General features: G+C 72.2%; 53 protein-coding genes and 1 pseudogene (2 of these 54 only partly in view). 30 read left to right on the plus strand and 24 right to left on the minus strand.

Annotated features, from left to right (window positions below; genetic code table 11):
- On the minus strand, positions 1–68 hold the start of the coding sequence (locus QOL88_RS35915; RefSeq protein ID WP_097222384.1) for an AAA family ATPase. The gene continues 799 nt to the left of window position 1, outside the view; only the first 68 of its 867 coding nucleotides appear in the window; it begins with the start codon at positions 66–68; its stop codon lies beyond the left edge, outside the window.
- Between the two features lie 147 nt (positions 69–215).
- Between QOL88_RS35915 and QOL88_RS35920 the strand changes: the two genes are divergently transcribed.
- Complete coding sequence (locus QOL88_RS35920; RefSeq protein WP_097222385.1) at positions 216–788, plus strand: TetR/AcrR family transcriptional regulator; 573 nt, start codon at positions 216–218, stop codon at positions 786–788.
- A gap of 198 nt (positions 789–986) precedes the next feature.
- On the opposite strand, the gene QOL88_RS35925 is transcribed toward QOL88_RS35920, so the two are convergent.
- From QOL88_RS35925 to rhaI, 6 genes are all read right to left on the minus strand, one after another.
- Positions 987–1,622: a LutC/YkgG family protein gene (locus QOL88_RS35925; RefSeq protein ID WP_097222386.1), complete on the minus strand. Its 636-nt coding sequence runs from the start codon at positions 1,620–1,622 to the stop codon at positions 987–989.
- Positions 1,619–3,097, minus strand: coding sequence for a LutB/LldF family L-lactate oxidation iron-sulfur protein (locus QOL88_RS35930; RefSeq protein ID WP_097222387.1), 1,479 nt, complete (start codon positions 3,095–3,097; stop codon positions 1,619–1,621). Before QOL88_RS35930 ends, QOL88_RS35925 begins: the two co-directional genes overlap by 4 nt.
- A complete protein-coding gene (locus QOL88_RS35935) occupies positions 3,094–3,849 on the minus strand; it encodes a (Fe-S)-binding protein (RefSeq protein ID WP_097222388.1) in 756 nt (251 codons plus the stop codon). The genes QOL88_RS35930 and QOL88_RS35935 overlap by 4 nt, the downstream gene beginning before the upstream one ends.
- Before the next feature lie 70 nt (positions 3,850–3,919).
- Positions 3,920–5,383, minus strand: coding sequence for a rhamnulokinase (locus tag QOL88_RS35940; RefSeq protein WP_097222389.1), 1,464 nt, complete (start codon positions 5,381–5,383; stop codon positions 3,920–3,922).
- Positions 5,380–7,419 carry a bifunctional aldolase/short-chain dehydrogenase gene (locus QOL88_RS35945; protein WP_097222390.1) on the minus strand — a complete coding sequence of 680 codons (2,040 nt, stop codon included), beginning with the start codon at positions 7,417–7,419 and terminating at the stop codon, positions 5,380–5,382. The genes QOL88_RS35940 and QOL88_RS35945 overlap by 4 nt, the downstream gene beginning before the upstream one ends.
- Before the next feature lie 115 nt (positions 7,420–7,534).
- Positions 7,535–8,695 (minus strand): L-rhamnose isomerase, encoded by a 1,161-nt coding sequence (gene rhaI / locus QOL88_RS35950; RefSeq protein ID WP_097222391.1) that lies wholly within the window; start codon positions 8,693–8,695, stop codon positions 7,535–7,537.
- A gap of 261 nt (positions 8,696–8,956) precedes the next feature.
- Between rhaI and QOL88_RS35955 the strand changes: the two genes are divergently transcribed.
- The 7 genes from QOL88_RS35955 (at position 8,957) to QOL88_RS35985 (ending at position 16,548) form a co-directional block, all read left to right on the plus strand.
- Positions 8,957–10,474: a sugar ABC transporter ATP-binding protein gene (locus QOL88_RS35955; RefSeq protein WP_097222392.1), complete on the plus strand. Its 1,518-nt coding sequence runs from the start codon at positions 8,957–8,959 to the stop codon at positions 10,472–10,474.
- Positions 10,471–11,511 (plus strand): ABC transporter permease, encoded by a 1,041-nt coding sequence (locus QOL88_RS35960; protein ID WP_097222393.1) that lies wholly within the window; start codon positions 10,471–10,473, stop codon positions 11,509–11,511. Before QOL88_RS35955 ends, QOL88_RS35960 begins: the two co-directional genes overlap by 4 nt.
- The gene (locus QOL88_RS35965) at positions 11,504–12,496 is read left to right on the plus strand and encodes an ABC transporter permease (protein ID WP_097222394.1); all 993 of its coding nucleotides are present in this window, start codon (positions 11,504–11,506) and stop codon (positions 12,494–12,496) included. The genes QOL88_RS35960 and QOL88_RS35965 overlap by 8 nt, the downstream gene beginning before the upstream one ends.
- A 79-nt stretch (positions 12,497–12,575) precedes the next feature.
- Positions 12,576–13,658, plus strand: a complete 1,083-nt coding sequence (gene rhaS, locus QOL88_RS35970) for a rhamnose ABC transporter substrate-binding protein (RefSeq protein WP_097222395.1) — start codon at positions 12,576–12,578, stop codon at positions 13,656–13,658.
- 17 nt (positions 13,659–13,675) lie between these two features.
- A complete protein-coding gene (locus tag QOL88_RS35975) occupies positions 13,676–13,996 on the plus strand; it encodes an L-rhamnose mutarotase (RefSeq protein WP_097222396.1) in 321 nt (106 codons plus the stop codon).
- Between the two features lie 16 nt (positions 13,997–14,012).
- Positions 14,013–15,437, plus strand: coding sequence for a BNR repeat-containing protein (locus QOL88_RS35980; protein ID WP_097222397.1), 1,425 nt, complete (start codon positions 14,013–14,015; stop codon positions 15,435–15,437).
- An 85-nt stretch (positions 15,438–15,522) separates the two neighbouring features.
- Positions 15,523–16,548 carry a LacI family DNA-binding transcriptional regulator gene (locus tag QOL88_RS35985; RefSeq protein ID WP_030845243.1) on the plus strand — a complete coding sequence of 342 codons (1,026 nt, stop codon included), beginning with the start codon at positions 15,523–15,525 and terminating at the stop codon, positions 16,546–16,548.
- On the opposite strand, the gene uvrA is transcribed toward QOL88_RS35985, so the two are convergent.
- Complete coding sequence (gene uvrA / locus QOL88_RS35990) at positions 16,545–19,055, minus strand: excinuclease ABC subunit UvrA (RefSeq protein WP_097222398.1); 2,511 nt, start codon at positions 19,053–19,055, stop codon at positions 16,545–16,547. The two genes, QOL88_RS35985 and uvrA, sit on opposite strands and share 4 nt — an antisense overlap.
- 458 nt (positions 19,056–19,513) lie before the next feature.
- Here uvrA and QOL88_RS35995 point away from each other — a divergent pair, with 458 nt between their 5' ends.
- Genes QOL88_RS35995 through QOL88_RS36010 form a run of 4 tightly spaced genes read left to right on the plus strand, consistent with a single transcriptional unit; the run spans position 19,514 to position 23,418 of the window.
- The gene (locus QOL88_RS35995) at positions 19,514–20,815 is read left to right on the plus strand and encodes an alpha/beta fold hydrolase (protein ID WP_097222399.1); all 1,302 of its coding nucleotides are present in this window, start codon (positions 19,514–19,516) and stop codon (positions 20,813–20,815) included.
- A 50-nt stretch (positions 20,816–20,865) separates the two neighbouring features.
- A complete protein-coding gene (locus tag QOL88_RS36000; RefSeq protein WP_097222400.1) occupies positions 20,866–21,600 on the plus strand; it encodes a PIG-L deacetylase family protein in 735 nt (244 codons plus the stop codon).
- Between the two features lie 33 nt (positions 21,601–21,633).
- A complete protein-coding gene (gene sigJ, locus QOL88_RS36005; protein WP_097222401.1) occupies positions 21,634–22,545 on the plus strand; it encodes an RNA polymerase sigma factor SigJ in 912 nt (303 codons plus the stop codon).
- 42 nt (positions 22,546–22,587) lie between these two features.
- A complete protein-coding gene (locus tag QOL88_RS36010; RefSeq protein WP_097223341.1) occupies positions 22,588–23,418 on the plus strand; it encodes a pentapeptide repeat-containing protein in 831 nt (276 codons plus the stop codon).
- Here QOL88_RS36010 and QOL88_RS36015 read toward each other — a convergent pair.
- A complete protein-coding gene (locus QOL88_RS36015; RefSeq protein ID WP_097222402.1) occupies positions 23,380–24,876 on the minus strand; it encodes a cytochrome P450 in 1,497 nt (498 codons plus the stop codon). The two genes, QOL88_RS36010 and QOL88_RS36015, sit on opposite strands and share 39 nt — an antisense overlap.
- A 109-nt stretch (positions 24,877–24,985) precedes the next feature.
- Here QOL88_RS36015 and QOL88_RS36020 point away from each other — a divergent pair, with 109 nt between their 5' ends.
- Together QOL88_RS36020 and QOL88_RS36025 are read left to right on the plus strand one after the other, a co-directional pair.
- A complete protein-coding gene (locus QOL88_RS36020) occupies positions 24,986–25,594 on the plus strand; it encodes a TetR/AcrR family transcriptional regulator (protein ID WP_097222403.1) in 609 nt (202 codons plus the stop codon).
- Positions 25,595–25,679: 85 nt separating this feature from the next.
- Positions 25,680–26,408, plus strand: a complete 729-nt coding sequence (locus tag QOL88_RS36025; RefSeq protein WP_097222404.1) for a DUF2470 domain-containing protein — start codon at positions 25,680–25,682, stop codon at positions 26,406–26,408.
- Here the strand turns inward: QOL88_RS36025 and QOL88_RS36030 are convergent.
- The 4 genes from QOL88_RS36030 to QOL88_RS36045 form a co-directional block, all read right to left on the minus strand.
- A complete protein-coding gene (locus tag QOL88_RS36030) occupies positions 26,376–27,557 on the minus strand; it encodes a lactonase family protein (RefSeq protein WP_097222405.1) in 1,182 nt (393 codons plus the stop codon). The genes QOL88_RS36025 and QOL88_RS36030 overlap by 33 nt on opposite strands.
- 178 nt (positions 27,558–27,735) lie before the next feature.
- Positions 27,736–28,848, minus strand: a complete 1,113-nt coding sequence (locus QOL88_RS36035) for a hypothetical protein (RefSeq protein ID WP_097222406.1) — start codon at positions 28,846–28,848, stop codon at positions 27,736–27,738.
- 46 nt (positions 28,849–28,894) lie between these two features.
- Positions 28,895–30,148, minus strand: coding sequence for an FUSC family protein (locus tag QOL88_RS36040; protein WP_097222407.1), 1,254 nt, complete (start codon positions 30,146–30,148; stop codon positions 28,895–28,897).
- Between the two features lie 110 nt (positions 30,149–30,258).
- Positions 30,259–30,753, minus strand: coding sequence for an FBP domain-containing protein (locus QOL88_RS36045; protein WP_097222408.1), 495 nt, complete (start codon positions 30,751–30,753; stop codon positions 30,259–30,261).
- An 84-nt stretch (positions 30,754–30,837) separates the two neighbouring features.
- On the opposite strand from QOL88_RS36045, the gene QOL88_RS36050 reads away from it, so the two are divergent.
- Entirely contained in the window at positions 30,838–31,752 is a 915-nt protein-coding gene (locus tag QOL88_RS36050) for a DUF3626 domain-containing protein (RefSeq protein WP_097222409.1), read from the plus strand.
- Here QOL88_RS36050 and QOL88_RS36055 read toward each other — a convergent pair.
- Positions 31,692–32,336 carry a PAS domain S-box protein gene (locus QOL88_RS36055; RefSeq protein WP_097222410.1) on the minus strand — a complete coding sequence of 215 codons (645 nt, stop codon included), beginning with the start codon at positions 32,334–32,336 and terminating at the stop codon, positions 31,692–31,694. The genes QOL88_RS36050 and QOL88_RS36055 overlap by 61 nt on opposite strands.
- Before the next feature lie 152 nt (positions 32,337–32,488).
- Between QOL88_RS36055 and QOL88_RS36060 the strand changes: the two genes are divergently transcribed.
- The 4 genes from QOL88_RS36060 to QOL88_RS36075 all read left to right on the plus strand — a co-directional run bounded on the left by QOL88_RS36060 (position 32,489) and on the right by QOL88_RS36075 (position 38,412).
- Positions 32,489–35,677: a bifunctional cytochrome P450/NADPH--P450 reductase gene (locus QOL88_RS36060; protein ID WP_097222411.1), complete on the plus strand. Its 3,189-nt coding sequence runs from the start codon at positions 32,489–32,491 to the stop codon at positions 35,675–35,677.
- 30 nt (positions 35,678–35,707) lie between these two features.
- Positions 35,708–36,670, plus strand: a complete 963-nt coding sequence (locus QOL88_RS36065) for a phosphotransferase family protein (RefSeq protein ID WP_097222412.1) — start codon at positions 35,708–35,710, stop codon at positions 36,668–36,670.
- A 116-nt stretch (positions 36,671–36,786) separates the two neighbouring features.
- Positions 36,787–38,076 (plus strand): ROK family transcriptional regulator, encoded by a 1,290-nt coding sequence (locus tag QOL88_RS36070; RefSeq protein ID WP_097222413.1) that lies wholly within the window; start codon positions 36,787–36,789, stop codon positions 38,074–38,076.
- Positions 38,077–38,136: 60 nt separating this feature from the next.
- Positions 38,137–38,412, plus strand: a complete 276-nt coding sequence (locus tag QOL88_RS36075) for a hypothetical protein (RefSeq protein WP_097222414.1) — start codon at positions 38,137–38,139, stop codon at positions 38,410–38,412.
- Positions 38,413–38,533: 121 nt separating this feature from the next.
- Here the strand turns inward: QOL88_RS36075 and QOL88_RS36080 are convergent, their stop codons facing one another.
- The 4 genes from QOL88_RS36080 to QOL88_RS36095 all read right to left on the minus strand — a co-directional run bounded on the left by QOL88_RS36080 (position 38,534) and on the right by QOL88_RS36095 (position 42,868).
- Positions 38,534–39,562, minus strand: coding sequence for an SDR family oxidoreductase (locus QOL88_RS36080; RefSeq protein ID WP_097222415.1), 1,029 nt, complete (start codon positions 39,560–39,562; stop codon positions 38,534–38,536).
- 209 nt (positions 39,563–39,771) lie between these two features.
- Positions 39,772–40,908, minus strand: a complete 1,137-nt coding sequence (locus QOL88_RS36085; protein WP_097223342.1) for an FUSC family protein — start codon at positions 40,906–40,908, stop codon at positions 39,772–39,774.
- Positions 40,909–41,122: 214 nt separating this feature from the next.
- Positions 41,123–41,788 carry an HAD family hydrolase gene (locus QOL88_RS36090; RefSeq protein WP_097222416.1) on the minus strand — a complete coding sequence of 222 codons (666 nt, stop codon included), beginning with the start codon at positions 41,786–41,788 and terminating at the stop codon, positions 41,123–41,125.
- Positions 41,789–41,827: 39 nt separating this feature from the next.
- Entirely contained in the window at positions 41,828–42,868 is a 1,041-nt protein-coding gene (locus QOL88_RS36095; RefSeq protein ID WP_097222417.1) for a PHP domain-containing protein, read from the minus strand.
- Positions 42,869–42,991: 123 nt separating this feature from the next.
- Here QOL88_RS36095 and QOL88_RS36100 point away from each other — a divergent pair.
- Together QOL88_RS36100 and QOL88_RS36105 are read left to right on the plus strand one after the other, a co-directional pair.
- Positions 42,992–43,521, plus strand: a pseudogene (locus tag QOL88_RS36100) (SDR family oxidoreductase).
- 66 nt (positions 43,522–43,587) lie between these two features.
- Positions 43,588–43,824, plus strand: coding sequence for a hypothetical protein (locus tag QOL88_RS36105; RefSeq protein WP_097222418.1), 237 nt, complete (start codon positions 43,588–43,590; stop codon positions 43,822–43,824).
- 6 nt (positions 43,825–43,830) lie between these two features.
- Here the strand turns inward: QOL88_RS36105 and QOL88_RS36110 are convergent, their stop codons facing one another.
- On the minus strand, positions 43,831–44,376 hold the full coding sequence (locus QOL88_RS36110) for a VanZ family protein (protein WP_097222419.1): 546 nt from the start codon (positions 44,374–44,376) through the stop codon (positions 43,831–43,833).
- 571 nt (positions 44,377–44,947) lie between these two features.
- Here QOL88_RS36110 and QOL88_RS36115 point away from each other — a divergent pair.
- Complete coding sequence (locus tag QOL88_RS36115) at positions 44,948–45,160, plus strand: hypothetical protein (RefSeq protein ID WP_306456197.1); 213 nt, start codon at positions 44,948–44,950, stop codon at positions 45,158–45,160.
- Here the strand turns inward: QOL88_RS36115 and QOL88_RS36120 are convergent, their stop codons facing one another.
- From QOL88_RS36120 to QOL88_RS36130, 3 genes are all read right to left on the minus strand, one after another.
- Complete coding sequence (locus QOL88_RS36120) at positions 45,161–45,823, minus strand: DUF4230 domain-containing protein (protein WP_097222420.1); 663 nt, start codon at positions 45,821–45,823, stop codon at positions 45,161–45,163.
- Positions 45,824–45,925: 102 nt separating this feature from the next.
- Positions 45,926–46,303, minus strand: a complete 378-nt coding sequence (locus tag QOL88_RS36125; RefSeq protein WP_097222421.1) for an anti-sigma factor antagonist — start codon at positions 46,301–46,303, stop codon at positions 45,926–45,928.
- A gap of 205 nt (positions 46,304–46,508) precedes the next feature.
- Positions 46,509–46,946 (minus strand): MarR family winged helix-turn-helix transcriptional regulator, encoded by a 438-nt coding sequence (locus QOL88_RS36130; RefSeq protein ID WP_097222422.1) that lies wholly within the window; start codon positions 46,944–46,946, stop codon positions 46,509–46,511.
- A gap of 103 nt (positions 46,947–47,049) precedes the next feature.
- Here QOL88_RS36130 and QOL88_RS36135 point away from each other — a divergent pair, with 103 nt between their 5' ends.
- Positions 47,050–48,504, plus strand: coding sequence for an aldehyde dehydrogenase family protein (locus QOL88_RS36135; RefSeq protein ID WP_097222423.1), 1,455 nt, complete (start codon positions 47,050–47,052; stop codon positions 48,502–48,504).
- A gap of 23 nt (positions 48,505–48,527) precedes the next feature.
- Positions 48,528–49,634: an NAD(P)-dependent alcohol dehydrogenase gene (locus QOL88_RS36140; protein WP_097222424.1), complete on the plus strand. Its 1,107-nt coding sequence runs from the start codon at positions 48,528–48,530 to the stop codon at positions 49,632–49,634.
- Positions 49,635–49,655: 21 nt separating this feature from the next.
- Here QOL88_RS36140 and QOL88_RS36145 read toward each other — a convergent pair whose 3' ends face one another.
- Positions 49,656–50,606, minus strand: coding sequence for an NADP-dependent oxidoreductase (locus QOL88_RS36145; RefSeq protein ID WP_097222425.1), 951 nt, complete (start codon positions 50,604–50,606; stop codon positions 49,656–49,658).
- Between the two features lie 71 nt (positions 50,607–50,677).
- On the opposite strand from QOL88_RS36145, the gene QOL88_RS36150 reads away from it, so the two are divergent.
- The 6 genes from QOL88_RS36150 (at position 50,678) to QOL88_RS36175 (ending at position 56,253) form a co-directional block, all read left to right on the plus strand.
- On the plus strand, positions 50,678–51,622 hold the full coding sequence (locus QOL88_RS36150) for a GlxA family transcriptional regulator (protein ID WP_097222426.1): 945 nt from the start codon (positions 50,678–50,680) through the stop codon (positions 51,620–51,622).
- 290 nt (positions 51,623–51,912) lie between these two features.
- The gene (locus tag QOL88_RS36155; protein WP_097222427.1) at positions 51,913–53,640 is read left to right on the plus strand and encodes a sensor histidine kinase; all 1,728 of its coding nucleotides are present in this window, start codon (positions 51,913–51,915) and stop codon (positions 53,638–53,640) included.
- 4 nt (positions 53,641–53,644) lie between these two features.
- Complete coding sequence (locus QOL88_RS36160) at positions 53,645–54,055, plus strand: roadblock/LC7 domain-containing protein (RefSeq protein WP_097222428.1); 411 nt, start codon at positions 53,645–53,647, stop codon at positions 54,053–54,055.
- On the plus strand, positions 54,052–54,423 hold the full coding sequence (locus QOL88_RS36165) for a DUF742 domain-containing protein (protein WP_030845180.1): 372 nt from the start codon (positions 54,052–54,054) through the stop codon (positions 54,421–54,423). Before QOL88_RS36160 ends, QOL88_RS36165 begins: the two co-directional genes overlap by 4 nt.
- Positions 54,404–55,006 (plus strand): GTP-binding protein, encoded by a 603-nt coding sequence (locus QOL88_RS36170; protein ID WP_097222429.1) that lies wholly within the window; start codon positions 54,404–54,406, stop codon positions 55,004–55,006. The genes QOL88_RS36165 and QOL88_RS36170 overlap by 20 nt, the downstream gene beginning before the upstream one ends.
- Positions 55,003–56,253: a cytochrome P450 gene (locus QOL88_RS36175; protein ID WP_097222430.1), complete on the plus strand. Its 1,251-nt coding sequence runs from the start codon at positions 55,003–55,005 to the stop codon at positions 56,251–56,253. Before QOL88_RS36170 ends, QOL88_RS36175 begins: the two co-directional genes overlap by 4 nt.
- Before the next feature lie 171 nt (positions 56,254–56,424).
- Here the strand turns inward: QOL88_RS36175 and QOL88_RS36180 are convergent, their stop codons facing one another.
- Positions 56,425–56,459, minus strand: partial view of a hypothetical protein gene (locus tag QOL88_RS36180; RefSeq protein ID WP_257027987.1) — the final stretch only. It continues 1,696 nt past the right edge of the window; 35 of the gene's 1,731 nt are visible here — the last part of the coding sequence; the start codon falls outside the window, past its right edge — the gene reads right to left on this strand; it ends in the stop codon at positions 56,425–56,427.

Raw genomic sequence — 56,459 nt, forward strand, 5'->3', positions numbered from 1 at the left:
ACGGCGGGGGAGGCGAGGTAGCCGGTCTCGGCGAGGCGTGCGGAGACGTCGTCGACGGATGTGAACAACGGGGCCTCCAGGACGGCGGCGTGGGACGAACGGGCAGAGCACTATCTAAGCGCTTGTTCACCCACGCTGTCACGGGGGTCCTCTTCCCGTCAGCTTGCTAAACCGATCGGTTTCCCCGGCGTCCGGGGCGCGGTACTCTCGCCCGTATGGCCACAACCGACAAGGCGTCCACCAGAGACCGGCTCCTCGACGCGGCGGCCGAACTGTTCTACCGCGACGGCGTCTCCCTCGGTGTCGAGACGCTGTGCCGCAGCGCCGGAGTCTCGAAGCGCTCCATGTACCAGCTCTTCGCGAGCAAGGACGAGGTCCTCGCGGCGAGCCTGGCCCGGCGGCTCCCGGCGTACGAGGAGCGGCTGGCTCCCGGCCCGCAGGAGGACGCCGGCACCCCGCGCGAGAGGATCCTGCACGTCTTCGAGCGACTGGAGATGGCCTCGGCCGAGCCCGCCTACCGGGGCTGCCCCTATCTCGCCGCGCTGGTCGAGCTGAAGGATCTTGAGCACCCGGCGAGCGTCGTCGCCCGCGGGGCGAAGGAGTGGCTGCTGGGCTTCTTCCGCACGCAGGCCGCGGAGGGCGGGGCGCACGACGCCGAGCTGCTCGCCCGTCAGCTGATGCTGGTCTTCGACGGGGCGAGCGCCCGGGCCGGGGCACGGATCGAGAGCTTGGACGGCCTGGCCACGGCGACGGTGACCGCGCTGCTGGACGCCGCCGGCACACGGTGAAAGGGCGGCCGCCACCGCGACCACCCGTCGCCCGGCCCGTCCTCACGCGGCCGACGCCACCACCACCCCCCCCGCACCGCCCGGCGTGCGCGGCACCCGCCGGGCCGGGCCGGTGCCCGAGCCGGTCGCCGAGCCACGGGCGGCGCCCTTCGGGTGGACGGCGGCTACGCCGACTCGATCCTGCCCTGAGCCCCTGGATCAGTCCTCGCAGACCAGGATCACCTCCAGCGTGCGCGGACCGTGCACCCCCTCGACCCGGTCCAGCTCGATGTCGCTGGTCGCCGACGGCCCGGAGATCCACGTCAACGGGCGCGCGGGGTCGAGGCGTTCGAGTCCCTGTGGCACGGAGGAGACCACCTGGTCCGGCACCCGCACCACACAGATGTGGTGGTCCGGGACGAGGGTGATCCGGCGCCGGCCCTGGTCGGGCGAGCCGTCCAGCACGATGGTGCCGGTCTCGGCGATGGCGACCGCGCAGGCCGTCACCACACTGTCCACCCGGTCCAGTTCGCCCGAGGTGCTCCCGGCCCGGTCCGCCACCCGCGTCGCCCCGGTCGCCGCCAGCCACCCCTCGTCCAGTCCGGGCGGCACCAGCACCGAAGCCGCCCCGCGCTTCTCCAGCAGCGCCGCGATCAGCCGGGCCAGCCCGCCGGAGTCCGTGCGGTGCACGAGCGCCCGGTAGTCCGCCAGGTTCTCGGCGAGCAGATCCACCGTCTGCGCGACGGTCCGCTGCCCGTGCTCGCGGAGGTAGTCCCGCGAGAGGGGTGTCTCGTCGGCCGGTGCGTCCGCCAGCGCGCGCCGTACCCGCCCCAGGATCCGTTCCCTGCTGTTCACCTGTCCCCGTCCTTCCCGCCGCGCGTGCGCTGCCACCAGTCCCGGAACGGCTCGGCGGGCACCGGCGGCAGCTCCCGGGTCCCGCTCCAGGCCCGACCGGGGCCGGGCAGCGTCCGGGGATGGAAGCGACGCGTCCGGGAGGCGGCCCGCTGGCCCGTGCGCAGCGCGCCCGGGTGCAGGAACGCCCAGCGGGCCGCGCGCATCGCCGCCCGCTCGGCGGCATGCCCCTTGGCGGGCCGCAGCACCACCTTGTTGCCCCCGCTGGTGACCTCGCCGCCCTGGACGACCCGCTCCCGCAGGTGCACCAGCACCTCGGGGATGTCGATGGCGACCGGGCACACCTCGTAGCACGCCCCGCACAGCGACGACGCGTACGGCAGCGAGGCGTCGATCTCGCTGCCCGTGCCCCGCAGTTGGGGGCTGAGGATCGCGCCGATCGGCCCCGGGTACACCGACCCGTAGGCGTGCCCTCCGGCCCGCTCGTAGACCGGGCACACATTGAGACACGCCGAGCAGCGGATGCAGCGCAGCGCCTGCCGGCCGACCTCGTCGGCGAGGGTGTCGGTGCGGCCGTTGTCCAGCAGCACCAGATGGAAGTTCTGCGGACCGTCCTCGTCCGTGGTGCCGGTCCACGTCGAGGTGTAGGGGTTCATGCGCTCGGCCGTGGAGGAGCGGGGGAGGGTCTGCAGGAACACCTCCAGGTCCTGCCACGCCGGCACGATCTTCTCGATGCCGACGACCGAGATCAGCGTCTCGGGCAGGGTCAGGCACATCCGGCCGTTGCCCTCGGACTCGACGACCACGAGCGTGCCCGTCTCGGCGACCATGAAGTTGGCGCCGGAGATGCCGACCTTGGCCCGCAGGAACTTCTCCCGCAGGTGCAGGCGGGCGGCCTCGGCGAGTTCGGCCGGTGTGTCGGTCAGGCCCTCGGGGGCGGGGCGGCCCCACTCGCTCATCTCCCGGGTGAAGATGTCCCGGATCTCGCCCCGGTTGCGGTGGATGGCCGGGACGAGGATGTGCGAGGGCCGGTCCTTGCCCAACTGCACGATCAGCTCGGCGAGATCGGTCTCGTAGGCGCGGATGCCCTCGGCCTCCAGCGCCTCGTTGAGCCCGATCTCCTGCGTGGCCATCGACTTGACCTTGACGACCTCGGACTCGCCGGTCATCTTCACGAGCTGCGTGACGATCTCGTTGGCCTCGTCCGCGTCGGCGGCCCAGTGCACGACGCCGCCCGCGGCCGTGACCGACTCCTCCAACTGCACGAGGTAGCGGTCGAGGTGGCGCAGCGTGTGGTCCTTGATGCGCTTGCCCGCCTCGCGCAGCTCGGCCCAGTCGGACACCTCCGACACCGCCTTCGCCCGCTTGGCGCGGATGGTGTGCGTGGCGTGCCGCAGATTGCCGCGCAGGGTCGCGTTCCCCACGGCCTCCCGCGCGGCCTCCGGAAACGCCGGCATACCGAGATACGTCCCGCTCATACGGCCGGTTCCTCCTCCGTGCTCGCCAGGATCTCCGCGATGTGCACCGGCCGCATGCCGGTGCGCAGCCGGGCCATCGTCCCGCCGATGTGCATCAGACAGGAGTTGTCGGCCGCGCACAGCACCTCGGCACCCGTCGACTCGGCGTTGCGCACCTTGTCCGCGCCCATCGCCGCCGAGACGTCGGCGTTCTTCAGCGCGAAGGTGCCGCCGAACCCGCAGCACTCGTCGGCCCCCGGCAGCTCGGCGAGCTCCAGGCCCTTCACCGCCCGCAGCAGCCGCCGCGGCCGCTCACCGAGCCCGAGTCCGCGCAGCCCGTGGCAGGTCGGGTGGTAGGTCACCTTGTGCGGGTAGTACGCCCCGACGTCCGTCACACCCAGCACATCGACCAGGAACTCGGTCAGCTCGTACGTCTTGGGCACCACCGGCGCCAGGGTGGCCGCGAGGCTGTCCCCGCGCCCCTCGGCCCGGGCCCGCTCGCCCATCCGCGGATACAGCTCCCGCACCATCGCCCCGCACGACCCGGACGGCGTCACGATCGCCTCGTACGAGCCGAAGACATCGGAGAAATGCCGGGCGAGCGGCTCGGCCTCGTGGCGGTAGCCGGTGTTGTAGTGCGCCTGCCCGCAGCAGGTCTGCCCGCTCGGGAAGTCGACGTCGACACCCAGCCTGGTCAGCAGTTTCACCACGGCGCGCCCGGTGTCCGGATACAGCGTGTCGTTGACGCAGGTCAGGAACAGGGCGACACGCATCGCGGCTCCTTGTGGTCGATCATCGGATGAGTGCAGCGTAGTAGGGGGACAAGGCCGGGGGGAGACCCCGTCACTCCCCGGCGAGCCGGTCCTGCGCGGCGTGCCACCTCTCGGTCCCGCCCCGGGGCTCGTACCGCGTGAGCGGCTGTGTGTTCACGAGCAGCCGCCGCATTCCGGCCAGGTCACCGACCAGCCCGTGCGCCCGCGCCTGGACGAGGACGTTGCCCAGCGCGGCGGCCTCGGTCGGCCCCGCCACGACCGGCAGCCCGCACGCGTCGGCGGTCAGCTGGCACAGCAGCGCGTTGCGCGTCCCGCCCCCGACCACGTGCACCACGTCGACCGCGTGCCCCGCGAGCCGCTGGGCGTCCGAGACGGCCTTGCGGTGCGCGAGAGCGAGGGAGTCGAGGATGCAGCGCGTCACCTCGGCCGGAGACTCGGGCACCGGCTGCCCCGAGGCCCGGCACGCCTCGGCGATCCGCTCCGGCATCCGCCCGGGCGCCAGGAACGCCGCGTCACCCGCGTCCACCACCGACCGCAGCGCCGGAGCCTTGGACGCCTCCAGCAGCAGCGCGCCCAGGTCCGTCTCGCCCCAGGCCCGCACGCACTCCTGGAGCAGCCACAGCCCCATGATGTTCCGCAGGTAGCGGACCGTGCCGTCCAGTCCCAGCTCGTTGGTGAAGTTGGCGGCCCGGCTCTCCTCGGTCAGCACCGGCGCGTCCAGCTCCAGGCCGGCCAGCGACCAGGTGCCCGTGCAGATGTAGGCGAACCGCTCGCCCGACGCCGGAACGGCCGCGACCGCCGAAGCGGTGTCGTGCGACCCCACGGCCGTCACCGGCACCGGACCGGCGAGCCCGGTCTCCTCCAGCACCTCGCCGCGCAGCAGCCCGGCCGGATCGCCGGGTTGCCGCAACCGCGCGAACAGGTCCAGGTCGATGCCGAGCCGGGAGGCGATGCCGTACGCCCAGTCACGGGTGCGGGGATCGATCAACTGCGTCGTGGACGCGTTGGTCAGCTCGGTGCCCTGCTCGCCGGTCAGCCAGTACGTGAGCAGGTCCGGCACCAGCAACAGCCGCCGGGCCTGGGCGAGCTGAGCCGTCGATCGCGCGGCGGTCAGCTGGTAGAGGGTGTTGAAGGGCGCGTACTGCAACCCGGTCGCGGCGTACAGCTCCGCCGCGGGCACGGTCGCCCACACCTTCTCCGCGACGCCCTCCGTCCGGGAGTCGCGGTAGTGCACGGGATGGCCGAGCAGCGCCCCGTCCGCGTCCAGCAGCCCGTAGTCCACGGCCCAGCTGTCGATGCCGACGGAGTCGAGCCGTCCACCGCAGTGGGCACCGGCCGCCTTCAGGCCGTCCAGCACCCCGGCGTACAGCCCGAGCACGTCCCACCGCAGCCCCTCGGGCACCCGGACGGGCCGGTTGGGGAAGCGGTGCGCCTCGCTCAGCTCCAGCGAGTCGGGGCCGACGCGGCCGACCATGACGCGCCCGCTGGACGCGCCCAGGTCGACCGCGGCGTAGGACTTCACGGTCGCGCTCATCGCAGGAAGGCGGCCGCGACGCCCGCGTCGACCGGGATGTGCAGACCGGTCGTGTGGGTGAGGTCCCCGCCGGTCAGCGCGAAGACGGCATTGGCGACGTGCTCCGGGAGCACCTCGCGCTTGAGGATGGTCCGCTGGGCGTAGAACTCACCCAGCTTCTCCTCCTCCACCCCGTACACGGCGGCCCGCTTGGCGCCCCACCCGCCGGCGAAGATGCCCGAGCCGCGCACCACACCGTCCGGGTTGATCCCGTTGACCCGGATGCCGTGCTCGCCCAGCTCGGCGGCGAGCAGCCGCACCTGGTGGGCCTGGTCGGCCTTGGTGGCGGAGTAGGCGATGTTGTTGGGACCGGCGAACACGGCGTTCTTCGAGGCGATGTAGACGATGTCGCCGCCCAGCTCCTGGGCGATCATCACCCGGGCCGCTTCCCGCGACACGAGGAAGGAGCCGCGCGCCATGATGTCGTGCTGGAGGTCCCAGTCCTTGGCGGAGGTCTCCAGCAGCGGCTTGGAGATCGAGATGCCCGCGTTGTTGACGACGAGGTCGACTCCGCCGAAGGCCAGCACGGCCGCCCGGAACGCCTCGGCGATCTGCTCCTCGGAGGTGACGTCCACCGTCACGGCGACGGCCTTGTCGGGGCCGCCCAGCTCCTCGGCCACGGCCTCGGCGTTCTGCGCGTCGAGGTCGGCGACGACCACGCACGCCCCCTCGGCCACGAGCCGGTGCGCGATGGCCTTCCCGATGCCGCTGCCGGCCCCCGTCACCAGGGCCACCCGGGTCGCCAGCGCCTTGGGCTTCGGCATCCGCTGGAGCTTGGCCTCCTCCAGCGCCCAGTACTCGATCCGGAACTTCTCGGACTCCTCGATCGGCGCATACGTGGACACGGCCTCGGCCCCGCGCATCACGTTGATGGCGTTGACGTAGAACTCGCCGGCCACCCGGGCGGTCTGCTTGTCCTTGCCGAAGGAGAACATGCCCACGCCCGGCACCAGCACGATCGCCGGGTCGGCGCCGCGCATGGCGGGGGAGTCGGGCTCGGCGTGCCGCTCGTAGTAGGCGGCGTACTCCTCGCGGTACTGGGCGTGCAGCTCCTTCAGCCGGGCGATCGCCTCGTCGAGCGGGGCACTCGGCGGCAGGTCCAGCACCAGTGGCCGGACCTTGGTCCGCAGGAAGTGGTCCGGGCAGGACGTGCCGAGCGCGGCGAGCCGCGGGTGCTCCGCGCTCGCGAGGAAGTCGAGCACGACCTCGGAGTCGTCGAAGTGCCCGACCTGGGGCCGGTCCCGCGAGGCGAGGGCGCGCATGTACGGGGCGAGCGCGGCGGCCCGCTCCCGCCGCTCGACGGCACTCAGCGCGGCGTACCCCTCGATCACCGGCCCGAAGGGCTCGGCCCTGCCCCGCTCGGCGAGGAACGTCTCCGCGGTCCGGATGATGTGCAGCGAGTTCCGCTCGCACTCCTCGGAGGTGTCACCCCAGGCGGTGATCCCGTGCCCGCCGAGCACGCACCCGATGGCCTGCGGATTGGCCTCCTTCACGGCGGCGATGTCCAGCCCCAGCTGGAAACCGGGCCGCCGCCACGGCACCCACACCACGCTGTCCCCGAAGCACTCGGCGGTCAGCTTCTCCCCGTCGGCGGCACACGCGAGCGCGATCCCCGAGTCCGGGTGCAGATGATCGACGTGCGCGGCCTCGACCAGCCCGTGCATGGCGGTGTCGATGGACGGAGCGGCCCCGCCCTTCCCGTGCAGGCAGTAGTCGAACGCGGCGACCATCTCGTCCTCGCGCTCGACACCCGGGTACACGTCCACGAGCGCCCGCATCCGGTCCAGCCGCAGCACGGCGAGCCCGGCCTCGGTCAGCGTCCCGAGATCACCACCGGACCCCTTGACCCACATCAGCTCGACGTCACCGCCGGTGACCGGGTCGGTCTCGGTGCCCTTGGCGGAGGCGTTGCCCCCCGCGTAGTTCGTGTTCCGGGGATCGGCCCCGAGCCGGTGCGACCGGGCGAGCAGAGCGGCGGCTTCGGGATGAACAGCCATGCCAGTTCCTTTTCGAGAAAGAGGAGGTGGAAGGTCTCGCTTTTAGGGGCGCGGGGAACTGCGCGATCAGCCTCAGACAACCCGCACCCCGCAGACAGCAAATCTCGGCAGACGCTTACGCACCCCACCCCGCCTGCTGCCCACCAACCCGCTCGGCAACAATCCGCTCGCCCCACCCGGACCGCCGGTACGCCGAGACCGGGTCGGGGTCCAGCCCCAGTTCCTCCCGCACCTCGCGCAGCAACGGCCGCACATCCGTGTTGTACGCATCCATCAGCACGGCATTGGCCTCCAGCACATCACCACCGCGCTGCGCCGCCCGCAACGCGTCACCGTCGACCAGCAGTGCCTTCGCCGTCGCCTCCTGCACGTTCATCACCGACCGGATGATCGCCGGGATCTTCGCCTCGATGTTGTGACACTGGTCGAGCATGAAGGCGACGTCGGGCGTGAATCCCCCGCCCCAGATCACCTCGTACATGATCCGGAACAGCTGGAACGGATCCGCCGCCCCGACCATCAGGTCGTCGTCCGCGTAGAACCGCGAGTTGAAGTCGAACCCGCCGAGCTTGCCCTCACGCAACAGCGTCGCCACGATGAACTCGATGTTCGTCCCCGGCGCGTGATGCCCCGTGTCGACGACGACCTGCGCCTTGGGTCCGAGCTTCAGGCAGTGGGCGTAGGCGGTACCCCAGTCCGGCACATCCGTCGTGTAGAACGCCGGCTCGAAGAACTTGTACTCCAGCAGCATCCGCTGCCCGTCCCCGAGCCGCTCGTAGACCTCGGCGAGCCCCTCGGCCAGCCGGTCCTGCCGCCCCCGGATGTCGTCCTGCCCGGGATAGTTCGTCCCGTCGGCGAACCACAGCTTCAGGTCCGCCGAGCCCGTCGCGTCCATGATGTCGACGCACTCCAGCAGATGATCCACGGCCTTGCGCCGTACGGAGGCCTCCGGGTGGCAGATGCTCCCGAGCTTGTAGTCGTCGTCCTGGAAGGTGTTGGAGTTGATCGCCCCGAGCTTCACGCCCCGCTGTTCGGCGTGCTTGGCCAGCGCCGCGTAGTCGTCGACCTTGTCCCACGGAATGTGCAGGGCCACGGTCGGGGCGACGCCGGTGAACTCGTGCACCTTCGCCGCGTCGTCCAGCTTCTCGAACGGAGTGCGCGGCACCCCCTGCTGCGCGAACACCTTGAACCGCGTGCCCGAGTTCCCGTAGGCCCACGACGGCGTCTCGACGGCCTGTGTCTTGAGAGCGGCCTTCGCCGCGGCGAGCTCGGTCACGTCAGGCTCCTGTGACATCGGGTCGTGACGACCACTGAATGAAACGATTCAGGACGCGAAGTTATGGGCCCCCCGAAGGGGTGTCAACCCCCGCGGCCGAGACGGTTTCCCGTGACCCATGCGTGACCTTCTGTCCTCGAAACTTTTTCGACCGGAACCCATTGACGTGACATGCGCGACCCGCCTAACGTCCCGGCAACCCAGTTGAAACCTTTCACGACGCCGAGAGGGCCGACCCGCCGGCGTCGTCGAGGAGCCCTCATGACCCACCCGTCCACCACGGGTCCGGCCCCGGTTCTCGCGCTGAGGGACGTCTCCAAGTCCTTCGGCGCGGTCCGCGCACTGCGGGACGTCTCCCTGGAGCTGTTCCCCGGGGAGGTGCACGCACTCGCCGGTGAGAACGGTGCCGGCAAGTCCACCCTCATCAAGACGCTCGCCGGAGTGCACCGCCCGGACGCCGGCCAGGTGCTGCTCGACGGTGCTCCCGTCGCCTTCCACGGACCCGGCGACGCCCGCGACGCCGGCATCGCCGTGATCTACCAGGAGCCCACGCTCTTCCCCGACCTGTCGATCGCCGAGAACATCTACATGGGCCGCCAGCCGCGCCGCGCCCTCGGCCGGATCGACCACAAGGCCACCCACAACGCGACCGCCGCCCTGATGAAGCGCCTCGGTGTCGAACTCGAGCCCGACCGGCCCGCACGCGGTCTGTCCATCGCCGACCAGCAGATCGTCGAGATCGCCAAGGCGCTCTCCTTCGACGCCCGCGTCCTGATCATGGACGAGCCGACCGCCGCCCTCACCGGCAGCGAGGTCGCCCGCCTCTTCGGCGTCGTCCGCACCCTGCGCGACCAGGGCGCCGCCGTGCTGTTCATCTCCCACCGGCTGGAGGAGATCTTCGAGATCTGCCGCCGGGTCACCACCCTGCGCGACGGCGCCTGGATCGCCAGTGAGCCCCTGGAGGGCATGACCGAGGACGACCTGGTGCGCCGCATGGTCGGCCGCGACCTCGACGAGCTCTACCCCAAGCAGGACGTGACGCCGGGCGAAGTCGCCCTGAGCGTGCGCCGGCTGACCCGCGAGGGGGTCTTCACCGACGTCTCCTTCGAGGTCCGGCACGGCGAGATCGTCGGCCTGGCCGGGCTCGTCGGCGCCGGGCGCACCGAGGTCGCCCGTGCGGTGTTCGGCATCGACCGCCGGGACGCCGGCGAGGTCTTGGTCCACGGCACGTCCCTGGTCAACGGCGCGCCCTCCGCCGCCATGGCCGCCGGAGTCGCCCTGGTCCCGGAGGACCGGCGCGCCCAGGGCCTGGTGATGGACATGTCCATCGAGCGGAACATCGGGCTTACCGGGCTTCGTACGACCGTGAAGGCGGGGCTGATGGACCGCGGCGCCGAGCACAGCCGCTCCCTCGACTGGGCCGTCAAGCTCCAGGTCAAGTACGCCCGGATCGCCGACACCGTCAACACCCTCTCCGGCGGCAACCAGCAGAAGGTCGTGCTCGCCAAGTGGCTGGCCACCAGTCCGAAGGTGCTGATCGTCGACGAGCCGACCCGCGGCATCGACGTCGGCACCAAGGCCGAGGTGCACCGGCTGCTGTCGCAACTGGCCGCCGACGGCGTGGCCGTCCTGATGATCTCCTCCGACCTGCCCGAGATCCTCGGCATGGCCGACCGCGTGCTGGTGATGCACGAGGGCCGCCTCACCGCCGAGATCCCCCGCTCCGACGCCACCGAGGAAACCGTGATGGCCGCAGCCACCGGGAGGGTCGCCGCATGACGGTCGTCACCCCGCAAGAAGCCCCCGTGGCCGACGTGCCCAAGTCGAGCGGCACCCGGCTGGTCGACCGCGTCTTCAAGATGCGCGAACTCGCCATCCTGCTCGTCTTCCTGGTGATGATCGGCGTCACCCAGGCGGGCAACAGCGAGTTCCTGTCCGAGCAGGGCATCAAGGACCTGCTGCTGAACGCGACGATCCTGGTCCTGGTCGCCACCGGCCAGTCCCTCGTCGTCATCACCCGCAACGTCGACCTGTCCGTCGGATCCACCCTCGGCATCAGCGCGTTCGCCGCCGGCACGTATCTCCAGGGCGGGGGCGACGCCGTCGTGGCGATCGCCCTGGCGGTCCTGCTCGGCATCGGCTTCGGACTGCTCAACGGACTGCTCGTCAGCCTCGGCCAGGTGCCCGCGCTCGTCGTCACCCTCGGCACGCTCTACATCATCCGCGGCATCGACTCCATCTGGGTGGGCTCCCGGCAGATCACCGCGGCCGATCTGCCCGGCGGATTCGTCGACTTCGGCTCCGGCGGCATCTCCGCGGTGCCGTACCTGGCACTGATCGCGCTGGCGGTCCTCATCGCCACCGCCTACTACCTCAGGCACTTCGCCAGCGGCCGCGAGCTGTACGCCCTCGGCTCCAACCCCGAGGCCGCTCGCCTCGCCGGCATCCCCGTCCGCAAGCGGATCCTCGCCGCGTACACCTTCTGCGGCGCCCTCGCCGGACTCGCCGGCGCGATGTACCTCGCCCGCTTCGGCAACGTCGACTCCGGCACCGGCACCGGCTACGAACTGACCGTCGTCAGCGCGGTCGTGGTCGGCGGCGTCGTCTTCACCGGCGGCTCCGGCAGCGTCTACGGCGCCGCCCTCGGCGCGCTGCTGCTGACCTCCATCAACAGCGTGCTGCCCGCCCTCGGCGTCAGCTCCGTATGGGTGCTCGCGATCAACGGCATCCTGCTCATCCTCGCGATCGCGGTCGACCGGGTGGTCGCGCTGCGCGTGGCCTTCGCCCTGAAGAAGAGGAACGCCCGCCATGGCTGACATATCCCTGAGCCGAGCGGTCCGCTGGTCCGCCTTGAAAAGGTGGGATTCCGCCGTCGGCACACTCCTCGTCGTGGTCCTGCTGTTCTCCTTCGGGTTCGTCGACGGGTTCGGCAACGCGCTCAACCTGTCGTTCCTGATCGGCAACACGCTGCCGATCGCGCTGATCGCCCTGCCGATGACGCTGCTGGTCGTCTCCGGTGAGATCGACCTGTCGGTCGCCTCCACGGCCGGACTGTCCGGCGCCGTGATGGGCGCCCTGTGGAACCAGGGCATGACCATCGAGACGATCATCCCGGTCTGCCTGCTGCTCGGTGTCGTGTGCGGACTGGTCAACGGGCTGCTGGTGACCCGGCTGGGGCTGCCGTCCCTCGCCGTGACCATCGGCACCCTCGCCGCCTACCGGGGCATCGCGCAGATCGTGCTCGGCTCCGACGCGGTGACCGACTTCCCCACGCAGTACCTGGACTTCGCGGCCGGGCGGATCGGCGACACGTTCATCCCGTACGCCTTCCTGCCGTTCCTCGTCCTGCTCGCCATCGCCGTGGTCGCGCTGCACGCCACACCGTTCGGGCGGTCGCTGTTCGCGATCGGCGCGAGCGAGGAGGCGGCCCGCTTCGCCGGCGTCCGGGTCAAGCGGCAGAAGCTGATCCTGTTCACGCTGACCGGTCTCATGGCCTCCCTGACCGGCATCTTCTGGGCGCTGCACTATGCCAGCGCCCGCTACGACAACGCCACCGGCCTCGAACTGTCCGTCGTGGCCGCCGTGTTGCTCGGCGGCATCGACTTCGACGGCGGCAAGGGCACGTTGGGCGGGGCGATCGCTGGAGTGTTCCTGCTGGGGGCGTTGCAGAACGTGATGAGTCTCCAGGATGTCTCGGCGCAGTCGCAGATCGTCGTGACGGGTGTGTTGCTCGTGCTCTCCGTGCTCGGACCCCGGGTGGCGCGGCAAATCGCCGTAGCGCGTGCTCAATCGTCCGGCTGACCCGCCTGTGTGGCTGGTCGCGCAGTTCCCCGCGCCCCTGAAGGGACGCGTCCCTCAACCTCGTTCAAAGGAAACCGTCATGCGTAGGTCGACTCTCCGCCGCAGCTGCGCGGCCCTCGCCACCGCCACCTCCCTCGCGCTCGCGCTCACCGCCTGCGGGGGCACCACCAAGAAGGACGTCGCGAACGAGGGCGGCAGCGCCGCCACCGCCGGCAAGGCCGACCCGAACGCGGCCACCAAGAAGGGCCTCACCGTCGGGTTCCTGCCCAAGCAGGTCAACAACCCGTACTTCACCAGCGCCGACAAGGGCGGCGAGAAGGCGCTGAAGGAGCTGGGGTCCAGCTACAAGGAGGTCGGGCCGTCCAGCGCCACCGACACCGCCGGGCAGGTCTCCTACGTCAACACGCTCACCCAGCAGCAGGTCGACGCGATGGCCGTGTCCGCGCAGGACCCGGGGGCGCTGTGCACCGCGCTCAAGCAGGCCATGAAGAACGACATCAAGGTCGTCACCTACGACTCCGACACCACGCCCGACTGCCGCAACGCCTTCGTCTCGCAGGCCTCCGCCGAGGACCTGGGCCGTACCGAGGTGCAGCTGCTCGCCAAGCAGATCGACTACAAGGGCGAGATCGCGATCCTGTCCGCCGCGCAGACCGCGACGAACCAGAACACCTGGATCGACTTCATGAAGGACGAGCTGAAGAAGCCCGAGTACAAGAACATGAAGCTGGTGAAGACCGCGTACGGCAACGACGACGCCCAGCAGTCCTTCCAGCAGACCCAGGGCCTGCTCCAGGAGTACCCGAACCTCAAGGGGATCATCTCCCCGACCACGGTCGGCATCAAGGCCGCCGCCCAGTACCTGTCGGGCTCCAAGTACAAGGGCAAGGTCAAGCTGACCGGCCTCGGCACCCCGAACGACATGCGCAAGTACGTCAAGAACGGCACCGTCGAGGCGTTCGAGCTGTGGGACCCGGCCAAGCTCGGCGAGCTGGCCGCCCGCACCGCCGTCGCCCTGTCCTCCGGGCAGATCACCGGCAAGGAGGGCGAGACCTTCAAGGCCGGCTCCATGGGCGAGTACACCATCGGCAAGGACGGCGTGATCAGCCTCGGCAAGCCGACCGTGTTCGACGCGAAGAACATCGACCAGTTCAACTTCTAGACCTTGGGAGGTCGTTGATGCAGCGCGTGTGCTTCCTGCTGAAGGTCCGGGCGGAGCGCCTCGACGAGTACCGCGAGCGGCATGCCGCGGTATGGCCCGACATGCTGAAGGCACTCTCGGAGACCGGCTGGCACAACTACTCGCTCTTCCTGCGCGAGGACGGACTGCTCGTCGGCTACCTCGAGACCGAGGACTTCGCCGCCGCCCAGGCCGCCATGGAAGCCACCGACGTCAACGCCCGCTGGCAGGCGGAGATGGCGCCGTTCTTCGAGTCGCTGGACGGCGCCCGGCCCGACGAGGCCATGAAACCGCTCACCGAAGTGTTCCACCTCGCATGACGATGGAGTCCACGAGATGCACAGACGTACCTTGCTGGCCGCCGCCCTCGCGGGAGCAGTGGTGACCCCCGCCCTCGCCTCCGGCACCGCGCGGGCCGCCGACCCCGGCCCCTCGGTCACCCGCACCGGCACGACCACGCTCGACAGCCGGGCGATCTTCTTCGTGTCCTACGACGGGCTGGTCAACAACAACGCCTTCCAGAAGAACGGCCTGCTGACCTACAAGGGCTACCAGTACGCCGTCTGGTACACCGCCGACCGGGGCGCCGTCGTCGGCCGCCGCGTCCTCGGCGGGAGCACCTGGTCCACTGTGAAGGTCGGGCACACGCTCAAGGCCAGCGACTCCCACAACGTGATCTCCATGGGCGTCTCCAAGATCGACGGCCGGCTGCACCTCAACATGGACTCCCACAGCGACGGCTTCACCTACGTCAAGTCCGTCGCCGGCCTCATGGACAACCCCGGCGGGCTGAGCTGGACCGCCAGCCGCTTCGAGGCGCCCCAGTCGACCCTGGACGGGGTGGCGCTCACCTCGCAGTTCACCTATCCGCAGTTCGTGTCGACGCCCGACGGCAAGCTCCAGCTGAGCTACCGCGTCGCCGTCTCCGGCAACGGCCGCAACGCCCTCGCCGAGTACGACGGCACCAAGTGGACCAATCTCGGCGAGTGGTCCGCCTCGACGGGCACGTACACCAGCGAGCACGGCTCCTCGACGGCCCGCAACATGTACCTGCACGGCATCGACTACGACCGCAACGGCCGGCTGCACTCGTTCTTCACCTGGCGCGAGCAGAACGGCGCCGTGATGTGCAACGGCGGCGGCATCACCAATCACGACACCGGCTACGTCTACTCCGACGACCGCGGCCGCACCTGGCGCAACAACGCCGGGACCGTCGTGGGTGTGACGGGCGGCTCCGACAAGGTGTCCGTGACCGACGCCGGTCTGGTGATCGACCCGCTCAATCCGGACCACTCCCTGATGAACCAGGAGAGCCAGTTCACCGACTCCGCGGGCCGGCCGCACGCGATCATCTCCTACGTGCCCGGCCGCTTCGGCCAGTGCACCACGAACTACGTGGCGGACCGGACCGCGGGCGGCCGTGCCTTCCACGTCCGCAAGAACGCCTCCGGCAGCTGGCAGAAGACCGAGATACCGGTCCCGCTGAACTCCAGCCAGCGCACCAAGCTGATCCTGGACACGTACGACAACGCGTACGCGGTCTTCCCCTTCGGAAGGATCGCCGCGGCCTCCGCCGCCTCCGGGTACACGGACTGGAGGATCCTCTTCGACGGCAGCGGACTCAACGCCTTCGGCGAGGTCGTCATCGACGAGACGCGGGTCGCGCAGGACGGGGTCCTGTCGTTCATGTACCAGGAGAAGTCCAGCGGTACGACGCCCTCGGCGCTGCACGTGACGGACTTCCGCCTGCCCGCCTGACCGCATCCGGTTCCCGGGGCGGCATGCCGGTAATGTGAGGCCGCCCCGGCCGCCCCCTCGTCTCCCCTCTGGAGGTCCCTGCCCGATGGCCCAGTCGGTGGGTATCAAGGACGTCGCCCGCGTCGCCGGAGTCTCCGTCGGCACGGTCTCGAACGTGATCAACCGCCCGGACACGGTCGCGACCGAGACCCGGGCCCGGGTGCTGTCCGCGATAGACCGGCTCGGCTACGTCCGCAGCGAGTCCGCCCGCCAGCTGCGCGCGGGCCGCAGCCGCATCATGGGGCTGCTCGTCCTCGACATGGGCAACCCCTTCTTCGTCGACGTGGCGCGCGGCGCCGAGCGTGCCGCCCGCCGGGCCGGACTCGGCGTGATGGTCTGCAACAGCGCCCAGAACCCGGGCGAGGAGGCCGAGTACCTGTCGCTCTTCGCCGAGCAGCGGGTGCGCGGCGTGCTGCTCACCCCGGCCGACGCCACCGGCCGCAACATCGAGGCGTTCCGCCGGCACAACATCCCGTTCGTCCTGGTCGACCGGGTCGCCGAGGGCACCACCGAGTGCTCCGTCTCCGTCGACGACGTGGCGGGCGGCGCCCTCGCGGTACGCCACCTCGTCGACGCCGGGCACCGCTCCCTCGCCTACGTCAGCGGCCCGCCCGGCCTGAACCAGGTCCGCGACCGCCGCACCGGCGCCCTGGAGGCGCTCGCCGAGGCCGGACTCGGCCCCGACGCGCTGCGCGAGCTGCCCACCGAACGGCTGGACGTCGCCGCCGGCCGCGACGCCGGGGCCCGACTGCTCGGCCTCGCCGACCGGCCCACCGCCGTGTTCTGCGCCAACGACCTGCTCGCCCTCGGCGTCCTGCAAGCCATGTACGCGGCCGGCGTCGGCGTCCCCGACGACCTCGCCATCGTCGGCTACGACGACATCGAGTTCGCCGCCGCCGCGGCCGTCCCGCTCACCTCGGTGCGGCAGCCCGCCGTCACCATGGGAGCCATGGCCGCCGACCTGCTCCTGGAGGAGACGGAGGAAGACGGCGCGGCGCGCGCACACGAGCACCGCAGGGTCGTCCTCCAGCCCGAGCTGGTGGTCCGCCGCTCCAGCCTCTCCGCCCGCTAGGTGTATTGATCACGAGCGTTGTTGACACCCGGTGCTCGACGTGAGCGCGCGAGCCGGGCCGCGAGATAGGGCGCGGTGGCGCTGCGGCGGGTCCTCGCCACCTTGGCCGGCGGGCCCGCCGCGACCACCCGCCCACCCGCGTCGCCGCCGCCCGGACCGAGGTCGATGACCCAGTCGGCGGTGGCGATCGTGTCCAGGTCGTGCTCGACGAGGACGACCGTGTTGCCGGCGTCGACGAGCCGGTGCAGCTGTCGCAGCAGCAGCGCGATGTCCGAGGGGTGCAGCCCCGCCGTCGGCTCGTCGAGCAGGTAGAGCGCGTGCCCACGCCGGGCTCGCTGCAGTTCGGTGGCCAGTTTGATGCGCTGCGCCTCACCACCGCTGAGTTCCGTCGCGGGCTGGCCCAGGCGCAGGTACCCCAGTCCCACCTCGCGCAACGTCTCCAGACTGCGGAAGGCGGCCCGGACGGCGGACAGGAACGTGGCGGCGGCGTCGACGGACAGCGCCAGCACTTCCGCGATGTTCTTGCCGCGGTAGGTGACTTCCAGCGTTTCGGCGTTGTACCGGGCGCCCCGGCAGGTCGGGCACGGCGCGTAGGTGCCGGGCAGGAACAGCAGTTCCACCGCGACGAATCCCTCGCCCTGGCAGGTCTCGCACCGCCCTTCGGGCACGTTGAAGGAGAACCGCCCGGCCGAGTACCCGCGCGCCCTGGCCTCGTCCGTAGCCGCGTACAGCTTGCGCACCGCGTCGAACAGCCCTGTGTACGTGGCCAGGTTGGACCGGGGGGTTCGGCCGATGGGCCGTTGGTCGACCAGGACCAGCCGGTCGAACGACTCGACCCCCGACGCGTCCTGGACATCGACCTCCAGCTGCGCCTCGTCGGGCTCCTCGGGTACGAGTCCGAGGTGGCCGCGGACGACCTCGGCGAGCACCTGTGTCACCAGCGTCGACTTTCCGGAACCGGACACGCCCGTCACCGCCGTCAGTACGCAGAGCGGTACGTCGACGGACACGTCGTGCAGATTGTGGCGGGAGACGCCGCTCAGGTGCAGCCAGCCGTGCGGGGTGCGCGGGCGGTGATCGAGCGGCTGCGCGCGCCCGAACAGGTACTGGCCCGTGGCCGACTCCCCGACCCGCTCAAGACCGGCGACCGGGCCGCTGTACAGCACGCGTCCGCCGCCCTCGCCCGCGCCGGGGCCGATGTCGACCACCCAGTCCGCCCGGCGTACGACGTCCATGTCGTGCTCCACGACGAACAGCGAGTTGCCCGCCGCCTTGAGGCGGTCCAGCACGTCCAGCAGCGGTTCCGCGTCAGCCGGGTGCAGGCCCGCGGAGGGTTCGTCGAGGACGTAGACGACGCCGAACAGCCCCGAGCGCAGTTGGGTGGCGATTCGCAGGCGCTGCGCCTCGCCGGGCGACAGGGTCGTCGAGCGGCGGCCGAGGCTGAGATATCCGAGGCCCAGGTCGAGCAGTACGTCGATCCGCGCGACCAGATCGCCGCAGATCCGGACCGCGACCTCGGTCGTCTCCCCGGAGCGGGCGGTCGACGTGGTGGCGTCGGCCTCGGACCGCCCGGCGACGGGCCGCAGCAGCGCCACCACCTCGGTGAGCGGCATCGCGTTGATCTCGGCGATGGAACCTCCGGCGAAGGTCACGGCGAGCGCCTCGGGCCGCAGTCCGCTGCCGTGACACTCGGGGCAGGGCACACTCCTGACGAACCGGAGCGCCCGTTCACGCATCTTCTCGCTCTTGGAGTCGGCGAGGACGTGCATGACGTGCTTGCGGGCGCTCCAGAATGTGCCCTGGTAGCCGTAGTCGACGCGGTCCTCCTCCGGCTCGATGTACACGGAGGGCTGCTCGTCCGTGTACAGCAGCCAGTCCCGGTCCTTCTTCCTGAGCCTGCGCCACGGCCGGTCGATGTCGATCCCCAGGCCGTTCACGACACTGCGCAGGTTGGCGCCCTGCCAGGCGCCCGGCCAGGCGGCGATCGCGCCGTCGCGGATGCTCAGCGAGGGGTCCGGGACGAGCAGGTCCTCGGCGACATCGTGCACGACGCCCAGTCCGTGGCACTCCGGGCAGGCGCCGGCCGCGGTGTTGGGTGAGAACGACTCGGCTTCCAGCCGTGCGGCCCCGGGCGGATAGGTGCCGGCGCGGGAGTACAGCATGCGCAGCAGATTGGACAGCGTGGTGATGGTGCCGACCGTCGAGCGCGAGCTGGGCGACCCGCGTCGCTGCTGAAGGGCCACGGCCGGTGGCAGTCCGGTGATTTCCTGCACGTGCGGTGCGCCGACCTGGTGCAACAGCCTTCGGGCGTACGGTGCTACGGACTCGAAGTAGCGCCGCTGGGCCTCCGCGTAGAGCGTGCCGAACGCAAGCGAGGACTTGCCCGAACCGGAGACGCCGGTGAAGGCGACCATCGCGTCCCGCGGAACGTCGACATCGATGTTCCGCAGGTTGTTCTCACCGGCACCCCGGACATGCACGAAGGGGTCGGTCGCGTCCTTGTTCACCGTTCCTGATTACCTGATCGCGCCGGGAACCGCGCGACAGGCGCCGTCACCGGACCCGCTCACACGAGCATCCGGAAAGTCCCGGTATAAGCCGCTCCCAGGGAACATTCGAGGGGGCTTCATCGTTGACCCCTATGTGGACGTGAAGGGAACTGTGTCCCCGGGCCTCACCTTCAGCCCATGAGGACGATCGTTCGGCTGAAGCCTCATGGAGCCCCCGCCGCGAGGCGACCGCCCTTCGCGCCCACTCTCGATCGGCCCCGGCTGGGGTTCCCCCGAACCAGTCGGGGCCTTCGCCTGCCCCCTGCTGACGCCCTTCGGCGAGCGGTGGGCTTCGATGCACGGTCCAGGCCTGAACGGCCGTTCAGCAAGGTTTCATGATCGAACGGCTCACCCGCGCACGATCGCTGTGATGAACTGGGACGCGGCCCGAAAATCCGTCCGTCCCGGGAGCCCTGTTGACCGCCAGCTACCGCCAGCCCGGAGTCGTCCTCACCGACCGCCGCTTCACCGTCCCCCTCGACCACGACCGTCCCGGGGGCGAGACGATCGAGCTGTACGCCCGCGAGGTCGTCGCGAGCGACAAGACGCACCAGGACCTGCCGTGGCTGCTCTACCTCCAGGGCGGCCCCGGGTTCGGCGCGGACCGCTCCGTCGGCCGGCCGGGCTGGCTCGGCCGGGCCCTGAAGGAGTACCGCGTCCTGCTGCTCGACCAGCGCGGCACCGGCCACAGCACACCCGCCAACCGCCAGACGCTCCCGCTGCGCGGCGGCCCCGCCGAGCAGGCCGGCTACCTCACGCACTTCCGTGCCGACGCGATCGTCCGCGACTGCGAGGCCATCCGCGCCGAGCTCACCGGCGGCAAGCCCTGGACCGTCCTCGGCCAGAGCTTCGGCGGCTTCTGCGTCACCAGCTACCTGTCCCTGGCGCCCGAGGGCCTGGCAACGGCCGTGATCACCGGCGGTCTGCCCTCCCTGGACGCCCACGCCGACGACGTCTACCGGGCCGCCTTCCCGCGCATCGAACGCAAGGTCGCCGCCCACTACGCCCGCTACCCGCAGGACGCCGAGCGCGCCCGCCGCATCGCCGAGCACCTGCTGCACCACGAGGTGGTGCTGCCGAACGGCTACCGGCTCACCGTCGAGGCCTTCCAGTCCCTCGGCATCGCCCTCGGCACCGGCGACGGCACCCACCGCCTGCACTACCTCCTGGAGAACGCCTTCGTCCGCACCCCGCAGGGCTCCACGCTCTCCGACGCGTTCCAGGAGCAGGCGCAGTCCATGCTCTCCTACGCCCGCCACCCGCTGTACGCCCTGGTCCACGAGTCGATCTACGGCCAGGACGAGCGGCCCACGGCCTGGTCCGCCGAGCGGGTCCGCGCCGAGTTCCCGCAGTTCGACGCCGCCAAGGCGCTCGCGGGCGACGAGCCTCTGCTGTTCACCGGAGAATCGATTCACCCTTGGATGTTCGACTGCGACCCGGCGCTGCGCCCGCTGCGCGAGACCGCCGACCTGCTCGCCGCCCGCACCGACTGGACGCCCCTGTACGACCCCGCCCGCCTCGCCGCCAACACGGTGCCGGTGGTGGCGGCCGTCTACCACGACGACATGTACGTCGACACGGCCCACTCCCTGCGCACCGCCCGTACGATCCGGGGCCTGCGCACCTGGATCACGGACGAGTTCGAGCACGACGGCATCCGCACCGGCGGCCCCCGCGTCCTCGACCGGCTGCTGGCGCTCGTCCGGGGTGAAGCGTGATGCCGTGCCGTACGCCCGGTGATGTCGGCGGCGCGGACTAGTCTGCGGACATGACGACCACTCAACTGCAGCCCATGCCCGACGACTGGCGGCGTGCCCTCGCGGTCGTGGCCCACCCGGACGACCTCGAGTACGGCTGCTCGGCGGCGATCGCGGCCTGGACGGACGGGGGCCGTGAGGTCGCCTATGTGCTCGCGACCCGGGGAGAGGCGGGCATCGACACCATCGAGCCCGCGCGGTGCGGGCCGCTGCGGGAGCGGGAGCAGCGGGCGAGCGCGGCGGTGGTCGGAGTGTCGGAGGTGGAGTTCCTCGACCACAAGGACGGGGTCATCGAGTACGGCACCGCCCTGCGCCGGGACATCGCCGCCGCCATCCGCCGGCACCGGCCCGAGCTGGTCATCACGCTCAACCACCGCGACACCTGGGGCGGTGTCGCCTGGAACACCCCGGACCACGTGGCCGTGGGCCGGGCCACGCTGGACGCGGCCGGGGACGCCGGCAACCGGTGGATCTTCCCCGAGCTCGTCGAGCAGGGCCTCGACCCCTGGGACGGCGTGCGCTGGGTCGCCGTCGCGGGTTCCAGCACCCCCACGCACGCCGCCGACGCGACGCCCGGCCTGGAGCGGGCGGTGCGCTCCCTGCTGGAACACCGCACCTACATCGAGGTGTTGACCAGTGAGGACCCGGAGACGTACGTGCGCGGTTTCCTCACGCAGCACGCCGAGAGGACGGGGGAGCGGTTCGGGGGCCGGCCGGCGGTGGCGTTCGAACTGTTCAGCAGATGATCAGCGATTGACCGGCAGACGACGGGGGAGACCATGACAGGCAGCGAGGAACTGGCGCACCGGTTCGAGGAACACCGCGGACACCTCAAGGCGGTGGCCTACCGCATGCTCGGATCGCTCTCCGAGGCGGAGGACGCCGTCCAGGAGGCATGGCTGAAGCTCAGCCGCACCGACACGGACGACATCCAGAACCTCGGCGGCTGGCTGACCACGGTGACCGGCCGGGTCTGCCTGGACATGCTGCGCTCGCGCACCGCCCGCCGCGAGGAGCCGATGGGCGACACCCAGGACACCGTGGGGGCCTTCGTCCCGGACCCGGTGCTCCGGCCCCTGTCACACATCGACCCGGCCGAGGAGGTGCTCCAGGCCGACTCGGTGGGCCTGGCCCTGCTCGTCGTGCTGGAGAACCTGGCGCCCGACGAGCGGCTCACGTTCGTGCTGCACGACATGTTCGCCGTGCCGTTCGACGACATCGCGCCGATCGTGGAGCGCAGCGCCGCCGCGACCCGGCAGCTGGCGAGCCGCGCCCGGCGCCGGGTGCGCGGCGCGACGCCGTCGAACGAGCCGGACCTCGGCCGGCAGAAGCAGGTGCTCGACGCCTTCCTGGCCGCCTCGCGCGCCGGGGACTTCGAGGCGCTGGTGGCCGTCCTCCATCCGGATGTGCTGCTGCGGGCCGACTCGGGAGCCCTCGTGCGGGGAGCGGCCGCCTCCAAGCTGGTCCAGGGCGCGAAGGCGGTGGCGGAGCAGGCGCTCATGTTCGCCCCGTTCACGTTGTCCGCGGAGCTGGTGCTGGTCAACGGCTCGGTCGGAATGATCAACGCGCCGGAGGGCCGTATCGAGTCGGTCATGGGTGTGACGATCGCCGACGGGCGCATCACCGACATGTACATCCTGGCCGACCCCGAGCGGCTGGAGCGTCTGGAGGTGCCCGGGGGCGAGGGGTGACCGCACCCGACCGATGACGTGTCGTTTCGTATGCTGAACCGCATGCGAGATCATCAGGCCGAGCGGGCGGAACTGCGCGGCGACTGCGAGCGGTGTTTCGGGCTGTGCTGTGTCGCCCTGCCCTTCTCGGCCTCGGCCGACTTCGCGGTCGACAAGGCCGCCGGCACGCCCTGCCGCAATCTCCGCGAGGACCACCGCTGCGGCATCCACGCCAGGCTCCGGCAGAAGGGATTCACCGGCTGCACGGTGTACGACTGCTTCGGCGCCGGGCAGCAGGTCTCGCAGATCACCTTCGGCGGGCAGGACTGGCGGACCGGGTCGCCGGAGCGGGCCCGCGGCATGTTCGAGGTGTTCCCGGTGGTCCGGCAGCTGCACGAACTGCTGTGGTACCTGACCGAGGCGCTCGCCCTGCCCGCGGCCCGTCCCGTCCACGCCGAGCTGCGCGAGGCCCTGGAGAAGACCGAGGAGCTGACCGGCGGGACCCCTGAGGAGCTCGCCGGGCTGGACGTGGCGGCGCACCGCCAGGAGGTCAACGTCCTGCTGCTGAGGACGAGCGAGCTGGCCAGGGCCGGCACCAAGGGCCGCAGGAAGGACCGCCGGGGCGCGGACCTCATGGGCGCCCGCCTCAAGGGCGCCGACCTGCGCGGTGCCAGTCTGCGCGGCGCCTATCTCATCGCCGCCGACCTCACCGGCGCGGACCTGCGGGGCGCGGACCTGATCGGTGCCGACCTGCGCGACGCGGACCTCACGGACGCCGACCTGACCGGGGCGTTCTTCCTCACCCAGCCGCAGCTGAACGCGGCCCGGGGGAGTGCCGGGACCCGGCTGCCCGGGTCAGTCACCCGCCCCGGGCACTGGACAGCGCAGGTCTGAGGCCGGCTCCGGCACCGCGGTGCGGCGCTCCGGCCGCAGCCTGAGGCCCTCCGGCATCAGCGTCAGCCGTTCCGTCACGCGCAGTCGGTAGGCGGGGTCGGCCCGGAGCTCGTAGCGCCGCAGCAGCAGCCCGAGCACCAGCGTGGCCTCGTGCAGCGCGAACTGGCGGCCGATGCATGCCCGCGCGCCCGTCCCGAACGGCTTGAAGGTGTGCGGCGGCCGGGACCGTACGGCCTGCGCGTCGAAGCGGTCGGGGTCGAACCGCTCGGCGTCCGCGCCCCACACCTCGGGGTCCCGGTGCAGCATCGGCGTCAGCACCAGCGCCCAGGCCCCGCGTCGCATCGGGTGCTCCCCGGCCAGCACCGTGTCCTGTCGGGCCTCCCGGGAGAACGCGGGCGCGGTGGGCCACAGCCGCAGCGACTCGTCCAGCACCCGGCGGACGTAGCGCAGCCGGGCCACCTGCTCGTAGGCGGGCTCGGCCGTGTCTCCCCACACCCGGTCCACCTCCGCGCGGGCCCTGGCCGCGATCTCGGGGTGGCGGGCGAGGTAGTGCAGGGCGAAGGAGAGCGCGCCCGAGGTCGTCTCGTGCCCGGCGACGAGGAAGGTGATGACCTGGCGGCGGACGTTCTGCGGCGCCAGCCGTTCCCCGGTGTCGGGGTGGGCGGTCTCCAGCATGCGGTCGAGCAGGTCGCCGTCGCCGCCGCCGGTGGCGCGCCGGGCCCGGACCAGTTCGTCGACCGTGTGGTTGAGGTGGGCGATGTCGGCCGCGTTGCGGCGGGTCGCGCTCCGCAGCAGCAGGGGAGCCAGCGGGAAGGGCACGGTGTTGAGCCGCTGCGCGTAGGTCAGCGTGCCCACCATCGCGGTCACGAAGGGATGCGGCCGGGAGCGCTCGAACGAACCGAAGTCGTGCCCGAAGCCGGTGCGCGCGATCGTCTCCAGCGTCAGCTTGGTCATGTCGCCGGGCACGTCCACCGCCCGGCCCGTCGCCGCCGCCCGGTCCCAGTGCTCCGTCAGCCGCCGGGCGACATCCAGCATCATCGGGTGGTAGCCGGCCATGGCGTCGCGGCTGAACCCCGGCGCGAGGACCTCGTGGGCCAGTTGCCAGTTCGGCTCGTGGTTGTACGCCGTGAACAGGCCGTCCCCGGCGACCGGCCGCAGATTGGCCACGCCGAGCCCCACGTGCTTGGCGAACCGCGACTCGTCCGCGAGGTCGGCCACGTGCCGCGCACCCCACACGAACACGAACTCCTTGCCGAACGCCTTCCGCCGGAACACCGGCCCCAGTCGGCGGGCGTAGCGCAGCGAGTCCTGCAGGGGAGTGCTCCGGTTCACGCCCACCACGTCGCCGAGGAGGGGGATCCGGCGCGGCGGATGCGGGATGCGGTCCAGCTCCGGCCAGCCCAGCTCGGCACTCCGGAAACCCTTGGGCTCCCCGGTCCGTATCGGCGCCTGGGTCATGACGCGATCTCCCTTGATCCGGCGGCGGGTTCGCACTGTTGTACGTGGGTTCAATAGCGCGGTTTCAGTCTGATCCGGTTGTTGAACCGACGTCAAGTAAAGTGCGGGCATGGCCGCGAACCAGGGCGGGCGCACGCGCCGCCGGCTCAGCACCGAGGAGCGCCGGGAGCAGCTCCTGTCGGTCGGGGCGCGGCTGTTCTCGGAGAGTCCCTACGACGACGTGTGGATCGAGCAGGTCGCCGAGATCGCCGGGGTGTCACGAGGGCTGCTGTACCACTACTTCCCGACCAAGCGGGACTTCTTCGCGGCGGTCGTCGAGCGCGAGAGCGAGCGCATGCTGCGCATGACGGCGGCGGTGCCCGGCGTGCCGGTCCGCGAACAACTCGCGGCCGGCCTGGAGACGTTCCTGGAGTACGTGCAGGCACACGCGCACGGCTACCGGGCCTTCCACCGCGCCGACGCGGCCGGGGACCAGGCGGTCCGGCGGGTCTACCAGCGCGCCCTGGCCGCGCAGGAGCGGCAGATCCTCGCCGCGCTCGCCGCGGACCCCGAGTTCGGCCCCGCCTTCGAGGAGCGGCCGGAGGTCCGGCTGGCCGTGCGCGGCTGGCTGGCGTTCACCACGGCCGTCTGCCTGGAGTGGCTGCGCGGTACGGAGTTGGGGCGGGAGCAGGTGCGCGAGCTGTGTACGCGCGCCCTGCTCGGCGTCCTCACACCCTGAAAGGTCTCGAAAAGAGCACGTGACGTGGTTGGCGGACACCCCGATCTTCGATAAGTTAGGTGAGGCTTACCTAAGGAGGTCTGGGATGGGTGACGACAGCCACAGCTGGACGGCGGCTCCCGCCGCGGCGGAGCGGGCGCGTTCGGTGCTCGCCGCCGCGTGGTCCTGCTCCGTGACGGCGGAGGGCACGCGGGAGGAACTGGTCGGCGCGCACACCGTGGGCGAGGACGGCCGGGTGCTCGTCGAGGTGCCGGAGGACAGTGCCCTGCTCGCGGCCGCGATCTGCGCGCCCCGCGGAGAGCCGTCCGCCGTGCTGGAGTTCGCCGACGTCGCGCCCGCCCCGGTCCGTAACCGGATCCGCTCCCGGCTGTGGCTCGCGGGCTGGTTCGCGGTCGAGGGGGAGCGGCTCGCCTTCACGCCCACGCGGGTCGTGCTGCGGCAGCCGTCCGGCTCCGTGGTCGTCGACCTCGACGAGTTCGCCGCCGCCGTGCCCGACCCGCTCACCACGGCAGAGGCCCGGCTGCTCACCCATCTCGCCGACTGCCACGCCGACGCCGTCGAGCGGCTCACCCGGCTCGTCGACTCCGACAGCCTGCACGGCGCGGTCCGCGTCCAGCCGCTCGCCGTCGACCGGCACGGACTGACGCTGCGCATCGAACGGGCCCGCACCCACGGCGACGTACGCCTCGCCTTCCACGCCCCCGCGGACGACGTCGCGCAGCTCACCGAACGCATGCACATCCTGCTCAGCCAGGCCACCGCCGCGTCGTGCCCGCGGGCCCTACAACGGCAGCGCACAGACGGCGACGGGTGAGGGGAACGATTCTCCCGCGCGCCGCAGTGCGCCGTTCGCCTCGTCCACGTGGAAGACGGTGACGGTGGAGGACTTCTGGTTCGCCGCGAACAGCAGCGTGCCCTCCGGCGAGAAGGCGATCTGCCGAGGGAAGTCCCCGCCCACCGGCACCGTGTCGAGCAGCCGCAGCCGGGCGCCGTCCGCCTCGACGGCGTAGCGGGTGAGGCTGTTGTGACCGCGGTTGGCGAGATAGGCGTGGCGGCCGTCGGCGGTCACCAGGATCTGCGCCGGGTAACTCGTGCCGGAACCCGTGCCCGTGGACTGCGCCTCGCCGACGGTCACCCGGCCGGAGGCCTTGTCGTACGAGCAGACCGCGACGGTGTTGTCGGCCTCGTTGGCGAGGTAGGCGTACCGGCCGTCCGGGTGGAACGTGAGGTGGCGCGGGCCCGCGCCCGGCCGGGTGTGCGCCTGTGCGACCTCGGTGAGCGTGCCCGCCTTCTCGTCCAGCCGGTACGTGTAGACGGTGTCCGTGCCCAGATCGACGGCGAGGACATGGCCACCGTCCGGGCTCGTGACGAACTGGTGGGCGTGCGGGCCCTCCTGGCCGGGGCCGGGTGGCGGGCTGGTGTGCCGGACGAGGTCGGTGCGCTCGCCGAGAGAGCCCGAGGCGTCGATGGGGTGCACCGCCACACTGCCCGAGCCGTAGTTCGCGCTGAGCAGCCAGCGCCCGCCCGGATGCACCGACAGGTGACAGGGCCCCGCCCCACCGGTGCTCCGGCTGCCCAGCACCTTCCGGTCGGACAGCCGTACGGCGGTCACCGCGCCGTCGCCGCGCTCGTCCACCGCGTACAGCGTGCCGCGGTCCGGGTGGATCGCGAGGTACGACGGGTCGCCGACACCGGGGATCGTGCCGGCGCCGCTGATCCGGCCCGTCGCCGTGTCGTACGTGGCCAGCCCGATGCCTTTGCCGCCACCCTCGACGGACGTGTAGGTGCCGAGGTAGAGGGGGCGGGGTCCTGAGGGGCGGTGAGCCTCCCGTGACGTGCTCGGCTCCGGAGACGTGGTCGCAGTCGTCGCGGGTGTGTTGTCACAGGCCGGCAGTGCCGCCGCCGCGGTCCCGCCCGCCAGTGCGCCGACGAATCGGCGCCTGCTCCAGCCACCATTGCCCATGTCGCCCCTCAGGTCGTCACTCGTCCCCGTCGTGACAGCCACCCTGGCGTTTCCCGGCCCCCGCGTGCAACAACGGCAGGGGTGTTGCGCGCGGTGCGGTTCGTCGCGGCGGGCCCGACGCCCCGTCCGCGACACTCCCCGGGGCGGTCCTCCCCGGCCGCGACCTGCCCCGAGCCGGTTACCAGTCCCCGTCCTCGACCGGCTTGCCCGGGGCGTCCTTGAGCTGCTGCGTCTGTCCCGGTGTGGGCGGCTGCCAGGGCTCGTGGTCGTCACCGAGCCAGTCGCCGACCGGCTTCACGGAGCGGAGCGTGTCCGTGGGGGCCAGGTCCTCCGCCTCCTCGTCGTAGTAGTCGAACCAGGGAAGGCCCGCCCTTGTGTACGCGGCCCGGTCCACCGGCGACGGCGGTGCGGCCTCGCCGGTGATGCGGCGCCACTCCGGCGGCGTCACCAGGTGCACGAAGACCCGGCCCGCCGGCTGCTCCGACCAGTCCGAGAGCGGCCGCTCGTCCTGGTAGACCTCCTGCCGCATGGAGCCACCGACGCCCAGACCCATCGCGGCGGCCGCGCGCGGAGCACTCGCCGGTGCCGAGGGCGCGGCTCCGGGGGGCGGCGCCGCCATCGGCATCGCGGCGCCGTAGCCACCGGCCGCGGGCGGACCGTAGCCACCGGCCGCGGGGCTGCCGAACGCGGCCGGCATCGCGGCGCCGTAGCCGCCCGGCGGCGCGGGCGCCGGGGTCACCTGCCGCCGCCGCTCCTCCTCACGCCACCGTGCCAGTGCCCGGTCGTTCAGCGCGAAGGACTGCAGCTGCACGCCGCCCCACACCTCCTCGCCCGTGACCTGCCCCTCGACGGTGGCGCCCAGGCCGAGCGGGACGGCCACGAACTGCCGGACCGTGCCCGTGCCGGAGTTGATGCCGTCCAGCCAGGGCTGGCGGGGGAGCACCACATAGTTCTGCGGGTCGCGGGCCGGGCGGTCGCTCCAGGGCCGGCCCGAGACCGCGCAGACCTTGCCGACGCCGACCTGGAGCGCGGCGGGCTCCGAGGTGCCCGCGAAGCTCAGCCACATCGCCTCGCGCAGATACACCGGCAGCATCACACCGCCACGCGCCCGCCACGCCTCGGGAACCCTGTCCGCGTAGTCGGCGACCCGGCGCACCGGGAACTCCCCGAGGCCCGGCGGCAGCGGATGCGTACCGGTCTCCGGCAGGCGCAGGGTGCGAATGAACCGCACCGCCACCCCGCCCGGCAGCCGCAGTGTGTTCCCGTCGATCCGCACGGTCGTGTCGGCCATCGGCCCGCTCCTCGCATCCGGTGCCGGCCCCCTGCCGGCGTTCCCCTCAGCGAGAACGCCCGTCGAACCCCGCGCGGTTCCGCCACAGCTGTTCCGTGACGCCCAGCCGCTCCCGCAGCCGCGTCAGACGGGGCATCCGGGCACGCTGCTCACCGGACACGCGGTCCAGCTCCTCGAACAGCCGCCGGGTGCGGTGCTCGGTGTCGAGCTCGTCGAGGATGCGGTTGACCTCGGTCAGGACGGCTCCCGGCAGCTGCCAGTGCGCGGGGTCGCGCTCGGCCTCCTCGCGCAGCAGCAGGGCCAGCTTGTCGCGGGTGCCCGCGGCCGTGTGCAGTTCGGCGGCGAGGCGCTCCTCCGCCGACTCGGCGCTCGCGCTGAGGTGCGTGGTGACCAGCACCGCGAAGCTCACCACGGCGTCGGCGATCTCGGACAGCAGCTGTTCCAGGGCGGCGCCCGTCTCGGCCTCGAACAGCGGCTCGGGGGCCCGTTCCTTCGCGAGGTCGGTGAGGGAGCGGGCGAGCACCCGCAGGACGACCGTGCAGATCTCCAGCGTGTCCAGGCCGGTGCGCATCACGACCCGGTGCAGCACGCTGTCCTGCACCCGCGGGTTGAGCCGCAGACTGTCCTCGGCCTGCCGCAGGGCCGCGTCCACCTCGACGATGTCGTGGTCCAGCCGGCGCGCCTCGTGCAGCTGCCTCTCCGCGCGGTCCACGGGCGTGCCGCCCGCGGCCTCCTCGCCCATGCGCAGCATCAGCTGCCGCAGCCGGCGCGCCAGACCGTCGATCGACTGGCCCGCTTCCTCCACCCACACCGGCGGAGACAGCAGCAGATTGCAGGCGAGCCCGACGGACGCGCCGATCAGGGTCTCCACCACCCGGGCCCAGGCATAGTCGCCGACGCTGGTCACGCCGAGGACGAGCATCGCGCTGATCGCGACCTCCGGTACGTACTCCTCCACCCGGACCAGCCGCCCCACCACCAGCGAGGCCAGCAGGAGCATGGCAAGGCTCCACCAGGTCAGGCCCACCAGCAGGCTGAACGCGATGGCGACGAGGACGCCGGTCACCACGGCGTTCACCCGCCGGAAGCCGTTGGTGATGGTGGCGTACAGCGTCACCTGGACGACCAGCAGCGCCGTCAGGGGAGCGGTGAGAGGGGCCGGCTCGGGGCTCAGGCGCAGCGCGATGACGTAGGCGATCGTCGCCGCCGTCGCGGACCGCAGCGTCTGGACGACCACGGGATCACGACGCTTCCTCACGATCCGCTCGGCGTGCGCCGTCCACTCACGTACCTCTCGCATCCTCGGGCTGTTCCCCTTCCCGGCGCATCGAACGCATCCGTCGAACACATCCATGAAGGACGCTCATGAAGGACGTTAGCGCCGGGGCAAACCACGGGCGACCGAGGGGATCAGGCGTACACCTTGTCGAGGAAGGCGGCCAGATGGCCCGTGGTCCGCTCGATCTGCTCCTCGACGGTGAGGCTCTCCTCGAACCGGGACCCGGCCTCGAGCGCCTTCTTCCCGCGGATGTACAGGGAGCAGGCGAGGTCGGTGCACATGTACGCCCCGACGGAGTTGCCCTCGCGCCCGGCGGCCCCCGCCTTCCGTGCCGTCATCAGCGCGACCCCGCCCCGCGGGTGCGTCGTCAGGCACAGCGAACACATGCTGCGGTGCAGGAACCCGCGCTGCGCGGCCTGGAACCGCATCGACACGCCGACGAGCCGCCCTGCCCGCTCGGTCACCAGATAGCTCCGGTCGGGCGCCCCCGGGTCCCGCCACCCGAGGAAGTCGAGATCACCCCAGGGACGCTCGCCGAGGTCCCGGGGCACAGCCAGGCGCTTGGCCTCGCCCTTGGAGCAGTTGACAAAGGAGTTGCGGATGTCGTGTTCGGTCAGTGATCTCATAGGAGGGCTCCTGGTCGTCGCGTCCAAAACCTAGGGGCCCTAGGTTTCTGATTCAGGGTAAACACCGGCAACGAGGGGGAGCCAGTGGATTTCCGGGAGGTCGTCTCTTCGCGCGCCCGGGCGGCGCTGCGCCATGTGGCGGCGCGCTCGGCGGGACCCGCCATCGACCCGCGCCTGCACATCACGCTGAACTTCCATCCGGATCGCATGGCGCGCGGTCGGCCGATCCTCACGGCCCTGGCACGCGACGGCGCCTACCACTCGCAGTTCGTCACTGGCACCGGGAACGGCGGCCTCACCGCCCACCCCGGCGGCGACCGGTGGCGATGGGAGAGCCGGATCTTCGGCGGAGCCTACGACACGGCGGCCGGGCACGAGAGGCCCGTGTACGGCGCCCTGAACTTCCGCCGGCAAGTGGTCGGCGCGGCACCCCGTTTCGGCTCCTCGCACTTCCGGCTGCGGCCCGCGGTCCTGGCCCGCGCCACCTTCTGCTACCCCGACAGCGCCGCCGAGCCGGCCGACTTCGGCATCGCGGCGGGGATGTCGCTGATCGCGTTGGCCGAGGCGGAAGAGCGGGACGCCCTGAACGATTACGTCGAGGCCCATGTGCACGGCGGTGTCGACCTCGCCCGGGACGTGGAGGCGCTCGTGCTGGACGCCTGCTACCGCGGCACGCCCGTCGAGGCGGCGGCCCGGTCGCTGCCCTGCCCTGTCGAGTGGCACCCCGGCTACCGGCTCTCCGTGGCCGAGCTGCGGCACCGCGCGTCCTACCGCGGCCCCGAGTACGCCGAGCTGGGTGCCCGGATCGCACGGGAGGGCCTGGTCGACCCCCGGGTCATCGGCGATGCCGTGCGCACCCGCCGTTACGAACTGCAGGACCTCAAGATGGTCTGGCACACCCTCGCCCGCTTCGGCGCCCCGGAGGGGGCGGGCACGGCCTACTCGGGGCCCGAGACCTCCGGCGGCCACACCCCGGGGGTCAGCACCCCCAGCGCATAGGCCCGGGCCACCAGTTCCGTGCGGTTGGACGCGCCCCAGCGGGACGACAGGCGGCGCAGGTGGTAGGTCACGCCGTCCGTGGTGAGAGCCGTTTCGCGGGCGGCCCGGGCCGTTGTGGCGCCGGCGGCCAGCAGTGCCAGGACGCGGGCCTCCATCGGTGTGACCCGGGCCTGTCCGGCGGGCGCGGCGGGGGAGGGATCGCGTTCGGCGTCCACCCGGAGCATCACCAGCAGGGCCGGGGTGTCCTCCACCGTGTCGCTGACCGGATCCGCCGTCAGCTCACCGGAGCGCCGCACGCCGCCGGGGGCCTGCCAGCGCACCGACACCTGGTAGCGCGAGCGGTGGCGCAGCCGCAGGGCCTCGGCGATGCGCTCCACCTGCGTGGCCTCCCGCGGACTGAACAGATCCAGCACGTCCCGGCCGCGCAGCCGCCCCGGCGTCGTACCGCACTCCGCGGCCATCGCCGGATTGGCCAGCAGCACCGCCCCGTACACGTCGCACACCGCGACCGGCATCGCGACCCGGTCGAACAGCAGCAGGGCGCGGTTGCGCCACGTCACGGCCTCCTGCCGGGCCAGGTCCACGAGCCTCTCCTGCCACGCCGGGCCGCTCCCGCGCAAGAGCGGCGCATCTGCTCGCACTACACAATCATGTAGGGCCGCGGCACCGCCTCCCGGGCCCGGTGGATCACGCTGGAGCACAGTACTTCCGTACCGCGAAAGGCAGTTGCCGCGTCATGCCCCCCACCGGACAGCCTCCCCTGACCGCCGACACCCTCCCCGGCGTCCCCGTCGCCGACATCACCGCCACCGGCCCCGGCGGTGCGCCCGTCCAACAGGCCATGGACCTGATGCGCGAACACGGGCCCGTGTTCGTGCGGCGGCTGTACGGGCGGGACACCCTGTTCGTGGGTGACCTGGACCTCGTGGCCGACCTCGCGGACGAGCAGCGGTTCGCCAAGCACATCGGCCCCGGTCTGGAGAACGTCCGCGAGTTCGCCGCCGACGGCCTGTTCACCGCGTACAACGACGAGCCCAACTGGGCCAAGGCGCACGACATCCTGATGCCCGCCTTCGCGCTGGGCTCGATGCGCACCTACCACCCCGTGATGCTGAAGGTGGCCCGCCGGCTCATCGCGTCCTGGGACCGCGACGCCCGCGCCGGGCAGCCGGTGAACGTGCCCGACGACATGACCCGCATGACGCTCGACACCATCGGACTCGCCGGTTTCGGCTACGACTTCGGCTCCTTCGAACGGGCCGAGCCGCACCCCTTCGTCGAGTCGATGGTCCGCTGCCTGGAGTGGAGCATGACCCGCCTGGCGCGCGTCCCGGGCCAGGACTACACGGTGCAGGACGCGGCCTTCCGCGACGACTCCGCCTACCTGGCCCGCGTCGTCGACGACGTCATCGCCGCGCGCACCGGCACCGACCAGAGCGACGCCGACGACCTCCTCGGCCTGATGCTCACCGCCGAGCACCCGGCCGACGGCACCACACTCGACACCGCCAACATCCGCAACCAGGTCATCACGTTCCTGATCGCCGGCCACGAGACCACCTCCGGCGCCATGTCCTTCGCGCTGTACTACCTCGCCAAGCACCCCACGGCCCTCCAGCTGGTGCAGCGCGAGGTCGACGAGCTGTGGGGTGACGCGGCCGACCCCGAGCCGACCTACGACGAGGTCGGCAGGCTGACCTACACCCGCCAGGTCCTCAACGAGGCCCTGCGCCTGTGGCCCACGGCCGCCGTCTTCTCCCGGAAGGCCCGCGAGGACACCCTGCTCGGCGGGCGCATCCCGCTGCGCGCCGGGCAGTCCGCCCTGGTCCTCACGCCGATGCTGCACCGGCAGTCCGTGTGGGGCGACAACCCCGAGCTGTTCGACCCCTCCCGCTTCACGGCCGAGGCCGAGGCGGAGCGCCCGGTGCACGCCTTCAAACCGTTCGGCACCGGCGAGCGGGCCTGCATCGGACGGCAGTTCGCGCTGCACGAGGCGACCATGCTGCTGGCCATGCTCGTCCACCGCTACCGGCTGAGCGACCACGCCGACTACCGGCTCACGGTCAAGGAGACCCTCACCCTCAAGCCCGAGGGCTTCACCCTCGCGCTCGCGCCGCGCACCGCCGCCGACCGCGTCCACACGCCGCTGCCCGGGGCCGCCCCGGCCCAGGACGCGGAGTCGGCCGAGCCGCAGGACCTGCCCGCCCGCGTCCGCCCCGGCACGGCCGCGCTCTTCCTGCACGGCAGCAACTACGGCACCTGCCGCGACTTCGCGGCGCAGCTCGCCGACGAGGCCGCCGCGATCGGCTGCGACACCGAGGTGGCCCCGCTCGACGCCTACGCGGGCGGCCTGCCCACCGACCGGCCCGTCGTCATCACCGCCGCCTCCTACAACGGCCGCCCCACCGACGACGCCACCGCCTTCGCCGCCCGGCTGGAGGAGACCCACGACCTGTCCGGCGTGACGTACGCCGTCCTCGGCGTCGGCGACCGCAACTGGGCCGCCACCTACCAGCACGTCCCCACCCGCATCGACGAGCGGCTCGCCGCGTCCGGCGCCGGCCGGCTGCTGGCGCGTGCCGCGGCCGACGCCTCCGGCGACCTCACCGGCACCGTCCGCGCCTTCACGGCCTCCCTGCGCGGCGCCCTCCTGGAGCGCTACGGCGACCCGGACGCCACCACTTTGGAGCCCGAGCCAGCCACCGCCTACGAGGTCCGCACCGTGACCGGCGGCCCGCTCGACGCGCTCGCCGAACGGCACGCACTCGTCCCCATGCGCGTCACCGAGGCCCGCGACCTCACCGCCCCCGGCTACGCGCGCCGCAAGCGGTTCGTCCGCGTCGCGCTGCCGGACGGCGTCACCTACCGCACGGCCGACCACCTCACCGTGCTCCCCGCCAACGCCCCGGACCTCGTCACGCGCGCAGCCACCGCGCTCGGCGTCGACCTCGACACGTTCCTGGACATCCGCGCCACCCGCCCGCGCCGCGACGGCATCGCCGTGGACCGGCCCGTGACGGTACGGCAGCTGTTCACCCACCACGTGGAGCTGCAGGAGCGCCCGAGCGCCGGGCAGCTGGCCGCGCTCGCCGCCGCCAACCCGTGCCCGCCGGAGCGAGTGGCGCTGGCCGCCCTCGGCGACGACCCGCGCACCCTCGTGGAGATCCTGGAGGATTTCCCGGCCCTGCGCGGCGCCCTGGACTGGCCGCGGCTCCTCGACCTCCTCACCCCGCTGCGCCCGCGCCACTACTCCATCTCGTCCTCGCCCGCCGTCGATCCCGGCCACGTGGACCTGATGGTCTCGCTGCTGGAGGCACCCGCCCGCTCCGGCCGGGGCGTCTACCGGGGCACCGGCTCCGGGCACCTCACCACCGTCGAGCCCGGCGACACCGTGTACGCGCGCGTGCAGCCCTGCCGGGAGGCCTTCCGCATCGACGTCACCGCCGACTCGGCGCCGGTCGTCATGGTCGCGGCGGGCACCGGCCTCGCGCCGTTCCGCGGCGTCGTCGCCGACCGTGCGGCGGCCGTCGAGGCGGGCACCGAACTCGCCCCGGCCCTGTGCTACTTCGGCTGCGACGCCCCCGACGCGGACTTCCTGCACGCCGAGGAACTGCGCGCCGCCGAGGCCGCCGGTGCGGTGTCCCTGCGCCCCGCCTTCAGCGAGACCCCCGAGGGCGAGGTGCGGTTCGTGCAGCACCGGATCGCCGCCGAGGCGGCAGAGGTGTGGGCCCTGCTGGACGCCGGGGCGCGGGTGTACGTCTGCGGAGACGGTTCCCGAATGGCACCCGGGGTGCGGGAGGCGTTCCGTACGCTGTTCCGCAAGCACACGCAGGCCGTCGACGGCACGGACGAGGCCGCCGCGCAGTGGCTCGACGGCCTGATCGCGGACGGGCGTTACGTCGAGGACGTGTACGCCGCCGGCTGACCGAAACGGCAGGGGAGGGGTGGGCACACGGTGGTGGACTCCTGGGATCGGGCCCGGCACGTCCTGGCGGCGGCGGGCCTGGACCCCGGCCGCCTCGCCCACCTCGCCCCGCTGACCGGCGGCACGTACAACACCGTCGAGGAGCTCCGCCTCACCGACGGCGGCCGCTACGTGCTGAAGGTCCCGCCCGCCGCGGCCGTCCCCGGGCTGCGGCACGAGAAGCGGCTGCTCGTCTCGGAGGCCGAGTTCTACCGCTCGGCCGCGAGGGTCGGTGTCCCCGCACCGCACGAGGTGTCCGCGGGGGATCACTTCCTGCTGATGACGGCCGTCCCGGGCGAGCCGTGGGACGGCACGCTCACCGACACCGAGCAGATGACCCTGCGCACGGAACTGGGACGCCAGGTGGCCCGCCTGCACCGCGTGACGGGCCCCGGCTTCGGCTACCCCTCGGGCGCCCTCGGCCCGCTCGCCCCCGACTGGCGCACCGCGTTCACGGCGATGTTCGACGCCGTCCTCGACGACGCCCGGCGCTACGGGGCCCTGCTGCCCCGTCCCGTCGACGCGGTGGCCCGGGCCGCCGCGTCCGCGTACGACGCCCTCGACGAGGTCACCGACCCCTGCCTCGTCCACTTCGACCTGTGGCGGGGCAACATCCTCGTCGACCGCACGGGCCAAGAGGCCCGGATCGGCGGCCTCATCGACGGGGAGCGCATGTTCTGGGGCGACCCCCTGGCGGACTTCGTCTCCCTCGCGCTGCTCGGCGACATCAGGAAGGACGAGGAGTTCCTCGCGGGTTACCGGGAGGCCGGCGGCTCGGCCCGCTTCGACACCCCGGCCCGTGTGCGCCTCGCGCTGTACCGCGCCTACCTGTACCTGATCATGCTCACCGAGACGGTCCCCCGCGAGGCGGGCGAGGAGCAGCGGCGCTGGGTGCAGGAGAGGGTCGCCCCGGAGCTCGTCGCGGCCCTGGACGAGATCACGGAGGCCTCCTGACCGACCCCGTCGGCCGCTGTTAGCTCACATCGTGAAATAAGGGGTGGAGGAATGTCGCGCCGAGCCCGGCCCCGACGGTATGTTGCAGGTCGGACAGGGGATGCGAGGGGAGCCACATGGCGGCGCGGAACGGGCGCACGGTGCGCGATCTCAGGCGGGCCAACCGCACGGCCGTGCTGCAGAGGCTCTACTTCGACGGCCCGCTCAGCCGCTTCGAACTCGGCCCGGTGACCGGCCTGAGCTCCGGTTCCGTCAGCAACGTCGTCGCGGACCTGGTCGCCGACGGCCTGGTCGAGGAGGCCGGCAGCGTCGACTCCGACGGCGGCCGCCCGCGCACCCTGCTGCGGGTCGCGCCCGGCAGCGGCCACATGATCGGCGTCGACGTCGGCGAGACCCGGGTCCGCGTCGAGCTCTTCGACCTCACCCTCACCGAACTCGCCCGCGTCGAGCGCCCGCTGTCGCCGCAGCGGTACGAGGTCGAGGCCATCGTCGACCACATCCGCCACGGCATCGCCGAGGTGCTGGACACCGCCGGCCTCGCGCCCGAGCGGCTCCTCGGCGTCGGCATCGGCGTCCCCGGCATCGTCGAGCGCACCGCGGACCGCGGCGCGCTCGTGCACGGGCAGACCATCGGCTGGGACGCCGTCCCGCTGGAGGCGCTGCTGCGCGCCGGTTCCCCGCTGCCGGACACCGTCCCCTACTTCATCGACAACGGCGCCAAGACGCTGGGCCAGGCCGAGATGTGGTTCGGCGCCGGACGCGGCGCCCGCAACGCCGTCGTGGTGCTGTTCGGCTCCGGCGTCGGCGCCAGCCTCGTCACCCCCGACGTGGAGCAGGGCCGCGCCGTCGAGTGGGGTCATCTGACCGTACGCGTGCGGGGCCGCCGCTGCCGGTGCGGGGCGCTCGGCTGTCTGGAGGCCTACGCGGGCGCCGAGTCGCTGCTCGCCCGCTGGCGGGAGGAGGGCGGACGCGTCCCGGACGGCACCGACGAGGAGACCGCCCTCACCACGATGCTCGCCGCGGCCTACCCCTCCGAGGGCACTGCCGCCGACCCCGTCGCGCTGGCCGTCCTGGAGGAGACCGCCGAGTATCTCGGGGCGGGTCTGTCCGACCTGATCAACCTCTTCCAGCCGGAGCGCATCCTCATCGGCGGCTGGGCGGGCCTGGCGCTCGGCTCCCGCTTCCTGCCCGCCGTACGCCGCCACGCCATGGCGTACGCACTGCGCCACCCGGCCGGGAAGGTGACCGTCGACCTCGGCCGGCTCGGGCCCGACGCGGTCACGGTCGGCGCCGCGATCCTGCCGCTCGCCGACTTCTTCGCCCGCGGCGGACGGCGCCCCGACCCGGCACCGGAGTACCCGGTCCCGGCCTGGCGCACGGCGCTTCAGGAGCGGACGCCGCGCTGAGGTTTCGCCGATCACCGCGGAGGTACTCGCGTGGCGCCCGGACCACAGAAGGGAGACGCCGTGACCGACCACCGCCTCGAAGGACCCGGCGAGAACGGTGAGCCCGTCCCGCGGGACATGCCGGACCAGCAGGCCGACGACGGCGAGGACCCGTGGGAGGTCGCCCCGCGCTTCACGGGCACCGGTGAGGACGACACGCACCGCGACGACGACCAGACCGACGAGCCCTCCGACGACGTCCCCGACACCGATGAAGCGGGGACGGGCCGGCAGGGAGCACCGCACTCGGGAACGGTACACCCCGAGCACCCGGTGCCTGACGAGCCCTCCGCCTGAGGAGGGCATCCCACCGAGGGTCGCAGCCGGCTGTGGGGGTCGGCTGCGGCCCTCGGGCATGTCTTGATACTTCGGGAAGCCACAGGCCGCCCGGATCTCGGGAATCCGCAGGCCGCCCGGATCAGCCCACCTTGCGTCCCCGCATCGGCTCCGTGCGCGCCCCCGCCCCCTGCTTCAGGCCCAGCAGGAACTCCTCAAGCACCTCGGGCGCCGTGTGCTCCGGCCGCCAGCCGAGTTCCGTGCACGCACGCGCGCAGTCCATCAGCGGCAGCCGCAGCACCGCGTCGAACAGGTGCGGGGAGGCGGGCAGCAGATGCAGGCCCCAGGCGGCGGCGATCGCCGACCGGGCCGCCGTGCGGGGCAGCCGCACCGGACGCGCGTCGAACATCTCGCCCAGCAGCCGCGCGTCGACCGGCGGGTCGGCCGCCAGGTTGAAGGCGCCCCGGACGTCGGAGCGCAGCGCCAGCCGGTACGCGTTCGCCGCGTCGTCCGTGTGCAGTGCCTGCACCCGCAGCCCGGGGATGTCCGGCAGGAAGGGCAGCAGCTCCGGGCGGGCCAGCGGGCCGGGCAGGAACCGACCGCCGAAGATGCGGCGCTGCTCGCTCGCCGATTCCCGCTGGAAGAGGAAGGCGGGCCGCATCCGCACCACCCGCGTCTCGGGGTGGTCGCGCTCGAACGTGTCCAGCGCCCGCTCCAGATAGGCCTTCTCCCGGCAGTACGCGGCGTCCGGCCAGCCGTGCGTGGGCCACGACTCGTCCACGGCCTCGTCCTTCGGGCCGGGGGAGTACGCGCCGACCGACGAGGCGTGCACCAGCGCCGGCACGCCCGCCGTGGCCACCGCCTCGAGGACGCGCATGCCGCCGAGGACGTTCGTGCGCCAGGTCGCGGCCGGGTCGTGCGTCGGCTGGAACGCCCAGGCCAGATGGACCACCGCGTCGGCGTCCGTGAACCGCTCCACCAGATCGGACCGCTCGGAGGCCAGATCGACCGCGGCCCAGTCCGTCTTCGGGGGCGACCAGTCGGGGATCCGCCGGGCCAGGCCCAGCACGGAGGAAATCTCCGGGTCCTGCGACAACCGGCGCACCACGCTGGTTCCGACGTTGCCGGTGGCGCCCGTGACGACGACCCTCATGCCCGTTGCGCTGCTCACCTTGCGCTCCTCTCGGCCGCGTGGTTCCGCGAGAGGTGACCGAGTACCCGGGTGGCGCGTCTTGCACGTGGGCAGAGCCAAGCCCCGGCCGGACGGGGGAATCACGGCCGGGGCGGCTCAGGGGCGGGACCTGTCCGGACCCACGTCCTGTTCAACGGGCAACCACATCGGGGTGTTCCGCGCGCGGCCCACCTGCCCGGTGAGGCGCGTCACTGCTCCTCGTCGCCCGGGGCGGTCTCGGCCCAGAGGTTCTCCGCCTGGAGGAGCAGGGTGCCCAGGACGGCGGTGTGGGCGGCCCCCTCCCCGGCGTGCCGGCGCAGCCCGTCCTGCAACTCCTCGTGCAGCTCCTGCATGGCCTTCTCGGTCTCGTCGTCCGGCCGGGCGATCACACTGCCCTCGAGCAGACTGTCGGCCTCCGTGCACAGGGCGTCCCCGATCAGCTCCAGCAGACGCGCGTACGAGCGCAGCACCGGCCCCTCGGGCGGGGCGGGCGTCCGCTTGTCGTCGACCGACACCGCGAGCGCCCGGGTCAGCGCGGCGACGTGCCCGGTGACCCGGCTGAGCCGCTCGTCCTCGTCCACCGCCGGCAGGACCCCACCCTGGTGCGGCACACGGTGCAGGGCACGCAGCGGCGCGTAGGTCAGGCGCAGGCTCTCCTGGCTCCACCGGCGCGCCGAGCGCAACGCCTTCAGACGGTGGTCCAGCCGGTTCGAGGCACTCACCCAGCCGGCCGCGGTCTGCGCGTCCCACTCGCCCTCGCGCAGATCGCCGGCGACGGTGTGCAGAACCTCTCCCGCCTCCCGGGCGAGGGCCGCCAGGTTCTCCCGTACGTCCCGCAGGTGGATCGGGGGCAGGACGAGCGCGTTGACGGCGACGCCGATGACGGCGCCGATCGCGGCCTGCTCCACGCGGTGCCCGACGGCCGACAGGCTCACCATGCCCGAGGAGATGGTGAACAGGGCCGTCGTCGCCGCGTAGATGCCCTGGTCACCGAAGCGGGGCCAGTTCGCGAGCAGCATCAGCACCGGTACCGACAGGGCGAGCGCGCCGGTCGTGTCGTCGGTGATCGCCTGTGCCCCCGAGGCCACCAGCGTGCCGACACAGATCGCCCCGAACTGCCGCGCCCCCTGCACCAGGGAGCTGAAGACCGTGGCCTGCACCAGCACCAGCGCCACCCAGGGCGCCATCAGGGCCAGTGGATCGCCCATCCAGACGCCGCCCACCAGCCAGGCGAGCACGGCCGCCCCGGCCGCCTTCAGCGACTGGACGACCAGGTCCCGCTCGCGTCCGGGACCGCGCCACGCCGCCCGTACGGCCTCCAGGGCCGACCGCGAGTCCCGTCGCACGGCATCCACCGGCCGTACGCGTCGCGTTCTCTGGTCCGGATTCCCGATCCGCCCCTGCTCCGTGGATGTTCCCTGGGGCCGCGCGCCCGAGGCCGCCCCCGTGTCCGCCTTCATGTTCCTCCGCCCGCGGAAGGCTGCTGCCCTCCGCCGTACCGCACTCGTCACACGCGTCATGCGCTGCGGGTATCCGCCTGACCGGCGCTTTCACGCTTCTTCATTTCAGCGGGCCGTCGTCGAGGGCCGACAACAGATGCGCGGGGTCGGCGTAGATCGCGTCCGCGCCGGCCTCCTCCAGATCGGCGCGCGGGATGCCGCCGCACAAGACGCCGAGGCAGCGAACCCCGGCCCTGCTGCCCGCGCGCATGTCCCACACGGTGTCGCCGACGAACACCGCCCGCTCCGCCGGCACCCCGGCCAGCTCCAGGGCGTGCTCCACCGGCTCGGGGGACGGCTTGCCCTCATCGACGTCGTCGGCGCTCGCCGTGGCGCTGATGGCCTCGTCCGCGTCGATGGCCCGGCGCAGCGCGCCGAGCTCCGCGCCGCCCGCCGAGGTGGCCAGCACCACCGTCCAGCCGTCCCGGTGCAGCCGCCGCAGCAGGTCCCCGGCCCCCGGTAGTGCGGGCAGCCGGTCGAAGTACTGCCCGTACAGCGCCTTGTGCCCGGCACTGATGTCGGCGTCCTGGTCCGTGTCCCGGTCCTCGCCCAGCACATGGGCGACCAGGTCGGTCGACGGCAGGCCCACGGCCCGGTGAACGGCGTGCATCGGCACGTCGTGACCCGCCTGCCGGAAGGCCTCCCACCAGGCCACGACATGCAGATGATTGGTGTCGACCAGCGTGCCGTCGACGTCGAACACGGCCGCCCGTCCCGCGCTTCCCATAGGTGCAGTCCTTTCCTCTACAGCAGCGCGGGTACCACGTCAGCCGCCCGCCACGCCGGACGGCACCCGCCGTTCACGGGTCCAGGCCAAGAGCTCGTCGAGAGACCACGTGGTCACCACCCGCTCCGGCGGCACCCCGCACTCCTCCGCCCGCGCGCACCCGTTGATCTGCCAGTCCAGCTGCCCCGGCGCGTGCGCGTCGGTGTCGACGGAGAACAGCACCCCCGCGTCCACGGCCCGGCGCAGCAGCCGCCGCGGCGGGTCCAGCCGCTCCGGCCTGCTGTTGATCTCCAGGGCCGTGCCCGTCTCGGCGAGGGCGGCGAACACCTCGTCGGCGTCGAACTCCGACTCCGGCCGCCCCCGCCCGGTCACCAGCCGCCCCGTGCAGTGCCCGAGCACGTCCGAGTGCGGATCGCGTACGGCGGCCACCATCCGCCGGGTCATCGACCGGGCGTCCATGCGCAGCTTGGAGTGCACCGACACCACCACCACGTCGAGCCGGTCCAGCAGCTCCGGCTCCTGGTCGAGGGTGCCGTCCTCGAGGATGTCGCACTCGATACCGGTCAACAGCCGGAACGGCGCCCAGGTCCCGTTCAGCTCGGCCACCACGTCCAGCTGCTCCCGCAGCCGTTCGGGCGACAGCCCGCGGGCCACCGTCAGCCGCGGCGAGTGGTCGGTCAGCGCCGCCCACTCGTGGCCCAGCTCCGCGGCGGCCCGGCCCATCTCCTCGATCGGGCTGCCACCGTCCGACCAGTCGGAGTGCAGATGGCAGTCCCCGCGCAGCAGCGCCCGCAGCTTCTCCCCGCCCCGCACGGCCGGCTGCTCGTGCGCCTCGCCCTCCAGCTTGTCCAGATAGCCGGGCACCTGGCCGGCCAGCGCCTCCCGCACCACCTGCGCCGTCTTCGGGCCGACCCCCTTGAGCTTCTCCAGCGACCCGTCCGCCACCCGCCGGCGCACCTCGTCCCCGCCCAGGTCCTTCAGTACGCGCGCCGCCGTACGGAAGGCGCGCACGCGGTAGGTCGGTGCCAGGGACCGCTCCAGCAGGAAGGCGATCCGCTCCAGTGCCTCGATGGGGTCCATCGCCACCTCCCCCTCAAGGGTTCCCCAGCACCCGGGAGGCCGCACGACGGACGCGCGGTTTGCCCGGTATTCCCCCGGGTACTGCGATGCCTCGTCCCGGCCCCGTCGACGAGGAGGCTCGTCATGTCCGCCCCCGGCGCGTCACCCAGCAAGGTCGCCGTGATCACCGGCGCCGACTCCGGCATCGGCCGCGCCACCGCCGTACGCCTGGCGCAGGCGGGCATGGACGTCGGCATCACATGATCGGGCACGGCGAGGGCGGCCGGATCATCAACGTCACCTCCGTCCACGAGCACGAGCCGCGGGTGGGGGCCGCGCCCTACTGCGCCGCCAAGGGCGGGCTCGGGCAGCTCACCCAGGTCATGGCGCTCGAACTGGCCGAGCACCACATCACCGTCAACGCCGTCGCCCCGGGGGAGATCTCCACACCCATGACCGGGCAGGAGGACACCGACCCGCACACCGAGAGCCGCCCGGGCATTCCCCTCGGCCGGCCCGGCGACGCCCGCGAGGTCGCCGCCGTCATCGCCTTCCTCGCCGGCCCGGACGCCTCGTACGTGACCGGCGCGTCCTGGAGCGTCGACGGCGGCATGCTCCGGATGGGCCCGCAGGCCGGTTCACATCTGACCAGTCACGACTGGCGCCGCCCCTGAGCGGCGGGACGGCCCGACGGGCGTCCTGGACCCGCGCCGCCGCCGGTTGCGTTCTACGCTCGATGCATGACCGAAAGCGCGAGCCCGTACATATCCCACCCACGGATCCTGGTGCTCGGGGTACAGCCGGGCACACCGCCGTTCCGGATCGTGCAGATCGACGGCCAGGTGGTCGGGGAGGCCCGGGCCGTCATCGACGTGCTGGCGGCCGCGGCCGCGTTCGGGATCACCGTGCACGACATGGACGATCCGGACGTGGTCCGCTGGGTGGGCGGCGACAAGTTCACCTGGACCGTGCACTAGGTCGGCCTAGACCTTGCCGGCCGACGGTTCCTTCCCCGTCCGGCCCGGACGGGGCTTGCGCGCGTGCACGGCCCTGCTGAGGCGACGCCCCAGGAGCAGGTAACCGATGAGCGCGCCCGTCGTGTTGAGGATGACGTCGTCGATGTCGAAGGCGCGGCCGGTGACCAGGGCGCCCTGGGCGAACTCCACCAGGAGCATCACGATCGCGGTCAGGAGCAGGACACGCAGGATGCCGCGGGTGCGGGGGGCGACCACGGGCACGAGGACGCCGAAGGGAATGCCCAGCAGGACGTTGCCGCCGATCTGCTTGAAGGCGTCCCGCAGTTCGGGCTGGTCGAGGTAGGCCTTCAGGGAACTGCCCGGATGGAGATTGCTGTGGGTCAGCGCCTCCGAGGCGGGTGAGGGCTGCAGGGTCAGCCGGGCCAGCACCACGGCGAAGGCCACCATGAACGCGAACGCGCACAGCATCGCCAGCAGCCGGACGGGCCACGGGAGCGGGCGTCGCTCGCTCCCGGACCCGGTGGTCCGGGGACGTGAGGCTGCACTGGCCATGGGGAGTCCTCCAGTCTTCAACGTCCCTGCGTGACAGGGCGGTTACCCCCGGGCAGGCCGACGATGCCGTGGGGGGTGATTCCCGGCCACGGTCCCCGGCGGTGTCGCCGGGGGCCGTGCCCATCCTCGGTTTGCCCGCGATCCGCCGGGGCACTCCCGGCGGGGAGCCGCCACATCGCCCCATGCCCGCGGAGGTGGCGTGTGAACGGCCGTACGACGCTCCTCGGCGTGGCCGAAACACCACTGGTGGTGGGTCGCGCTCGCCGCACTCCTCGGAGCGCTGGCGGGTGGGACCGCGCGACGGCCGGTGACCCGCAGGTGACGGCTGGATCCTCACCGCGGCACTGCCCCCCGGACGCCGGCCCTGCCGCGGCTCTGTGGGGCGTCGCCACCGGCCCGCTGCGGCGCCGGGTCGTCGCGCGGAAACCTGTCAGCAGGGGACACGTGGGGGAGGGGAACGCCGCCGTTGGCCAAGTCCTGATCGCCGTCGCGCTGTTCGCCCTCGGCGGCCTCGGCCTCGCCGGACTGCCCCTTCGGCACGGCGCTCGGCGAGTCCGTCGCGGAGGAAGCCGTGGGCGCCCCGCTCACCGTGCCGTACGTCCTCGCGAGCGCGGTCACCGCGGGGGCGGTGCCGCGCGTCGCCGCCCGGGTGTTCCTCGGCCTCGACCCCCGGCCGCAGGGGCCGGAGGAAGGGGACGGCTACGAGACGACGGGGTCCGGCGGGGAGCCCGGGCCCCGGCAGCGGCTCAGCCGGGTCCCGGACACCGTGCCGGTGCAGAGCTGATCAGCTCCCGTACGAGACACGCACCTCCTTGAAGCCGAGGGAGCGCAGCAGGCCTTCGAGCATGCCGGTGGTGTTCGACTCGGCGCGCGCGGTCAGCTCGCTCTCCTTCGCCGCGTCGCCGATGTGCCGCACGGCGAGCTTCTGCACGGCCTGCTCACCGTTGGGGTTGTCCGAGAACAGGTCGCCGAGGCGGTCGAAGAGACCGCGCTGCTTGGAGACCGCGTAGGAGCGCTCGGGGTCGAGGGCGGGCTTGCCCAGCTGCGCGTGGGGCAGCCGGAGCGTGGCGGACGTGCGGTCGCCGTTGACCTTCACATCGTTGTCACCGACCTTGCCCAGGTCGACGTAGGCGTCGACGGTGCCGGCACCGACGTACAGGGTGCGGGTGCCGCGGATCGCGTCGGGCAGGAGCTTGGCGTCCTTCTCCAGGTCCACGACGACCTGGAAGTTGCCGGAGGCGGCGTCGTAGCGGCTGATGTCCTGGATGGACTTCAGCAGCGCGGGACCGGACCGGTCGTGCGTCTCGGTACCGAACAGGTCCTTCAGGCCCGGGAGCACGCTCAGCCGGAGCCCGGCGAAGAACACGACCAGCACCAGGACGAACGCGGCCACCACCTTCGCCCAGCCGGGCATACGCCTGGGGAGGCGTTTGACGGGAGTCGTCATGCGACGGCCCTCCTTCCTACTGTCCGGATGCCCGCCAGACCCCCTGCCAGACCGCGGAGTCGAGGACGGGACGACTCCGGGGGAAGCACGCGGGGCGCACCGTCAGGGGCGGGACGTCGCCTCGGGCTGCTCCAGGGCGGCGTCCAGCGTCGGCTGCGGAGGCAGCAGCCGGGACAGGCCGGTGATCCGCAGGACGCGCAGCGTCAGCGGATGCGCACAGACGAGGAGCACATGGCCCCGCCGGTCGAGCACCCGGCTGCGGGCCCGGTACAGCAGCCGCAGGCCGGAGCAGTCGAAGAAGTCGACCCGGCTGAGGTCGAGCACGATCCGGGCGGCGGGGCGGCCGGTCTCCCGGTCCAGGTGCGGGGTGATCTCCGAGGCCGCGACGAGGTCGATCTCGCCGCGAAACTCCAGCACCGTGTGTCCTCGTTCCTGGCGGACGCGCAGATGCCGGGTGAGCGGTGCAGGTTCCTGCCGCACGACGAGATCGCCTCCAGCCTGCTCCGTGCGTAGGGAGGGGCGACGGCCTCAACACCGGTCCCCGCTGTGCAAGGTACCCTCCAACGAGTGAATTTGAGCATGTTCGATTGACATATGTCTTTGAATTCCAGCCGAGTTGGCCGAGGTTCACGCCGGGGCGTGCGCGGGCGTGATTCCGGGGGCGCGTCGCGGCGGCCCGGCCGGGTTACGACAGGGCGTGCCAGGCCTTGGTGAGCGCCTGGCGGAACTGCTCGGTCTGGTGCGCGGTGAGGTCGCTCACCATCCGCTCCTCCAGCTCCCGGACGGGCCCGGCGTGCCGGGTCAGCAGCTCGCGGCCGGAGTCGGTGAGCAGGATCAACAGCTCCCGGCGGTTGCGGGGGTTGCGCTCCCGGCGTACGAGTCCGCGGCCCTCCAGGGAGCGGACCAGGTCCGCGATGGACTGGGCGGTGACGAAGGAGTCGCGCGCCAGCTGGGCCGCGGACAGTCCGTCGTGCCGTTCCAGCACGGTCAGCGCCGTGTACTGAAGCGCGGTGATCCCCGAGGGTCTGACCAGCTCGTCCAGATGGGAGCGCACCACGAGCTCCACCTGCTTGACCATGTAGAGCAGGGACGGGGGCGCCTTGGTCACCTGTGTGTCGAGCATGGAGGCAGGCTAGAGCATTGACAGGATTCCTGTCCGTAAAGAGACTGCGCACAGACAGGAAACCTGTTTGTTGAAATCTTGGCGACTACGCTGAGGAGTGGCGATGACCACCTTCGAGAGCACACCCGGGCAGCTGTTCATCGGGGGCCGATGGCGCGAGGCCGCCGACGGGGCACGCACAGAGGTGATCGACCCCTCCCGGGGCAGGGCCGTCGCCACCGTCGCCGAGGCGGGCCCCGCCGACGTCGACGCGGCCGTACGCGCAGCCCGCGAGGCCTTCGACGACGGAGCGTGGTCCGGTCTGAGCGGCCGCGAGCGCGGCCGGGTGCTCCAGCGCGTCGCCCAGCTCATCCGGGAGAACGCCGACGAGCTCGCCGCGCTGGAGAGTCTCGACGTCGGCAAGCCGATCACTCTGTGCGGCGCGGTGGACGTCACCAACGCGGCCAACGACTACGAGTACTACGCCCATCTCGCCCAGAGCCAGGACGGCGCCCTGCGCGACCTCCCCATGAACGCTCTCGCCTACACCAAGCGCGAGCCCCTGGGCGTGGTCGCCGCGATCACCCCGTTCAACTTCCCGCTGATCCTGGCCGGTTCGAAGCTCGCCCCGGCGCTGGCGGCCGGCAATACGGTCGTCCACAAGCCGGCCGACGAGACGCCGCTCAGCGCCCTGTACATGGCCCGGCTGCTCCAGGAGGCCGGCGTCCCCGACGGCGTGGTCAACGTCGTGACCGGCACCGGCCCGGTGGCGGGGGAGACGCTGCTGCGGCACCCGGGGGTCGACAAGGTCGCCTTCACCGGCTCCACCGCGATCGGCCGGCACGTGGCGAGCGTCGCCGGGGAGGCGCTGAAGCCCGTCACCATGGAACTCGGCGGGAACGCCGCCCACCTCGTCTTCGAGGACGCCGACCTGGATAAGGCGGTCGGCGCGGTCATCAAGGGATTCGTCTTCAACACCGGCCAGTTCTGCATGGGCGGGCCGCGCCTGCTGGTGGCCCGCTCGGTGTACCCGACCCTGCTCGGCATCCTCGCCGAGGCCGTGCCCGGCGTGCCGGTCGGCGACCCCCGCGACCCGGCCACGGTCATCGGCCCGATGGCCGCCGAGAAGCACCTGAAGAAGGTCGAGGAGTACGTCGCTCTGGCCCGCATGGAGGGCGCCCGCATCGTCTGCGGCGGCGAGCGGCTCGACCTCGACGGCGGCTACTACTACAAGCCCACCGTCATCGCCGACCTGGCGAACGACTCCCGCGTGATCCAGGAGGAGATCTTCGGCCCGGTCCTCACCGTGCAGCCCTTCGACGACGAGGACGAGGCCGTCGCCCTCGCCAACTCCACGCCGTACGGCCTGGCCTCGGGGATCCAGACCAGCCACCTCGCCCGCGCCCACCGGGTCGCCGACCGGCTCCAGGCCGGCATCGTCTGGATCAACGACTGGGCGATGCTCGACCCCGCGGTGCCCTTCGGCGGGGTGAAGGACTCCGGCCACGGCCGCGAGTACGGGCCCGAGGCCCTCGCCGGTTACACCAAGGTCAAGTCCGTCGTCGTCTCGCTCGACTGAGACACCGTCAAGGAGTCATCGCGATGCCCACCACCACCCGTGCCGCCGTCGTCGAGTCCGGCGGCGCGCCCTTCACCCTCTCCGACGTCGTCCTCGACGCGCCCGGCCCGCACGAGGCGCTGGTCCGCATGGTCGCCACCGGCCTGTGCCACACCGACCTGGGGGTGGCGAGCGGCGGACTGCCCTTCCCGCTGCCCGGGGTCCTCGGCCACGAGGGCGCGGGCGTCGTCGAGGCCGTCGGCCCCGCCGTCACCGGCGTCGCGCCGGGCGACCACGTCCTGCTCTCCTTCACCTCCTGCGGCGACTGCCGCAACTGCCGCGGCGGGCATCCCGCGTACTGCGCGACCTGGCTGCCGCTGAACCTGCTCGGCGGCGGCCGGGCCGACGGGTCGCACACCATCAGCCGGGACGGCGAGGCCCTGGGCGGCCACTTCTTCGGCCAGTCCTCCTTCGCGGAGCTGGCGCTGGCCGACGAGCGCAGTCTGGTCAAGGTCGACACGGATGTGCCGCTGGAGTCGATCGCCCCGCTGGGCTGCGGTGTGCAGACCGGAGTCGGGGCCGTGTGGAACGTCCTGAAGCCGGAGACCGGCAGCACGGTCGTCGTCCTGGGCGCCGGGGCGGTGGGCCTGTCGGCCGTGATGGCGGCGGCCCTCACCCCGGCCACGCGGATCGTCGCCGTCGACCGGGTCGCCGAACGCCTGTCCCTGGCGACGGAACTGGGCGCCACGCACACCGTCGACACGAGCCGGGAGGACCTGGCCGAGGCCCTCACCGGCATCACGGGCGGCCAGGGCGCGGACGGTGTCGTGGAGACCACGGGCCACGTCGGGGTCCTGCGCCAGGGCGTCGACGCGCTCGCCGCCCGCGGCACCCTGGTCGTCGTCGGCGCCCCGCCCTTCGGCACCGAGGTAGCCCTGGACGTCAACGGCCTCCTCGGAGGCAAGCGGATCGTCGGCCTCACCCTCGGCGACAGCGAGACCCAGACCATGATCCCTGCCCTGGTCCACCTGGTGAAGAACGGCCGGCTCCCCCTGCACCGCCTGATCGGCACCTACTCCTTCGAGGACATCGACCGGGCGGTCCAGGACATGCGGTCCGGCAAGACGATCAAGCCGGTCCTGACGTTCTGAACCGCCCGGCCCGGTGCCGGCTCAGTCGTTCAGCAGCACCAGCTTCCCCGTCGTGCGGCCCGTGTCGCCGAGGGTGTGTGCCTCGGCGGCCTCGGCCAGGGGGAAGGTGCCGGCGATCGTCGCGCGCAGCTTGCCCGTGTCGATCAGGTCCGCGATCGCCTCCATGCCGCCGCGGTCCGCGTCCACCAGCATCCGCAGGGCACGTACGCCGAGCCGTTCGGCCTCCTCGTAGAGGTCGTCCGAGCCGCCGGGGAGGATCGACACCAGGACACCGCCGGGGCGCAGCACGCGCAGTGAGCGCAGGGAGGTGTCGCCGCCGATCGTGTCCAGCACGACGTCGACGTCCTTCACGGCCTCGGTGACGTCCGTCTCGCGGTAGTCGATCGTCTCGTCGACGCCGATCCCGCGCAGGAACTCGTGCTTGCCCGAGCTCGCCGTGCCGATCACGTACGCGCCGCGCGCCTTGGCGATCTGCACCGCCACGTGTCCGACCCCGCCGGCCGCGGCGTGGATCAGCACCCGCTGCCCGGGCTGGAGCCCCGCGTGCTCGGTCAGCGCCTGCCAGGCGGTGAGCGAGACCAGCGGCAGCGCGCCCGTCTGGGTGTGGTCGACCCCGGCCGGCTTCCGGGTCAGGGCGCGGACGGGGGCGATGACGTACTCGGCGTGCGAGCCGTGCCCGTACGGGTAGGGCAGCATGCCGAAGACCTCGTCACCGGGTGCGAAGGCCACCACACCGATGCCGACCGCCTCGACCACCCCGGAGACGTCCCAGCCCAGGACGAAGGGCGGCTCGCCCAGGAACCCGCCGGTCGCGCGGTGCTTCCAGTCGGTCGGGTTGACCCCGGCGGCCCGCACCCGGACCAGTACCTCGTTCGGCTTGGGCACCGGGCGTTCGATCTGTACTTCCGTCAAGACCTCGGGACCGCCGAGGACGTCCTGGCTGATGGCTCGCATCGTGTTCTGTGTGCTCATGGTCAATCAGCCTGCCGGTCCGCACGCACCCCGCCAATGGCAAGATTGCCAACCTTCGATAGAATCGTGCCATGCGACGTGAGCGAGTGGTGGTCCTGGCCCTGGACGGGGTGTACCCCTTCGAGCTGGGCATCCCCAGCCGGATCCTCGGCGCGGCCGACGGCCGCTACGAGGTCCTCACCTGCTCGGTCGACGGCCGTCCGGTGCGCACCAATGCGGACTTCGGCGTCACCGTGGAGCACGGCCCCGAAGCCCTGGCCACGGCCGACACGGTGGTGATCGCGCCCGTGGCGCCCTCCCACCTGGCCGACGAGGTGTCCGACGACGTCCTGGCCGCGCTCGCGCTCATCCGCCCCGGCGCCCGCATCGTCTCGATCTGCACCGGCGCCTTCGTCCTCGCCGCCGCCGGCCTCCTCGACGGGCGCCGGGCGACCACCCACTGGCAGGTCGCCGACCGGTTCCGGCACATGTTCCCGCGCGTCGACCTCGACCCGGACGTGCTGTTCGTCGACGACCATCCGTTCCTCACGTCCGCCGGGGCCGCCTCCGGCGTGGACATCTGCCTGCACCTCGTCCGCAAGGACCACGGCAGCCGGCTGGCCAACAGCGTCGCCCGCCGATGCGTCGTCCCGCCCTTCCGGGACGGCGGCCAGGCCCAGTACATCGAGCAGCCCGTTCCCGAGCAGGGCGCCGCGAGCACCGCCGCCACCCGCGCCTGGGCCCTGTCGCGCCTCGACGAACCGCTCACCCTCAGTGATCTCTCCGGCCACGCCCGGATGAGCCAGCGCACCTTCGCCCGCCGCTTCCACGACGAGGTGGGCCTCAGCCCCGGCCGCTGGCTGATCCAGCAGCGCGTGGTCCGGGCCCGGCATCTGCTCGAATCCAGCGATCTGACAGTGGACCAGATCGCCGGCCGGGTCGGCTTCGCGACCGGCGCGTCCCTGCGCCAGCACCTGAACGCGGCGATCGGGGTCTCCCCGCAGGCCTACCGCCGCACGTTCCAGACCGCCCGCTGACCTCCGCGACCTCGGCGCACGGCACGGCGCGCGGGGTGCCGTGCGACCTGACGCACCGCCAATTCCACTGACGGCAAAGCCATTTGTCGACTGTTGCCTTCTGTCGGAGCGTGACGGAGCCCTCACGTCCGGCGGGCGGCCGCGGTTGATCCTTTCGGGTCCAAACCCGATAAGGTTCCAAACGGCGCTGCGAGTTGACGCGATCGCGTCCAGTCGGCTCGCGGTGCGTACTCATGAGTGCGGTCCACACACCCCCCCCCTGTTCGTTCGTGTTGCTTCGAAGGATGCAGATGGAACTCGCCACTCCGCCACCGGCGGCGCGGGCCCCTGTCGCCTGGTACAGCTGGTGGTTGATGCCGCTGGGCCTGGGAGGCGGGACCGTTGCCGCCACGTTCATGAGCTCGGAGCGAATAACCGTCGCCGTCGCCGGCATCGCGGCGACGGCTGCCGGCTCCGTGTGCGTACGCCTGCTGCTGCGTACCCGGGCCCAACTGCTCCGTGCGGAAGGCTCCTTCCGCACCACGCAGGCCGAGCACAACCAGCAGTGGCAGCAGCATGTGGCGGGACTTGAACGCAAGTTCGCCGTCGATCGCGCCGGCCTGGAATCCCAGCTCAACGAGCAGAACGCGACGTACGAGCGGCGCCTGGCCGACCAGAGCGCCACGTACGAGACGCAGCTCGCCGACCGGTCCCGGGCCTATGAGGAACGGCTGACCGAGCAGGCCACGTCGTACGAGGCCCAGCTCGCCGACCAGGCCGCGGTCTGGCAGGAGCAGCTCTCCCACCAGCTCGCCGCGGTCACCCGGCTCGCCGACGAGCAGCTGCCCGACGCGATGGAGAAGCTGCGCTCCGGCGACGCCATCGACGACCTGCTGCCCACGGTCAACCAGTGCGCCAAGGTCAGCTCGGAACTCCAGGCCGAGCTGCGCAAGCTGCTGCGCACCTCCCTGATCGGTCTCGAGGCGGAGTTCGACCGCTCCACCTCCGCCGAGCAGGCCGTGATCAGCATCGGCAACCGCATCCACGTGCTGACCAGCAAGCTCCGTGGCCGGCTGCACGAGATGCAGGGCGAACACGGCCGACTGCCGGCCGTCGCCCGGGGCCTGATGGAGCTCGACCAGGAGCTCGGCCCCGCCGACTCGCTCGCCGCGAGCATCGGTGTGCTCGGCGGCTCCGACCGGCCCGGCCGGCAGTGGCAGGAACCGCAGCGGCTGCTCAGCGTGGTGCGCGGCGGCATCGGCCGGATCAAGGACTTTCACCGGATCCAGGTGCGCCACCTGCCCGAACTCGGCGTCGACGGCGGCCTCGTCGACCACCTGACGCTGATCCTGGCCCACCTCCTGGACAACGCGGCCCGCTACTCGCCGCCCACCGAGCCGGTGCTCATCTCCGGCAAGGAGGTCCCCAACGGCGTCGGCATCGAGATCCAGGACTCCGGCAAGGGGCTGAGCGAGGAGAAGAAGCGCGAGGCCGAACACGCCCTCGCGGGCACCGCGCCCGGCGCCGGCCTCGGCGGCATCACCGAGGACGCCAGCATCGGCCTGCGCGTGGTCGGCGCCCTTGCCCGCCGCTACGGCATCCGCGTCACCTTCGCGGACTCGCCGTGGCTCGGTACCTCCGTGGTGATCGTGGTCCCGCACAAGTACTTCAGCCCGCTGCCCACGTCGGCGACCGCGCCGGCCGCGCCCGCCCCGCAGGCCCGCACCGCCACCGCGGCCCCGGCTCGCGAGACGGCCACCGTGCCCGAACCACGGGCCGCGCAGGCGGAGACCGGGGAGACCACCCCTGGCGGACTGCCCCGGCGCCGCAGCAAGCGGAACGAGACGGAGGCGCCCAGGCCGTCCGAGCGGACCGACCGGGGCACGGTGGCCGCCGTCCCGCCGGACGCGTCCTTCTCGGGTCTCGCCGCCTTCGCCACGGCCGGACGCGACGCGGCGGAGGCCTCCGAGGCGGCCGGCGACCGCGACATCCTCGCCGGCCGCGAGTTCACCGAGCACCGCACCGAAGAGAGCGACTAGTCCCATGACGCAACAAGGAACAGATGTGAGCTGGGCGCTCCGCGATCTCGTCGAGAGCATCCAGGAGATCCGCTTCGCCCTTGTGGCCTCCAGCGACGGCAAGGCCATCACTTCCTACGGCGCCGAAGACCCCGACGACGTCGACCGCTTCGCCGCCGTGGTGGCGGGCCTGCAGGCCCTGGCCCAGCCGGTCGCCGAGCAGTTCCCCACGTACGCCGGGCAGCTGCGCCTCGCGATGATCGAGGTGGACGGCGGGCACCTCTTCGTCGTGCGTGCCGGTGTGGAGACGTACCTCGGCGTCCTCGCCAGGGAGGGCCTCGACCAGGGCCTGCTCGGCCACCAGATGAGGGACCTGGCCCGCAGGATGGGTGAACTCCTCGGCACCACTCCGCGCCTGGAGGAGCACTCTGGATGAGTGCTCCCCGCAGGCCGTCGGACCCGTCCGGTCTCGAGCGCTACTACGTCCTCACCGGCGGGCGCAGCGGACCGGGCGGTTCGGCGTCGAGCCTCGACGTGGCGACCCTCGTCGTCTCCCGCGCCGCCCCGTTACCGGGCATGCAGCACGAGCACGAGGAGATCCTCCGCCGCTGCCGCGACCCGCTGTCGGTCGCCGAGCTCGGCGCTCACCTCGGGCTCCCCTTCAACATTCTCGCGGTGCTGCTGTCGGACCTGCTGGACGCAGGTCGCGTCGAAGCCCGTAACCCCATCCCGGCACACGAAGCCGGCCGCGGGCCCGACCTCGCGCTCCTTGAGGAGGTACTGAGTGGACTTGAAAGGCTTTGACCAACCCGGAGGCTCGGCCGGGGACACCCGTTCGGTGAAGGTGATGATCGCCGGCGGGTTCGGCACCGGGAAGACCACCATGGTCCGGTCGGTCAGCGACATCAAGCCGCTCACCACCGAGGAGACCCTCACCCAGGCCAGTGCCGACGTCGACCATCTCATCGGCGTCGCCGACAAGACGCAGACCACCGTCAGCCTGGACTTCGGCAAGATCGGCATCAACGAGAGCCTGGTGCTGTACCTGTTCGGCACGCCTGGGCAGGAACGGTTCTGGTTCCTGTGGAACGGGCTGTTCAAGGGGGCCCTCGGCGCCGTCGTCCTGGTGGACACGCGCCGCCTGGAGTCCAGTTTCCGGGCGATCGAGGAGATGGAGCGGCTGGAAGTCCCCTTCGTGGTCGCGCTGAACGTCTTCCCCGACTCGCGGAACTACCCGGCCGAGGAGATCAGGGACGCCCTGGACATCCCCGAGCACACCCCGGTCGTGGCCTTCGACGCCCGGGACCGGGCCTCCAGCCGGGACGTCCTCGTCGCCCTGATCCACCATCTGAAGGAACGCTCGGCCGTGGCCCTGGAGCCCCGATGAACGATTCGACCGAATCCGGAGTCCAGGCCGTACGGGGCTGCCCCGTCGCCCACCACGGCGCCGACCTGACCAGGCTGTACGGCCCGGACGCCGCGACCGACCCGATGGGCATCTACGAGCGCCTGCGCAAGGAGCACGGCTCGGTCGCGCCGGTCCTGCTCGAAGGCGACGTGCCCGCCTGGCTGGTGCTCGGATACCGCGACAACCGGCGGGTGCTCGACAACCCCCGCCAGTTCAGCCGGGACGCGAGGATCTGGCGGGACTGGCGGGAGGGCCGGATCGAGGAGACCTCGCCGATCATGCCGATGGTCGGCTGGCGCCCCGACTGTGTGTCCCAGGACGGCGAACCGCACCGCAGGCTGCGCGGCGCCGTCACCGACGGGTTGCAGGCGGCGACCACCCGGGGCATCCGGCGGCACGTCACGCACTTCGCGAACAAGCAGATCGACGCGTTCGCCGATGCCGGGCGCGCCGACCTCGTGGCCGACTACGCCGAGCAACTGCCGATGCTCGTGCTCACCAGGATGCTGGGCCTTCCCGCGGCGGACGGGCTACGCCTGATCGAGTCGTGCGCCCAGGTCTTCAAGGGGGGTGAGGGCGCCCTCGAGCACAACGACCGGATCATGCAGATCCTCTCGGAACTCGCCGAGCGCAAGCGGGCCGAGCCGGGCTCCGACTTCGCCACGGCTCTGCTGGAGCACCCGGCCGGCCTCGACCACGACGAGGTCGTCAGCCATCTGCGCCTGGTGCTGATCGCCGCGCACACCACCACCAGCAACCTGCTGGCCCGGGTCCTGCAACGGGTCCTCACCGACGCTGCCCGGCTGTCCGGTCTGGTCAGCGGGGAGCTGAACATCTCCTCGGTGGTGGAAGAGGTCATGTGGGACCTCCCACCGCTGTCCGTGCTGCCGGGCCGGTTCGCGACCGCCGACCTGGAGCTCGGAGGCCACCACGTCCAGGAGGGAGAACTGCTCATCCTGGGCCTGGCCGCCGGCAACCTCGACCCGGAGGTACGGCCCGACTCGGCCGTCGCCGTGCAGGGCAACCAGTCGCACCTGGCGTTCAGCGCCGGACCGCACGAGTGCCCGGGGCAGAACATCGGCCAGTCCATCATCGAGGTCGGCCTGGACGTCCTGCTGCACCGGCTGCCGGACCTGCGCCTGGCCGTACCGCCGGAGGAACTCGGCTCGACCGCCTCCACGTGGGAGTCCCGGCTGGACAGCCTGCCGGTCGAGTTCGCCGTCTAGGTGGTCGGCGCACTGTTGCCCGGCCGGTTTCCGGCCGGGCAACGCCGTGCGTGGGTGCAGGCGGTGGCTCACACGCTCGGCAGGTCGTCGGCCGAGCCGCGTCCGGGGAGTTCGCCGTGGCCACGGGCCACTCCCCGGGGGCGGCGTAGTGGCGCCGGCAGGACGGAGGCGTCAGCCGTCGAGCCAGTCGCCTGCGACGCCCGTGG

Source organism: Streptomyces sp. Ag82_O1-12 (assembly GCF_900182715.1).
Lineage (GTDB): Bacteria > Actinomycetota > Actinomycetes > Streptomycetales > Streptomycetaceae > Streptomyces > Streptomyces massasporeus.

Bases quoted from the DNA above. Each gene is read 5' to 3' on its own strand.
- QOL88_RS35920 (WP_097222385.1), top strand. From the start codon at position 216: ATGGCCACAACCGACAAGGCGTCCACCAGAGACCGGCTCCTCGACGCG.
- QOL88_RS35930 (WP_097222387.1), bottom strand. From the start codon at position 3,097: ATGAGCGGGACGTATCTCGGTATGCCGGCGTTTCCGGAGGCCGCGCGG.
- QOL88_RS35935 (WP_097222388.1), bottom strand. From the start codon at position 3,849: ATGCGTGTCGCCCTGTTCCTGACCTGCGTCAACGACACGCTGTATCCG.
- QOL88_RS35940 (WP_097222389.1), bottom strand. From the start codon at position 5,383: ATGAGCGCGACCGTGAAGTCCTACGCCGCGGTCGACCTGGGCGCGTCC.
- QOL88_RS35945 (WP_097222390.1), bottom strand. From the start codon at position 7,419: ATGGCTGTTCATCCCGAAGCCGCCGCTCTGCTCGCCCGGTCGCACCGG.
- QOL88_RS35955 (WP_097222392.1), top strand. From the start codon at position 8,957: ATGACCCACCCGTCCACCACGGGTCCGGCCCCGGTTCTCGCGCTGAGG.
- QOL88_RS35960 (WP_097222393.1), top strand. From the start codon at position 10,471: ATGACGGTCGTCACCCCGCAAGAAGCCCCCGTGGCCGACGTGCCCAAG.
- QOL88_RS35965 (WP_097222394.1), top strand. From the start codon at position 11,504: ATGGCTGACATATCCCTGAGCCGAGCGGTCCGCTGGTCCGCCTTGAAA.
- rhaS (WP_097222395.1), top strand. From the start codon at position 12,576: ATGCGTAGGTCGACTCTCCGCCGCAGCTGCGCGGCCCTCGCCACCGCC.
- QOL88_RS35975 (WP_097222396.1), top strand. From the start codon at position 13,676: ATGCAGCGCGTGTGCTTCCTGCTGAAGGTCCGGGCGGAGCGCCTCGAC.
- QOL88_RS35980 (WP_097222397.1), top strand. From the start codon at position 14,013: ATGCACAGACGTACCTTGCTGGCCGCCGCCCTCGCGGGAGCAGTGGTG.
- QOL88_RS35985 (WP_030845243.1), top strand. From the start codon at position 15,523: ATGGCCCAGTCGGTGGGTATCAAGGACGTCGCCCGCGTCGCCGGAGTC.
- QOL88_RS36000 (WP_097222400.1), top strand. From the start codon at position 20,866: ATGACGACCACTCAACTGCAGCCCATGCCCGACGACTGGCGGCGTGCC.
- sigJ (WP_097222401.1), top strand. From the start codon at position 21,634: ATGACAGGCAGCGAGGAACTGGCGCACCGGTTCGAGGAACACCGCGGA.
- QOL88_RS36010 (WP_097223341.1), top strand. From the start codon at position 22,588: ATGCGAGATCATCAGGCCGAGCGGGCGGAACTGCGCGGCGACTGCGAG.
- QOL88_RS36015 (WP_097222402.1), bottom strand. From the start codon at position 24,876: ATGACCCAGGCGCCGATACGGACCGGGGAGCCCAAGGGTTTCCGGAGT.
- QOL88_RS36020 (WP_097222403.1), top strand. From the start codon at position 24,986: ATGGCCGCGAACCAGGGCGGGCGCACGCGCCGCCGGCTCAGCACCGAG.
- QOL88_RS36025 (WP_097222404.1), top strand. From the start codon at position 25,680: ATGGGTGACGACAGCCACAGCTGGACGGCGGCTCCCGCCGCGGCGGAG.
- QOL88_RS36030 (WP_097222405.1), bottom strand. From the start codon at position 27,557: ATGGGCAATGGTGGCTGGAGCAGGCGCCGATTCGTCGGCGCACTGGCG.
- QOL88_RS36035 (WP_097222406.1), bottom strand. From the start codon at position 28,848: ATGGCCGACACGACCGTGCGGATCGACGGGAACACACTGCGGCTGCCG.
- QOL88_RS36040 (WP_097222407.1), bottom strand. From the start codon at position 30,148: ATGCGAGAGGTACGTGAGTGGACGGCGCACGCCGAGCGGATCGTGAGG.
- QOL88_RS36045 (WP_097222408.1), bottom strand. From the start codon at position 30,753: ATGAGATCACTGACCGAACACGACATCCGCAACTCCTTTGTCAACTGC.
- QOL88_RS36060 (WP_097222411.1), top strand. From the start codon at position 32,489: ATGCCCCCCACCGGACAGCCTCCCCTGACCGCCGACACCCTCCCCGGC.
- QOL88_RS36070 (WP_097222413.1), top strand. From the start codon at position 36,787: ATGGCGGCGCGGAACGGGCGCACGGTGCGCGATCTCAGGCGGGCCAAC.
- QOL88_RS36090 (WP_097222416.1), bottom strand. From the start codon at position 41,788: ATGGGAAGCGCGGGACGGGCGGCCGTGTTCGACGTCGACGGCACGCTG.
- QOL88_RS36095 (WP_097222417.1), bottom strand. From the start codon at position 42,868: ATGGACCCCATCGAGGCACTGGAGCGGATCGCCTTCCTGCTGGAGCGG.
- QOL88_RS36105 (WP_097222418.1), top strand. From the start codon at position 43,588: ATGACCGAAAGCGCGAGCCCGTACATATCCCACCCACGGATCCTGGTG.
- QOL88_RS36110 (WP_097222419.1), bottom strand. From the start codon at position 44,376: ATGGCCAGTGCAGCCTCACGTCCCCGGACCACCGGGTCCGGGAGCGAG.
- QOL88_RS36120 (WP_097222420.1), bottom strand. From the start codon at position 45,823: ATGACGACTCCCGTCAAACGCCTCCCCAGGCGTATGCCCGGCTGGGCG.
- QOL88_RS36130 (WP_097222422.1), bottom strand. From the start codon at position 46,946: ATGCTCGACACACAGGTGACCAAGGCGCCCCCGTCCCTGCTCTACATG.
- QOL88_RS36135 (WP_097222423.1), top strand. From the start codon at position 47,050: ATGACCACCTTCGAGAGCACACCCGGGCAGCTGTTCATCGGGGGCCGA.
- QOL88_RS36140 (WP_097222424.1), top strand. From the start codon at position 48,528: ATGCCCACCACCACCCGTGCCGCCGTCGTCGAGTCCGGCGGCGCGCCC.
- QOL88_RS36145 (WP_097222425.1), bottom strand. From the start codon at position 50,606: ATGAGCACACAGAACACGATGCGAGCCATCAGCCAGGACGTCCTCGGC.
- QOL88_RS36150 (WP_097222426.1), top strand. From the start codon at position 50,678: ATGCGACGTGAGCGAGTGGTGGTCCTGGCCCTGGACGGGGTGTACCCC.
- QOL88_RS36155 (WP_097222427.1), top strand. From the start codon at position 51,913: ATGGAACTCGCCACTCCGCCACCGGCGGCGCGGGCCCCTGTCGCCTGG.
- QOL88_RS36160 (WP_097222428.1), top strand. From the start codon at position 53,645: ATGACGCAACAAGGAACAGATGTGAGCTGGGCGCTCCGCGATCTCGTC.
- QOL88_RS36165 (WP_030845180.1), top strand. From the start codon at position 54,052: ATGAGTGCTCCCCGCAGGCCGTCGGACCCGTCCGGTCTCGAGCGCTAC.
- QOL88_RS36175 (WP_097222430.1), top strand. From the start codon at position 55,003: ATGAACGATTCGACCGAATCCGGAGTCCAGGCCGTACGGGGCTGCCCC.